Annotated in this window: 48 protein-coding genes (2 of these 48 only partly in view); 21 read left to right on the top strand and 27 right to left on the bottom strand. The window is 49.5% G+C overall.

What is annotated here, in order from left to right:
• Positions 1-534, bottom strand: the 5' portion of a protein-coding gene (gene fadA / locus DS731_RS03295) for an acetyl-CoA C-acyltransferase FadA (RefSeq protein WP_119499987.1). 630 nt of this gene lie to the left of the window's left edge; 534 of the gene's 1,164 nt are visible here — the first part of the coding sequence; it begins with the start codon at positions 532-534; the stop codon falls past the left edge of the window.
• Between the two features lie 19 nt (positions 535-553).
• Positions 554-2,704 (bottom strand): fatty acid oxidation complex subunit alpha FadB, encoded by a 2,151-nt coding sequence (gene fadB, locus DS731_RS03300; RefSeq protein ID WP_119499988.1) that lies wholly within the window; start codon positions 2,702-2,704, stop codon positions 554-556.
• 328 nt (positions 2,705-3,032) lie between these two features.
• Here fadB and DS731_RS03305 point away from each other — a divergent pair, with 328 nt between their 5' ends.
• The 3 genes from DS731_RS03305 to DS731_RS03315 all read left to right on the top strand — a co-directional run bounded on the left by DS731_RS03305 (position 3,033) and on the right by DS731_RS03315 (position 7,177).
• Entirely contained in the window at positions 3,033-5,063 is a 2,031-nt protein-coding gene (locus DS731_RS03305; RefSeq protein WP_119499989.1) for a transglycosylase SLT domain-containing protein, read from the top strand.
• Positions 5,064-5,128: 65 nt separating this feature from the next.
• Complete coding sequence (gene pepQ / locus DS731_RS03310) at positions 5,129-6,448, top strand: Xaa-Pro dipeptidase (protein ID WP_119499990.1); 1,320 nt, start codon at positions 5,129-5,131, stop codon at positions 6,446-6,448.
• Between the two features lie 15 nt (positions 6,449-6,463).
• On the top strand, positions 6,464-7,177 hold the full coding sequence (locus tag DS731_RS03315) for a ZIP family metal transporter (protein WP_119499991.1): 714 nt from the start codon (positions 6,464-6,466) through the stop codon (positions 7,175-7,177).
• A gap of 26 nt (positions 7,178-7,203) precedes the next feature.
• Here the strand turns inward: DS731_RS03315 and ispB are convergent, their stop codons facing one another.
• Positions 7,204-8,178: an octaprenyl diphosphate synthase gene (gene ispB / locus DS731_RS03320; RefSeq protein ID WP_119503276.1), complete on the bottom strand. Its 975-nt coding sequence runs from the start codon at positions 8,176-8,178 to the stop codon at positions 7,204-7,206.
• 311 nt (positions 8,179-8,489) lie between these two features.
• Here ispB and rplU point away from each other — a divergent pair, with 311 nt between their 5' ends.
• From rplU to folA, 4 genes are all read left to right on the top strand, one after another.
• Positions 8,490-8,801 carry a 50S ribosomal protein L21 gene (gene rplU / locus DS731_RS03325; protein ID WP_119499992.1) on the top strand — a complete coding sequence of 104 codons (312 nt, stop codon included), beginning with the start codon at positions 8,490-8,492 and terminating at the stop codon, positions 8,799-8,801.
• Positions 8,802-8,816: 15 nt separating this feature from the next.
• A complete protein-coding gene (rpmA, locus tag DS731_RS03330) occupies positions 8,817-9,074 on the top strand; it encodes a 50S ribosomal protein L27 (RefSeq protein WP_070125553.1) in 258 nt (85 codons plus the stop codon).
• Between the two features lie 182 nt (positions 9,075-9,256).
• The gene (cgtA, locus tag DS731_RS03335) at positions 9,257-10,420 is read left to right on the top strand and encodes an Obg family GTPase CgtA (protein WP_119499993.1); all 1,164 of its coding nucleotides are present in this window, start codon (positions 9,257-9,259) and stop codon (positions 10,418-10,420) included.
• A gap of 22 nt (positions 10,421-10,442) precedes the next feature.
• A complete protein-coding gene (gene folA, locus DS731_RS03340) occupies positions 10,443-10,946 on the top strand; it encodes a type 3 dihydrofolate reductase (RefSeq protein WP_232373469.1) in 504 nt (167 codons plus the stop codon).
• Positions 10,947-11,043: 97 nt separating this feature from the next.
• Here folA and rpoS read toward each other — a convergent pair whose 3' ends face one another.
• From rpoS to DS731_RS03395, 11 genes are all read right to left on the bottom strand, one after another.
• Positions 11,044-11,985, bottom strand: a complete 942-nt coding sequence (rpoS, locus tag DS731_RS03345; protein ID WP_119503278.1) for an RNA polymerase sigma factor RpoS — start codon at positions 11,983-11,985, stop codon at positions 11,044-11,046.
• Between the two features lie 128 nt (positions 11,986-12,113).
• Entirely contained in the window at positions 12,114-12,974 is an 861-nt protein-coding gene (locus DS731_RS03350) for a peptidoglycan DD-metalloendopeptidase family protein (RefSeq protein WP_119503279.1), read from the bottom strand.
• An 18-nt stretch (positions 12,975-12,992) separates the two neighbouring features.
• The gene (locus DS731_RS03355) at positions 12,993-13,571 is read right to left on the bottom strand and encodes a YqaA family protein (protein WP_119499994.1); all 579 of its coding nucleotides are present in this window, start codon (positions 13,569-13,571) and stop codon (positions 12,993-12,995) included.
• Positions 13,568-14,203: a protein-L-isoaspartate(D-aspartate) O-methyltransferase gene (locus DS731_RS03360; RefSeq protein WP_119499995.1), complete on the bottom strand. Its 636-nt coding sequence runs from the start codon at positions 14,201-14,203 to the stop codon at positions 13,568-13,570. The genes DS731_RS03355 and DS731_RS03360 overlap by 4 nt, the downstream gene beginning before the upstream one ends.
• A gap of 84 nt (positions 14,204-14,287) precedes the next feature.
• A complete protein-coding gene (gene surE, locus DS731_RS03365) occupies positions 14,288-15,037 on the bottom strand; it encodes a 5'/3'-nucleotidase SurE (RefSeq protein WP_119499996.1) in 750 nt (249 codons plus the stop codon).
• A 39-nt stretch (positions 15,038-15,076) separates the two neighbouring features.
• Positions 15,077-16,147, bottom strand: coding sequence for a tRNA pseudouridine(13) synthase TruD (gene truD / locus DS731_RS03370; RefSeq protein ID WP_119499997.1), 1,071 nt, complete (start codon positions 16,145-16,147; stop codon positions 15,077-15,079).
• 1 nt (position 16,148) lies between these two features.
• The gene (ispF, locus tag DS731_RS03375) at positions 16,149-16,622 is read right to left on the bottom strand and encodes a 2-C-methyl-D-erythritol 2,4-cyclodiphosphate synthase (protein ID WP_119499998.1); all 474 of its coding nucleotides are present in this window, start codon (positions 16,620-16,622) and stop codon (positions 16,149-16,151) included.
• A 14-nt stretch (positions 16,623-16,636) separates the two neighbouring features.
• Positions 16,637-17,338, bottom strand: a complete 702-nt coding sequence (gene ispD / locus DS731_RS03380) for a 2-C-methyl-D-erythritol 4-phosphate cytidylyltransferase (RefSeq protein WP_119499999.1) — start codon at positions 17,336-17,338, stop codon at positions 16,637-16,639.
• A gap of 3 nt (positions 17,339-17,341) precedes the next feature.
• A complete protein-coding gene (gene ftsB / locus DS731_RS03385; RefSeq protein WP_119503280.1) occupies positions 17,342-17,632 on the bottom strand; it encodes a cell division protein FtsB in 291 nt (96 codons plus the stop codon).
• A 56-nt stretch (positions 17,633-17,688) separates the two neighbouring features.
• Positions 17,689-19,398 (bottom strand): TIGR03545 family protein, encoded by a 1,710-nt coding sequence (locus DS731_RS03390; RefSeq protein WP_119500000.1) that lies wholly within the window; start codon positions 19,396-19,398, stop codon positions 17,689-17,691.
• Positions 19,399-19,421: 23 nt separating this feature from the next.
• Positions 19,422-21,053, bottom strand: a complete 1,632-nt coding sequence (locus DS731_RS03395) for a methyl-accepting chemotaxis protein (protein ID WP_119500001.1) — start codon at positions 21,051-21,053, stop codon at positions 19,422-19,424.
• A gap of 370 nt (positions 21,054-21,423) precedes the next feature.
• Between DS731_RS03395 and putA the strand changes: the two genes are divergently transcribed.
• A complete protein-coding gene (putA, locus tag DS731_RS03400) occupies positions 21,424-25,224 on the top strand; it encodes a bifunctional proline dehydrogenase/L-glutamate gamma-semialdehyde dehydrogenase PutA (protein WP_119500002.1) in 3,801 nt (1,266 codons plus the stop codon).
• 105 nt (positions 25,225-25,329) lie between these two features.
• Here putA and DS731_RS03405 read toward each other — a convergent pair whose 3' ends face one another.
• Positions 25,330-25,944 carry a TIGR04211 family SH3 domain-containing protein gene (locus DS731_RS03405; protein ID WP_119500003.1) on the bottom strand — a complete coding sequence of 205 codons (615 nt, stop codon included), beginning with the start codon at positions 25,942-25,944 and terminating at the stop codon, positions 25,330-25,332.
• A gap of 203 nt (positions 25,945-26,147) precedes the next feature.
• Between DS731_RS03405 and DS731_RS03410 the strand changes: the two genes are divergently transcribed.
• Together DS731_RS03410 and DS731_RS03415 are read left to right on the top strand one after the other, a co-directional pair.
• Positions 26,148-27,653, top strand: a complete 1,506-nt coding sequence (locus tag DS731_RS03410) for a CYTH domain-containing protein (RefSeq protein WP_119500004.1) — start codon at positions 26,148-26,150, stop codon at positions 27,651-27,653.
• 54 nt (positions 27,654-27,707) lie between these two features.
• Positions 27,708-28,772: a DNA mismatch repair protein gene (locus DS731_RS03415; protein ID WP_119500005.1), complete on the top strand. Its 1,065-nt coding sequence runs from the start codon at positions 27,708-27,710 to the stop codon at positions 28,770-28,772.
• Positions 28,773-28,813: 41 nt separating this feature from the next.
• Here DS731_RS03415 and mutH read toward each other — a convergent pair whose 3' ends face one another.
• Positions 28,814-29,488 carry a DNA mismatch repair endonuclease MutH gene (gene mutH / locus DS731_RS03420; RefSeq protein ID WP_119500006.1) on the bottom strand — a complete coding sequence of 225 codons (675 nt, stop codon included), beginning with the start codon at positions 29,486-29,488 and terminating at the stop codon, positions 28,814-28,816.
• A gap of 106 nt (positions 29,489-29,594) precedes the next feature.
• Between mutH and rppH the strand changes: the two genes are divergently transcribed.
• The 8 genes from rppH to DS731_RS03460 all read left to right on the top strand — a co-directional run bounded on the left by rppH (position 29,595) and on the right by DS731_RS03460 (position 38,446).
• On the top strand, positions 29,595-30,140 hold the full coding sequence (gene rppH, locus DS731_RS03425) for an RNA pyrophosphohydrolase (RefSeq protein WP_119500007.1): 546 nt from the start codon (positions 29,595-29,597) through the stop codon (positions 30,138-30,140).
• A gap of 34 nt (positions 30,141-30,174) precedes the next feature.
• On the top strand, positions 30,175-32,466 hold the full coding sequence (ptsP, locus tag DS731_RS03430) for a phosphoenolpyruvate--protein phosphotransferase (RefSeq protein WP_119503281.1): 2,292 nt from the start codon (positions 30,175-30,177) through the stop codon (positions 32,464-32,466).
• A 126-nt stretch (positions 32,467-32,592) separates the two neighbouring features.
• The gene (locus DS731_RS22330) at positions 32,593-33,885 is read left to right on the top strand and encodes a methyl-accepting chemotaxis protein (RefSeq protein WP_119500008.1); all 1,293 of its coding nucleotides are present in this window, start codon (positions 32,593-32,595) and stop codon (positions 33,883-33,885) included.
• 77 nt (positions 33,886-33,962) lie between these two features.
• Positions 33,963-34,769 (top strand): sulfite exporter TauE/SafE family protein, encoded by an 807-nt coding sequence (locus DS731_RS03440; protein ID WP_119500009.1) that lies wholly within the window; start codon positions 33,963-33,965, stop codon positions 34,767-34,769.
• Positions 34,770-34,772: 3 nt separating this feature from the next.
• Entirely contained in the window at positions 34,773-35,585 is an 813-nt protein-coding gene (lgt, locus tag DS731_RS03445; protein ID WP_119500010.1) for a prolipoprotein diacylglyceryl transferase, read from the top strand.
• A gap of 12 nt (positions 35,586-35,597) precedes the next feature.
• Entirely contained in the window at positions 35,598-36,431 is an 834-nt protein-coding gene (locus DS731_RS03450; RefSeq protein WP_119500011.1) for a thymidylate synthase, read from the top strand.
• A 9-nt stretch (positions 36,432-36,440) separates the two neighbouring features.
• A complete protein-coding gene (locus tag DS731_RS03455; protein ID WP_119500012.1) occupies positions 36,441-37,463 on the top strand; it encodes a response regulator in 1,023 nt (340 codons plus the stop codon).
• Positions 37,460-38,446: a sensor domain-containing diguanylate cyclase gene (locus tag DS731_RS03460; protein ID WP_119500013.1), complete on the top strand. Its 987-nt coding sequence runs from the start codon at positions 37,460-37,462 to the stop codon at positions 38,444-38,446. Before DS731_RS03455 ends, DS731_RS03460 begins: the two co-directional genes overlap by 4 nt.
• Here the strand turns inward: DS731_RS03460 and DS731_RS03465 are convergent.
• From DS731_RS03465 to rapA, 6 genes are all read right to left on the bottom strand, one after another.
• A complete protein-coding gene (locus DS731_RS03465) occupies positions 38,443-40,629 on the bottom strand; it encodes a response regulator (RefSeq protein WP_119500014.1) in 2,187 nt (728 codons plus the stop codon). The two genes, DS731_RS03460 and DS731_RS03465, sit on opposite strands and share 4 nt — an antisense overlap.
• A gap of 67 nt (positions 40,630-40,696) precedes the next feature.
• Positions 40,697-42,037 (bottom strand): AmpG family muropeptide MFS transporter, encoded by a 1,341-nt coding sequence (locus DS731_RS03470; RefSeq protein WP_119500015.1) that lies wholly within the window; start codon positions 42,035-42,037, stop codon positions 40,697-40,699.
• An 88-nt stretch (positions 42,038-42,125) separates the two neighbouring features.
• Positions 42,126-42,446, bottom strand: a complete 321-nt coding sequence (locus DS731_RS03475; protein ID WP_119500016.1) for a hypothetical protein — start codon at positions 42,444-42,446, stop codon at positions 42,126-42,128.
• Positions 42,447-42,582: 136 nt separating this feature from the next.
• Positions 42,583-43,464 carry a DUF3530 family protein gene (locus DS731_RS03480; protein WP_161599087.1) on the bottom strand — a complete coding sequence of 294 codons (882 nt, stop codon included), beginning with the start codon at positions 43,462-43,464 and terminating at the stop codon, positions 42,583-42,585.
• Positions 43,465-43,520: 56 nt separating this feature from the next.
• Positions 43,521-44,246, bottom strand: coding sequence for a pseudouridine synthase (locus DS731_RS03485; protein ID WP_119500018.1), 726 nt, complete (start codon positions 44,244-44,246; stop codon positions 43,521-43,523).
• A 2-nt stretch (positions 44,247-44,248) separates the two neighbouring features.
• On the bottom strand, positions 44,249-47,074 hold the full coding sequence (gene rapA / locus DS731_RS03490) for an RNA polymerase-associated protein RapA (protein ID WP_119500019.1): 2,826 nt from the start codon (positions 47,072-47,074) through the stop codon (positions 44,249-44,251).
• A 324-nt stretch (positions 47,075-47,398) separates the two neighbouring features.
• Between rapA and DS731_RS03495 the strand changes: the two genes are divergently transcribed.
• Positions 47,399-48,796, top strand: a complete 1,398-nt coding sequence (locus DS731_RS03495; RefSeq protein WP_119500020.1) for a PhoH family protein — start codon at positions 47,399-47,401, stop codon at positions 48,794-48,796.
• Positions 48,797-48,836: 40 nt separating this feature from the next.
• On the opposite strand, the gene DS731_RS03500 is transcribed toward DS731_RS03495, so the two are convergent.
• The 3 genes from DS731_RS03500 to DS731_RS03510 all read right to left on the bottom strand — a co-directional run bounded on the left by DS731_RS03500 (position 48,837) and on the right by DS731_RS03510 (position 53,160).
• Positions 48,837-49,790 carry a hypothetical protein gene (locus DS731_RS03500; RefSeq protein ID WP_232373470.1) on the bottom strand — a complete coding sequence of 318 codons (954 nt, stop codon included), beginning with the start codon at positions 49,788-49,790 and terminating at the stop codon, positions 48,837-48,839.
• A 107-nt stretch (positions 49,791-49,897) separates the two neighbouring features.
• Complete coding sequence (cysG, locus tag DS731_RS03505) at positions 49,898-51,283, bottom strand: siroheme synthase CysG (protein WP_119500021.1); 1,386 nt, start codon at positions 51,281-51,283, stop codon at positions 49,898-49,900.
• A gap of 149 nt (positions 51,284-51,432) precedes the next feature.
• Positions 51,433-53,160: a DEAD/DEAH box helicase gene (locus tag DS731_RS03510; protein WP_119500022.1), complete on the bottom strand. Its 1,728-nt coding sequence runs from the start codon at positions 53,158-53,160 to the stop codon at positions 51,433-51,435.
• Positions 53,161-53,347: 187 nt separating this feature from the next.
• Between DS731_RS03510 and prsT the strand changes: the two genes are divergently transcribed.
• On the top strand, positions 53,348-56,128 hold the full coding sequence (prsT, locus tag DS731_RS03515; RefSeq protein WP_119500023.1) for an XrtA/PEP-CTERM system TPR-repeat protein PrsT: 2,781 nt from the start codon (positions 53,348-53,350) through the stop codon (positions 56,126-56,128).
• An 86-nt stretch (positions 56,129-56,214) separates the two neighbouring features.
• Here the strand turns inward: prsT and DS731_RS03520 are convergent, their stop codons facing one another.
• On the bottom strand, positions 56,215-57,027 hold the full coding sequence (locus DS731_RS03520; protein WP_119500024.1) for an ion transporter: 813 nt from the start codon (positions 57,025-57,027) through the stop codon (positions 56,215-56,217).
• 113 nt (positions 57,028-57,140) lie between these two features.
• Between DS731_RS03520 and DS731_RS21870 the strand changes: the two genes are divergently transcribed.
• Positions 57,141-57,308: a hypothetical protein gene (locus tag DS731_RS21870; RefSeq protein WP_161599088.1), complete on the top strand. Its 168-nt coding sequence runs from the start codon at positions 57,141-57,143 to the stop codon at positions 57,306-57,308.
• A gap of 71 nt (positions 57,309-57,379) precedes the next feature.
• Here DS731_RS21870 and tolC read toward each other — a convergent pair whose 3' ends face one another.
• Positions 57,380-57,671, bottom strand: partial view of an outer membrane channel protein TolC gene (gene tolC / locus DS731_RS03525; RefSeq protein ID WP_119500025.1) — the 3' end only. It continues 1,088 nt past the right edge of the window; 292 of the gene's 1,380 nt are visible here — the last part of the coding sequence; its start codon lies beyond the right edge, outside the window; it ends in the stop codon at positions 57,380-57,382.

Below are 57,671 nucleotides of genomic sequence, written 5' to 3' on the forward strand. Positions count from 1 at the left end.
CTGATGGGCCAACTGGTGTGAGCGTGCGCCGAAGGCGTCCTGCATCTCACGGCTAATGCCGTTTTGACGACCGAGCAGCTCGGCAGTCATACCCATATTCCCCGATGCTTTAGCGGTATATTTAGCAAGAGCAGGATGGAAATCGACGTTAAAGGTCATGGGAACGTGACCCATATGTTCAACGCCACCTATCATGTATACATCACCGCGACCGCTCATAATGCCGCTGGTGGCATCATGCAGGGCTTGCATAGAAGAGCCGCACAAACGGTTCACTGTCACTGCCGCTGTGGAGCGGGGAACGTCAGTCAGTAACTGCGCATTACGGGCAACGTTAAAACCCTGCTCTTTCGTTTGCTGCACACAACCCCAGATAATATCTTCAATCTCAGCAGGATCGAGGTTCGGGTTTCTTTTCAGTAATGCAGTCATCAGGTGGGCAGATAAAGTCTCTGCACGGACATTTCTGAATACGCCACCTTTGGAACGGCCCATAGGTGTGCGAATCGCATCAACAATTACTACATCTTTCATATTCTTCTCCCTGGTTCCGTTACGCGAAATAAGATTTACCTTCAGCGGCCATCTGGCGCACGCCGTCGGAAATCTGATAGATCGGACCTAAGTGGGCATATTTGTCTGCCAGAGCAACAAACTGCTCAAGGCCCAGTGTTTCGATATAACGGAAAATTCCGCCACGGAAAGGAGGGAATCCCAGTCCGTAAAGCAGCGCCATATCGGCTTCTGCAGCACTGGCAACAATGCCTTCTTCCAGACAACGGATAGCCTCGTTTGCCATAGGAATCATCAGGCGGGCAATGATTTCTTCTTTATCAAAGGCCTTGGTTTCAGCACTATTTGCGTTGATCAGGCTGTAAGCCTCTTCTGCTGCTTCTTTACTGGGACGTCCCCGTTTGTCAGTACCGAAGTTATAAAAACCTTTGCCGTTTTTCTGACCCAGGCGTTTCGCTTCGTACAGCAAAGTGACCGGATCATTCTCAAGTTTCGCCATGCGCTCCGGAATACCTTCAGCCATAACGCCCGCAGCGTGATCAGCCGTATCCATACCTACCACGTCCAGCAGGTATGCAGGCCCCATTGGCCAGCCGAAGTCTTTCTCCATGACCTTATCAACCGCAACGAAATCGGCACCGTCGAGTACCAGTTTGCTGAAGCCGGCAAAGTAAGGGAACAACACACGGTTCACTAAAAAGCCGGGGCAATCATTGACCACGATGGGGGTTTTGCCCATTTTCAGCGTGGTAGCGACTACGGCATTAATGGTGTCGTCAGTGGTCTTCTCACCACGGATAATCTCAACCAGCGGCATGCGATGTACAGGATTAAAGAAATGCATGCCACAGAAGCGCTCTGGTTTGTCGAGGTTTTCAGCCAGCTGGTTAATGGAAATGGTGGATGTGTTTGAACATATAATGGCGTCATCTGCCACCACACCTTCCACTTCTTTCAGTACGATGCCTTTTACTTTCGGATTTTCGACAACCGCTTCGATGACAACGTCTGCGTCTTTCAGCGTGCTGTATTCGAGAGTCGGGGTAATGGCATTTAACGTGGCTGCCATTTTCTTCGCGTCGACTTTGCCGCGCTCCATGCCTTTATTCAGAATTTTGGCTGCTTCACTCAAGCCTAAATCAAGCGCCGGAGTGTTGATATCTTTCATCACTACCGGTAAGCCTTTGGATGCGCTCTGATAAGCGATTCCACCACCCATGATGCCGGCGCCGAGAACCGCATTAAGTTTGACTTCTTTGGTGGCGGCTTTGGCCATTTTCTTGCCCTTGCCTTTTACCAGCTGGTCAGCCAGGAAAATACCGATTTGAGCTTGTGCCGCGTCGGTTTTAGCCAGTTTAACAAAGCCCTGGTTTTCCAGTTTCAACGCGCCGTCGCGATCCAGACCGGCTGCATTTTTAACGGTCTCTACCATCATGTGGGGAGCCGGATAATGTTTACCTGCTTTGGCCGCCACGAATGCCTGCGCCGTGGAAAAACTCATCATTGCTTCATTTTGATTCAGTTTTAACGGTGCTTTTTTATTTGCACGGCGGGTTTTCCAGTCCAGCTTGCCGGCAGCGGCATTGCTTACCATTGTGGTAGCTGCATCAAGAAGCTTCTCCGGTGCCACGACTGCGTCTACCGCACCTTCATCAAGTGCTTGCTGGCCTTTTCTGTCTTTGCCGGTGGTCATCCATTCCAGAGCATTATCAGACCCAATCAGGCGGGGGAGGCGAACGGTACCACCAAAGCCGGGCATCAGGCCCAGTTTGACTTCCGGCAGACCAATAGAAGCGGTAGTGTCAACAACGCGGAAATCACAAGCCAGTGCCATCTCACAGCCACCGCCCAGCGCGAAGCCATTTACCGCTGCGATGGTGGGGAAGGGAAGATCTTCAAAGCGATCGAATACCTGTGATGTTTTAGCTACCCACGCAAGCACTTCTTCTTCCGGTTGCTCAAACATAGCCGTAAATTCGGTGATATCGGCACCCACGATGAAAGCCGGTTTGCCACTTCTTACTACTGCACCTTTAATGCCACCATGAGCAGCCATAGCCGCAGTGGCTTCATCCAGTTCAGCTACCGTCTGGCGGTCAAATTTGTTGACTGAACCTTGTGCATCAAAAACCAGTTCAGCAATACCATCATCTGACAACGTAACGGTCAGACTCTTGCCTTCGTATATCATTCTCGTCTCCTTCGGCAATGGCGAGGATGTCAGAAATGAGGAACCGGAACTGCAAGCCGGTGTCTTACTCTGACGTGTTAGGGTGGCTTGATTGTGACAATGCCACGGAAAATTTCAATAAAAATTCAAACAAGTGTTTACATTTTTTTCCTAAATGGCGATTGAGCGGCAAAAAATCAAGCTCGAATTCACATCACAAGGTTGTATAATGGTAAGGAAATCGGGTGTTCGCCAGCGCTATTTCAAATTTTCGGGTTGTTTTGTTTTTTACCCCTTATTTTCTGGTAACGCCCCTGTCATTCACTCGTTTTTGGATGGATGGTTTTGAATGCAAGTATCTTCGGCTGCTTCCGTGAAGCGCATTCCGGTGTCTTTTCTTGTAGCCAGTTTCTGGCTAGGTGTGATGAGTGTTGCAGGTATTGTGCAAGCTCAGCCAACGCCTTCTTCTCCCGAATTAGAGCTAAAGCGGGCACAGTTTACTGAGCTCGAAAAGCAGCTTGGCCGCGCCAGCCGGAAAAAAGTGGCTGCGCTGGAAGACGATGTTGCCGCATTAAAAGACTATCCTCTTTATCCTTATCTGTTGCGACAGCAAATCGATCAGCGGATGGATATGGCTCACCGTGAAGACATAGAATCTTTCCTGCTGAATTATCACAACCAGCCTTTTACCTATGGCTTACGTGGCCGCTGGCTCCGTTACCTGGCTACTCATGGTGAAAAGAAAGCGTTTCTTGCTAATTATCGCGATGGCATGGGGGCTACCATTACGTGTCAGTATCTGCAATATCAGCTGGAAGACGCGGGCCAGCCTGAATACTGGTTAGAAAAAGTTGAGCCCATCTGGCTAGCAGGCCGTTCTCAACCGGACGAATGTGACCCTGTATTTAAAAAATGGCAGCAGGCCGGCATGATGACCGGTGACATGGTGTTAGGTCGGATTGAGAAAGCAGCGTTAACCGGTAACCCGAAGCTTATTCCTTACCTGAAGCGAAAACTCCCTGCAAAAGAACAATATCTGGCTGATTTATGGCAGCGCATCCGTACTTCATCATCGCTGGTACTGAAGAAGTCTCAGTTTCCGCTGAAGAATAAAGAAACAGAGGGAAAAATTCTTGCTTACGGGATGGAAAAGCTTGCCTGGCGGGATGCCGGTGATGCGATCAAAGCCTGGTACCTCTGGCAGCCGGCAGATGTGTTAACGCATCAGCAGCAACTGGATGTGACCAGGGCAATTGCTCTGAGTCTTGCCATTGACGATAAACCGGAAGCAGATGAATGGTTAAAGCGGGCTGATGTCAGTGGTGCTGCAGATGACGTAAAACGCTGGCACATGTCTTATCTGTTGCGTCATGAGAAATGGCAGGACGTGCTGGACCTAATTGCGGCAGCACCGGAATATGTGCAGCAGGATGAAGCCTATCGCTACTGGCAGGCCCGCAGTCTCGAGGCGATGGGGTTACCGGAGCAGGCCGGTATCCGTTACCGTGAACTGGCTCAGGAACGGAACTATTACGGTTTTATGGCCAGTGCCAGAGTCAATGAGAAGCCTTCGCTGAAACACATCGCTACGCCCCGCAGTGACGAAAATATGCAAATGATTGCTGAGCGTCCGGCCGCAAAGCGGGCACAAGAATTTCTCGCTCTTGGCCGCTTAATTGATGCCAGACGTGAGTGGCGTTATCTGGTGAACTCACTGGATACTTCGCAAGTGAAGGACGCAGCATTATTGGCCAGCGAGTGGGGTTGGTTCGACCAGGCAATCATCAGTTTTACTCAAAGCGGCTTTCTGGATGACGTGGAGAAGCGCTTCCCTATGGCCTATGCCGAACAGTTTGATGATGTCGGACGGGCCTACGATATCCAGCCTGCATTTGCCATGGCAATTGCCCGCCGGGAAAGCTCGTTTATGGTCGATGCTGTGTCTCCTGCCGGTGCCCGTGGCCTGATGCAGTTAATGCCTGATACTGCGGGATACATTGCCGAAAAAAGAGTATCCACAGATGAATTGTTTGATGCAGGTCAGAATGTTCAGTTTGGTGTGCAGTACCTGCGTTATCTGATGGACAAAATGGGCGATAATCCGGTACTGGTTTCGGCGTCGTATAATGCCGGGTGGCGGCGGGTTATGGAATGGTTACCTGCCGGCAAAAACGTAGAAACGGATATCTGGATCGAAACGATTCCGTATAAAGAAACCCGCAGTTACGTAAAAGCGGTGATGGCATACCGTTATATCTACGAACATCAGCTGGGTGAGTCTTCAGGGCTGTTTGAGCAACTGGCAAAATCTGCTATTCCGCCGGCTACCGGCCTTTCCTCTCCCGGAGGAAGGGCAGGCGGCACTTACGCACCCAAATAAGGCCGGTGGCATACCGCCGGTCTTTTACATATTAAAACAATTAACGACAGAATAAATGAGGGTTTATGACCACACTTACCGCGTCCTACCGGGCACATATTGAGACACTTCAGTCCCGTACCAGAGAAGCTCTGCAGCGGGAAGGTCTGGACGGGCTGGTTATTCATGCGGGACAAAGTAAACGGCTTTTCCTCGATGACAATGATTATCCGTTTAAGGTGAATCCTCATTTCAAAGCCTGGGTGCCTGTAGTAGATAACCCGCATTGCTGGCTGGTGGTTAACGGTACCGATAAACCGAAACTTATTTTTTACCGTCCTGTGGATTTCTGGCACAAAGTACCTCCTGAACCGGATGACTTCTGGACGGCTGAGTTCGATATCGTCCTGCTAAAGCAGGCTGACGCTGTTGAAAAACATTTGCCTTACGATAAGCAGAAATATGCCTATGTAGGTGAATATATTGAAGTGGCCAGCGCATTGGGATTCCACATTGTTAATCCTGACCGGGCGTTAAATTACCTGCACTTTCAGCGGGCATATAAAACTGATTACGAGATGCTGTGTATGCGCAAAGCCAATAAACTGGCTGTGCAGGGGCACCGTGCTGCCCGGGAAGCATTTATGGCTGGTGAAAGTGAGTTTGCCATTAAGCAGGCTTACAACAGCGCGGCGGGTCAGGGAGATAACGACTTACCCTATACGAGTATTATTGCGCTGAACGAGCATGCATCTATTCTGCATTACATGCATTGTGACAATGCAGCGCCGGATACGCCACGCTCGTTTCTCATTGATGCCGGTGCCTCTTTTCATGGTTATGCCGCCGATATCACGCGGACGTACAGCCACTCAGATCCTCTGTTCGCTGAGTTAATCGCACATGTGGATAAAGTTACGGTGACATTAGGCAATGCACTTAAACCCGGTGTTGCTTATACCGACATTCATATTCTTGCCCACGATGGCATTGCACAAATTCTTCATGATGTGGGACTGGTCAATCTTAAGCCTCAGGAGATTGTCGAAAAACAAATCACCAGCACTTTCTTTCCTCACGGTATAGGCCACTTCCTGGGGTTACAGGTGCATGATGTAGGCGGGCTGGTGGCTGATGACCGCGGTACGCCAAAACCGGCACCGGAAGAGCATCCGTTTCTGCGTTGTACCCGTGTGGTGGAAGCTCGTCAGGTCTTCACTATTGAGCCCGGGTTATATTTCATTGACACGCTGCTGGCCGATTTGAAAGCCAGCGATAACTCTAAGTACATTAACTGGGATATTGTCGATCGGTACCGGCCTTTCGGCGGGATCCGTATTGAAGACAATATCATTCTACACCGGGACAGAAATGAGAATATGACCCGTGATTTGGGGTTGAACTAAGGAGCCAGATCTGTGATGGATCACAACCTGATCAGCGTGATCTTTATTGCGCTGATTGCCGGATTAGCTATGCCAGCCGGAGCGTTACTGGCCAGGAATGACCGCATTCAACCTGAGTGGCTGGAGCAGGAAATTCGCCACGGCATTATGGCGCTCGGGGCGGGAGCACTACTTTCAGCTGTAGCACTCGTTCTGGTGCCTGAGGGCATCGCTGCGCATACACCTCTGACTGCCACTTTGTGTTTTACCGGGGGCGCTCTGGCTTTCATGAGTCTGGATATCTATCTGGCCAGACAGAACACTCCGGCCAGTCAGTTAGCGGCAATGTTAAGTGATTTTGTACCGGAATCTCTGGCGCTGGGAACGACGGCTGCATCCGGAGGCGGTACACTCTTACTTGGTTTACTGATTGCTATTCAGAACCTGCCGGAGGGCTTTAATGCTTACCGCGAAATGACAGGCGGAAATTTAAAGTATCAGAATAAACTGATTTGGAAGTTTGCTGCAATGGCGTTGCTTGGGCCGGTGATGGCTGTCGCCGGCTTTTACTGGCTGGCTGATTATCCCATGGTTATTGGTGGCATAATGTTGTTCGCCGCCGGAGGGATCCTTTATTCTGTCTTTCAGGATATGGCACCGCAAATTTACGTGGAAAAACAATGGCTGCCACCCATGGGCGCGATTGCCGGTTTCTTGATGGGTATGATCGGATTTATGATTGAGAATTAGGCCCGCAACAGCGGGCCTGAGAACTCTTACTTAGTGCGTTCTACAGCAATATGCGCTAATGCAATCAGCGCCTGTTTGTAGTCAGATTCCGGCACCGGAGCCAGTGCAGCTATGGCTTTCTGCGTTTCTTCATCCGCGCAGCGTTTGGTATATTCCAGCGCACCGGTTTCACTCATAATATTGACTATTCGTGAAAGGTGAGGCAGGCCATTTGCTTTCTCAATGGCTTCTCTGATCAGTTGTTTATCCACTTCATCTTCAGCGTGCCACATGGCGTACAACAGGGGCAGGGTAGGCTTACCTTCTGCAAGATCATCGCCGGTGTTCTTACCCATTTCGTCTTTATCAGCCGCATAATCGAGAATGTCGTCAGCTAACTGAAAAGCGGTGCCCAGGTGTTTACCGTAGTCCTGCATAGCCTTTTCAATGTGCTCAGGCTGCCCCGTCAGCACAGCGGCAAGCTGTGTTGCTGCTTCAAATAAGCGGGCAGTCTTGCCGTAAATTACATCAAAATAGCGGGCTTCTGTGGTGTCCGGGTCATTGCAATTCATTAACTGCAATACTTCACCTTCGGCAATACGGTTAGTTGCGTCAGATAAAATCTCCATGACACGCATACTTTGCAGGTCGACCATCATCTGGAATGAACGGGAGTAAAGAAAATCGCCCACCAGTACGCTTGCCTGATTTCCAAATATTGCATTCGCCGTTTGTTGACCCCGGCGTAATGTGGATTCATCAACCACATCATCATGAAGCAAAGTGGATGTGTGGATAAATTCAATGATCGCGGCCAGCGTGTGATGCTGATCTGTTGTGATCCCCATAGATCTCGCTGCCAGAACAGACAACAAAGGGCGCAGCCTTTTTCCGCCACTGTTGACGATGTAAAAGCCTAACTGATTGATTAGAGCAACTTCTGAGTCGACTTGCTGCTGTATAAGCGCATTCACCGCTTTCATGTCCGCAGCTGCCAGCTCGCGGATCGCATTTATGTCCATGGGCATGTCGTGGGTATGTTTTACTGATTTCATTCTGAGCGCTGATTGTACCTGAATCTGAAAGGGTATCCACCCGCATGATTTAAAAAACTGAAATGAATGAAAAAAATAATCCCTTAGCAGCATTTCCCTGAAGGGGAAAATGCAGGTAAAATGCGGGCTTTTAGTAGTTCTGGCAGCGAATTGAACCGAAGCGCGAAAAATAATCAAATTTTGTGTTTTTCGGGGTTGAGATCTCAGGATGTTTCACGTACAATTCGCGCCCTGTTTTTTGAATTGAAGCGTCAATGAGACGCAGAGCGGAGTAGAATATGTACGCGGTTTTCCAAAGTGGCGGTAAACAGCACCGTGTGGCTGAAGGCCAGACCGTTCGTCTAGAGAAGATCGAAGTCGCGCCGGGCGAGACTGTTGAATTCGATAACGTATTAATGGTTAGCAACGGTGACGACGTTAAGATCGGCACCCCTTTAGTTGCTGGTGGCAAAATTACTGCTGAAGTAGTTCAGCACGGACGTGGCGATAAAATCAAAATCGTTAAGTTCCGTCGTCGTAAACATCACCGTAAACAAGCGGGTCACCGTCAGTGGTTCACAGAAGTGAAAATCACTGGTATCAACGCATAATAGGAGCACGAACACATGGCACACAAAAAAGCTGGTGGTAGTACCAAAAACGGTCGTGATTCAGAAAGTAAACGCCTTGGTGTTAAGCGCTTTGGCGGCGAATCAGTGCTTGCTGGTAACATCATCGTAAGACAACGTGGTACTCGTTTCCACGCTGGCGACAACGTAGGTATCGGTAAAGATCACACGTTGTTTGCTCTGAAAGACGGTAAAGTTCAGTTTGACGTTAAAGGCAAGAACAACCGTAAATTCGTGAGCATCATCGGCGAGTAATCGCGGATTGACGTTACGCCGAACAGGCTTAAAAAACCCCGCGTAAGCGGGGTTTTTTGTTTTTAATAACAAGATTTTTTCCGGGGCCCGCAGCCCTTCACCAGATTGGCGATGTAGTGATTGTCACAATGGTGTAAACTTAGCTTTCAAATACGGTAGTCGACAACGACTCGGAGTGACTAATGAAATTTGTTGATGAAGCTGAAATTCGTGTTGAAGCCGGCGACGGCGGTAACGGCACGGTTGGCTTTAGACGTGAAAAATATATCCCGAAAGGTGGTCCTGACGGCGGTGATGGTGGTGATGGCGGTTCTGTGTATCTGCAGGCCGATGAGAACCTGAACACCCTCATTGATTATCGCTTCGAGCGTTTCCACCGTGCTGAGCGTGGTCAGAATGGCCAGGGCGGAAACTGTACAGGTCGTGCAGGTGAAGATCTCACTGTAATGGTACCGGTTGGTACCCGTGCGACAGATGTGGAAACGGCAGAAGTGCTGGGGGATCTGACTAAGCACGGCCAGCGCCTGAAAGTCGCGCAGGGCGGTTTTCACGGTTTAGGTAATGCCCGTTTCAAAAGTAGCGTAAACCGCGCACCCAGACAGAAAACAAACGGTACGCCTGGTGAAATCCGCAATCTGAAGTTAGAGCTCATGCTGCTGGCCGATGTGGGCTTGCTCGGTATGCCGAATGCCGGTAAATCTACCTTCATCCGCTCTGTGTCTGCTGCTAAACCTAAAGTCGCCGATTACCCCTTTACCACACTGGTACCTAACCTGGGGGTTGTCAGACAGGATTCACAACGTAGTTTCGTTATTGCTGATATTCCCGGACTGATCGAAGGCGCGGCCGACGGTGCCGGTCTTGGTATCCGCTTCCTGAAGCACTTAGAGCGCTGCCGCGTATTGTTACACATGGTTGATCTGTTACCGGCAGATCAGAGCGATCCTGCGGAAAACGCGAAGAAGATCATTGAAGAACTCGAGAAATACAGTCCTAAGCTGGCAGCCAAGCCACGCTGGTTAGTGTTCAACAAAGTTGATTTGCTTCTTGAGGAAGAAGTGGAAGCGTTGTGTGAATCAATTAAAGAAAAGCTGGAATGGGATGGTCCCGTTTATCAAATTTCTGCTTTCCAGAAAATGAACACACAACAGCTTTGCCACGAAATTATGAATTACATTGAAACACTGCCTGCCGGCATCGATGAAGACGATGAGAAAGAGGCGGTAGAGTTTAAGTGGGATAGTTACGATCGCGAGACCATGCAGGGCGACCTGGATGATGATCTTGATGACGATGATGACTGGGATGAAGACGACTACGACGTTGAAGTAGAATACCGTCGCTGATATCGCGTCTTAAGGAGTAGTGATGAAGATTGCGATGATTGCCGCCATGGCACATAACCGGGTTATCGGCGCTGACAATGATATGCCCTGGCACCTGCCGGCCGATTTGAAGCATTTCAAGGCGGTAACATTAGGTAAGCCGGTGATCATGGGACGCAGAACCTGGGAGTCAATTGGCAGACCTTTACCGGGCAGACCCAATATCATCATTACTTCTGCGGCGGCTTCAGATTTTCCTGACACGGTGACTGTGGTTACTAACGTCGAGGAGGCACTCAGCGCTGCCAGTGAGATGGTCACGGAAGATGATGAAGTGATGGTGATTGGTGGCGGTAAGGTCTATGAAGCTTTTCTGCCTCAGGCAACCACTCTTTATCTGACACAAATAGCGTTAACTGTCGACGGTGACACCTGTTTCCCTGATTACGATTCTCAGGGCGACTGGGTACGTTCAGATGTGGTTGAAAACCGTGCCGATGAGCATAATCCTTACGACTACACTTTCTTCACATTAACACGTAAATAGTCTTAAAATACATCAATTGGTATTTTATACAGTGCCGCCCGGTGCAACATACCGGGCAGAACGGCATAAACTGTATGGTCGGGTCAGACGGGTGAAATTACTCACCCATGTGATCGAACAGACTTTCCATAGACAGTCCCTGATGACCCAGCATATCGCGCAGTCTGCGCAATGCTTCTACCTGGATCTGACGGACACGTTCCCGTGTAAGGCCAATTTCTGCACCCACATCTTCAAGGGTAGACGGTTCGTACCCTAATAAACCAAAACGACGTGCTAACACTTCCCGTTGTTTCGGATTTAACTCACCGAGCCATTTCACGATATTCGACTTCATATCGCTGTCCTGCAAGTTATCTTCGGGACCAAATTCATTATGGTCGGCAAGAATATCCAGCAGTGCCTTATCGTTTTCACCACCGATAGGTGTGTCCACCGATGTAATGCGCTCATTCAGGCGAAGCATACGGCTGACTTCGTCAACAGGCTTATCAAGCTCTGTAGCTATCTCTTCTGCAGTAGGCTCGTGGTCGAGCTTCTGTGAAAGCTCCCGTGCACAACGCAGATAAACATTTAATTCTTTGACTACGTGAATCGGTAAACGAATCGTGCGGGTTTGATTCATGATCGCCCGTTCGATCGTCTGACGAATCCACCAGGTCGCATACGTAGAGAAACGGAAACCACGTTCAGGATCAAATTTCTCAACGGCACGGATAAGACCCAGGTTACCTTCTTCAATCAGGTCAAGTAATGCCAGACCGCGATTGTTGTAACGACGGGCAATTTTCACAACCAGACGAAGGTTAGATACAATCATACGCTTACGGGAGGCCTCACAGCCTTTCAGTGCGCGACGTGCAAAATAAACCTCTTCTTCTGCGGTAAGTAGGGGGGAGAAGCCAATTTCCCCCAGGTACAACTGGGTGGCATCCAGGTTTTTCGGTAAGTCCTCCTGAACAAATACTGCATCATCCTCAGTATCATCCAGATCATTGTTAATTGCTTCACCAGCTTTCATATCAACTGGCATGTCCATCTCGTTTAACTCATCCCGAGACTTTGATTCGATTACAGCGGCTTTTGTTTGACCCACGACTGCATCTCCTGCGTTGTTGGTTACCCTGCGATGTTCTCCTCAAATTTTATTATTATTTATTGTTATTATTATCTTTTTGGCAGATACCTTTGGGGGTCTAACGACTTGCCCCGGTATCTCACTTCAAAATGAAGCTTGACCGAATCTGTTCCACTATCTCCCGTTGTCGCAATTTGTTGCCCTGCGGCGACCCATTGCTGCTCCTCTACAAGGAGCTTGTCGTTGTGTGCATAAGCACTCAACAGGGCATCGGTATGTTTAATAATTATCAGGTTACCGTACCCACGTAATGCACTGCCTGCGTAAACCACTTTACCTTCCGCAGCGGCCAGAACTGGTGCGCCTCTTTGTGCGCTGAAATCCAACCCTTTATTGCCTGATTCCGCATTACTAAATGTTAACGTTATGTTACCTTTGCTGGGCCAAACCCATTTTGACACCCTTTTGGGAAAATCCCTTCTGGCTGAATCTTTGACACTTTTCGTCAAAGGTTTGACACTAGTAACTTCTTGGTTGTTAACATTAATTTCACGACTACTGTACGCCTGTGGTTTATCCCGGTCAACACTCCTTTTGTCGTATATGTTTCTGGTCGTACCAGTTTTTTCTTGAACTTTTGGTTTAGAAGTGTTCCCTGTCAACGCTGTCACAGGTTGGGGGTATAAGCGTAAAGTTTGACCTGGGTAAATATCGTAAGGTGCTGATAAAGAATTGTATTTAGCAAGATCTCTATAGTCATTTCCGGTAAACCAGGCGATAGCGAACAACGTATCACCCTTTTTTACTAGGTAGGTTTTGCTATCTGACCCTTTTTCAGAATATTCAGTCTGACTATTGAGTAAAGTCACCGGGGCAGGGGCTGTTCTGCCACTGCAACCCGTCAAAAAAATGGCGAAAATGCAGGCGATTGAAGCATTTATTGCTCGCATTTTGCCCATTAATCTACCTCAGTGGAGTAAAAAATACGCAAGAACGGCCAGTCCGATTGTTAACCAACCGAGTATTTCCACGTATTCGCGGAGTTTAGCTTCCATGGCTGCACCACCCCATTTCATGAGACCGGCTACCAGAAAGAAGCGGGCACCCCGACCGATGGCAGACGCTATAATAAAAGGTACCAGAGCCATATTAAGGACACCGGCACTGATGGTGAATACTTTATACGGTATAGGAGAGAAGCCGGCGAGGAAGACAACCCATACGCCATAGGTTTCAAACCAGTCGATAGTGGTTTGCAGTTTTTCTTCGTAACCCGCAGAGATAATAAGAGGTTCCAGCCACGCCTCAAACGTGAAAAAACCCAGTGCATAGCCGGCAATACCGCCGAGTACGGATGCAATAGTGGTTAAGGCAGCAAACAGCCATGCACGGTTCGGTTGTGACATGGACATTGGCGCCAGCATGACGTCCGGTGGTATGGGAAAGAACATAGATTCTGCGAAACTCAGTCCCGCAAGATAGCGATTAGCATGCTTGTGACGGGCCCATCGCAACGCCAGGTCATAGCATGGTTGAAAAATTTTCACTGAAGCTCTCCTGCAACCAGTGGTACAAAACGCACAGCTTCAATGGTCTCTGTTTTAAGCTCACCATCAATTCTGTCTACACATAACAAATTCTGCTGTTCGCTGCCTACCGGAATAATCAAACGGCCACCTTCTTCAAGCTGGTCGCAGAGATCCTGTGGCAGGCTGCTCGCTGCGGCGGTAACCAGAATGGCATCATATGGGCCTTTACTGGGCCAGCCTTTCCAGCCATCGCCATGTTTCATGGAAATATTGTGCAGGTTGAGTTGATTCATCCGGCGCTTCGCCTGAAACTGCAACGACTTGATACGTTCAACACTGTAAACGTGACCAAAAAGTTGTGCGAGAATTGCAGTCTGGTAGCCTGAGCCGGTACCGATTTCCAGAATCTTCCTTGGACTGTTAGAGGCTTTGAGCAGCAACTCCGTCATCTTGGCGACAATATAAGGCTGGGAAATCGTTTGTCCCTGTCCTATGGGTAACGCCGTATTTTGATAAGCTTTGTGTTTGAGGGCATCGGGTAAAAATAATTCCCTTGGCGTGGATGCAATAGCGGTCAGTACTTTTTGATCCCTTACGCCCTCGCTGAACAAAAGCTCAGCGAGCATTTCACCTTTTTTCAATGTTCTCATTGCTGCAAATGGTTTCCTGTTTTTCCCGTATCTTATTTCCGGCAGCCGGTTTGTGGTTAGCTGCCTTCACAGGTTTTATTGTTATCAGAGTTTTTTATTCAGCCAGTCTTCCATGTTAGCGAGGCTGTGATGAGCTGTCATATCCACGCTTAACGGTGTCACAGAGCAGTAACCGTTAGCGATGGCATGAAAATCTGTGTCAGGGCCGGCATCCTGTTCTGCTCCGGCCGGACCATACCAGTAAATTTCACGACCGAAAGCATCTTTTGCTTTTACCATGGCTTCGGCACGATGTCTGCGCCCCTGACGTGTCACTTTGATACCGGCGAGTGCATCGTATGGCACATCCGGCACATTTACGTTCAAAATTTGATTGGGGGGTAAAGGATGCGCCTGTAATTTACGTATAATATCCAGCACTACACGGGCTGCGGTGTCAAAGTGTTTGCCTTCGTGGCTGGCCAGTGAAACTGCAATGGCCGGCAGACCCATATATCGCCCTTCGGTTGCTGCCGCTACCGTGCCGGAGTAAATAACGTCGTCACCCAGGTTTGCGCCATGGTTGATACCCGACACCACCAGCTCCGGGTCGTCGTCAAGGAAACAATTTACGCCCAGGTGAACACAGTCAGATGGCGTGCCATTCACCGAATAAAAGCCGTTATCCAGTTGCTGAATGCGGAGCGGACTGTGCAGCGACAGTGCGTTGCTGGCACCGCTGCAATTGCGGTCCGGCGCGATCACGGTGACATCGTGCTCTGCGGCAAGTGTTTCGAATAAAACAGCAATGCCTTTGGCGAATACACTGTCGTCGTTACTTAAAAGAATACGCATGAAGGCTCCTGACGTTTGTTGTCCGGTAAGTCGCTTACACTAACTGCCCGCTGTTTCACCATTTGTGTCAACACAATCACGTAATACGGTAGTGGCATAACAACCGGACGGTAAGCTGAAAGAAACAATTACTGTATCACCGTTATGTTGCCATTCAAGTTGCGCCGGCCAGATTTTTACCGGTCTGCGTTCCTGTTTCATGCCGGCTTCACTGAGATAACCGGTAACGTCAGGGTATTTACCTGCTACAGCCAGTTCAAGCTTCGCCGCTTCACCGGTTACCGGTACATCACCTTTTCCCCACAGCGGAGCCGTAGGTGATAAATCTTTGTCTTCGTAACGGGCTTGCAACCCGCTATCTTCACCGTTTTCAATAAAAAAGCTGTGAGACCCGCTGAGCATCAGTGCGTCACCACTTATTACATCATTCAGTTTGCCAAGACGAATGCGCTCACTGATGACCTCATTAAACAGCCAGCTCCGTAAGGCAGACAGTGCCATATTGCGTTTGTTGCGGTTGCGGATAGCTTCCCCGGCAATCATTTTTTCTGCCAGTTGCAGGTTACCGCCTTCCTGACGCTCGCCGGTCTCAGCAACGCGGACACTGCCAAAACGCTGCTCGCCGAAGTAATTGGGCACGCCGTTTCTGGCAGCCTGTTGCAGCGCCTCTGTCAGGGCAGTAACGTCGCTGACGTCACGCAGGGTAATGGTGAAATGGTTCCCTTTCAGCTGCCCGATGCGTAATTTCTTATTATGCCGTTCTTGCCTGAGGATCTTTACGCCTTCGAGTTCCAGTCCTGAAAAGTCGAAATCCGGTTTTCCCGGAGCATGTAATCCGAACCACTGGCGGGTAACCGCGTATTTGTCTTTTCGTCCTGCGTAGGTCACATTCCGTAATGGCAAGCCGGTAAATTTAGCCAGTTGCTCAGCGGCCCAGGCAGTATTAGCCAGCTTTTTTTCGACCCACAGAAATTGATGTTCACCGTCACCGCTGAAGCTGTATCCAAGATCTTCGGTGACAACGAAATCTTCAGGATGCGTCTTGAGTGCGGCAGTGCAGGCCGGAGGAGTATCACTGTACAGCCAGTGCTGAGTGCGTAATGTGCTCATGTTATTTAGCTCTGATCAGCACAACAGCGTGGGCTGCAATGCCTTCTTTGCGGCCGGTGAAGCCCAGTTTTTCTGTTGTCGTGGCTTTTACGTTGATATCGTCAACAGCGCATCCGCAGTCACTGGCGAGAACTTCCCGCATTGTTTGTACATGAGGGGCCATTTTGGGAGCCTGCGCAATAATGGTCATATCGGCATTGCTCAGCACATATCCTCTTTCTTTCAGTAACCCGACTACGTGCCGGAGCAGAAAGCGGCTGTCCACACCAGACCACTCGTCATCAGTGTCCGGGAAGTGTTTACCAATATCTCCCATCGCTGCAGCACCCAAAAGTGCGTCACACAATGCATGAATTAATACATCGCCGTCAGAATGGGCCAGTAAGCCCTGCTCGTAATCTATGCTGACGCCGCCGATAACAATGGGGCCTTCACCACCAAATTTATGAACGTCGTAACCATGACCAATACGCATAGGTGCCTCTTAAATTATAAAGTTTGGGTTTGTTGCAGATAAAATGCTGCCAGCGGCATATCGGCAGGGCGTGTAATTTTGATATTTGCCGGATTACTGTCAATCAGGGCTACCTTATGACCGGCTGCTTCCATGGCTGAGGCTTCATCGGTAACGGGAATATTTTTTTCCTGTGCCTGTATTAATGCCTGCCTGAGTTCGCCGGCACGAAACAGTTGTGGTGTCAGCGCATGCCATAGTTGTTCTCTGCATTCAGTGTGGGAAATAATATTATTTTTACTCGCCATTTCCCGCTTCATGGTGTCTTTTACCGGCGTTGCCAGAATGCCGCCTGCCACGTCATCCCGCTCTCTGACCTGCAACAGTGTGTCGATATCAGTCAGTGACACGCAGGGCCGCGCCGCATCGTGAACCAGGGCCCAGTCATTGTCGTTCAGTTGTGAGAGGGCAGCGAATACCGAATCTGCCCGTTCTGCACCACCATCAACCACAGTCAGCCAGGGGGCACTAGCCACCGGTAACTCCGGAAAGAAAGGATCGCCGGCACTGACCGCTACTACAATATGAGAAATTTTCGGATGGGCGTGCAACGCGGAAAGCGTATGCTCAAGAATGGTTTTTTCGCCGATCCTGAGATATTGCTTTGGTCTGTCAGCTTGCATGCGGCTGCCGACACCTGCTGCCGGTACCACAGCAACTACAGAAGGATGAGACATGGACTATTCGTTATCCGCGGGAAGGATCCGGTAGAAGGTTTCGCCCTGCTTAATCAGGCCCAGTTCGTTTCTGGCCCGCTCTTCAATAGACTCAAGGCCGATTTTTAAATCGCTGATATCAGCCTTAAGCAGATTGTTTCGCTGGGCAAGATTGTCGTTCTGTAACGACTGTTGCTGAACTTCCTGTTTAAGCGCAAGGTAGTCTGGCAGTGAATTTTTACCGAACCACAAGCGGTACTGGAGTAATCCCAGCAACACTATCAGTACAACGGTAACCCACTTATCCTGCCACACGGCAAACACCTTAACGTTAAATAAATGACTATTATGCCTGTACTGGTCCGGCGGGTCTACTGACCAAACTTGCTTTTAAGTTTGTCCAGCAGTTTATCCTTTTGCTTATCTATCACGCTGTTAAGCTGTGTTTTTAATAGCCCTTCCAGTTCGCTGCTGTCTCCCTGCGCCGCTTTCAGCATGCTCTCCACACTCACCAGTTCGGTTTGTGTGTCTGACTGCAGGGCGCTGATCTTACTGTTGAGTTTATTCATGGCTTCGTCCAGCTTATCCTGTTGAGATGCCGTTAACTCTGTAAGTGCAGCCTGTGCCAGCTTATTATCGAGATCTGACTTGATACTGAAACCCGGATCGCTGAGCGTACCGGATAATGCCATTTGCAAATCCAGCGACGATAGCTGTTTCAGTGCATTGGCAATGGCGGTAGTGAGTTTGTTGGTGCCGGCGGCTTCCATCGCCAGGCCGGCAAGATCGATATCGCTGCCGCCACTGAGCTGGTTATCTTTAACAGACATACTTCCGGTGGCACTCATCAGGGCTTGTTGTAAAGCGGCAGAGAGTTTCTCACTTTTGACCATGGGAATGTCTGCCAGATTAATGCCCGATAGCGACCATTGCTGGAATGCCTCAACCACGCCGTCGTCAATGCGGAACTGCCCTGACGATTCAAACTGTTTAAGTAAGGCACCGGCAGCAGAAATGGTGAAGGTAGTCGCATCGCCGGCCACATCGTGCATGTTGGTGATGTTCTTCCACACGCTGCCAATGCTTTCATCCTGCCATTTCACTGACACTTCGGCGTCTTTAACCAGAATATAAGGTAAATCAGCAGGGGCTTCTTCTGCAGGTTGCGTATCGCCCTGTATCAGAGGCAACACAATTTCTACGGCAGACATGAGGTACTGTGTATATTCCGCGGCTTTGTCGCCGAACACCATTTGCGTAACCTGCTGCATGGCGGCATCGTCGCCGGCGATAACATTTTTAATGAACTGATAATCCTGCTGCGGGGCGTTCTTCAAGGCTTTGAGGCTGTTTGACAGGGCGGTTCTGGCATCACCCGCTTTGTCAGTGAATTCCCGGATCCTGGTCCGGTCTGAGGTAATTTCTGCTTTCAGAGACTCAAGCTTTTCCTTTGCAGAAAGCAGGGTTTGAGGATCTTTATAATCTGTATTTTTCAGAGCCTCAATCTCTGATTTATAGAATGCGATTCTGGATTTGTCCGGCAGAGCCTTGTAATTCGCTTTTAAATCTTCAGAGTAAGTGGAGTAAGCCTGTTGCGCCTGTTCCACCGCCGCAGTAGTTTTCAGCGGCGAGCGGGCCAGCAATTCATCCACCGTAGGAACCGCGTCTTTGGCTTTTTGTTTCATTTCATCAAAGGTCAGACTCTGAGTTGGCTGGCGGTATACCGCACCTGGCGTACTTCTGGGCTGATTGAACTGCACGTCCAGCACGGACAGTTTATTCACAATGACCTGATCTGACAGCAAGGGCATCAATGCCACATCGCCGTAGGCTTTGCCTACCACAACCTGATTCCTTGCCGGCGTAGTGGCATCCGTCAGTTGCACATTTTCAAGGGTAAAGGTAGTGGGGTACAGCGAGTGATCAAAGCTGCCGATGTTTACCTCTGCACCGTAAGATTCAGACAACTGAGATTCCAGTACGGACTTAATGAGGGTATTGGCAAACAGCCAGTACGCCACCACGAGCAGAACGATAATTAAAACGGGATAGTAGCGCTTCTTTACCCTCAAACCTGACATGAATAACTCCTGGTTGGATGCGGTCAGTACTGGAATTTTCGCATAGCCTGACGCGCCTGCTCAACATGACCTGCCAGTGCGATACTGGTTTGTGTCATTTCTTCTACGTTAGACACAGTATGCCTTGCGGACTCAGAAAGTTCATTTATTCGCAGGTTTACTTCCTGTGCCGCGTCACTTTGCTGGCCGGTAGCCTCCGCAATATGCCGGTTCTTAGCGGCGATGTCAGACATAATACTTAATAAAGTACGTAAGGTTTCATCTGCCTGTTTGACATTGGCAACGGTGCTGTCTACAGCAGACTGACTGGTTTTAACCGCGTTCACTGCGGCAGATGAGCCACTTTGTAACTCCTGAATCATTTGCTGAATTTCATCAGTACTCTGACCGGTTCTGCTGGCGAGCGTACGTACTTCATCGGCCACCACAGCAAACCCGCGACCCTGTTCACCGGCACGGGCTGCTTCAATAGCCGCGTTAAGTGCCAGTAAATTTGTTTGTTCTGAAATACCACGGATAACATCAAGCACGCTGCCAATCTTGTCACTCTGCTGGGCAAGCTGGCTCACTGTATTCACCACGGATTCAATACTCTGGTTCAGCGACTGAATGTCTGTTACTGATTGCGCAACAGCCTGAATCCCTGCTTTTGCACTTTGACCCGCCGACTCCGTAGAGTGGTCAGCTTCTGCGGCATGACGACTGACATCGCCAATATTCACAGTCATTTGTTCCATTGCAGAGGCAACCTGTATGGCATTGTGACTCTGCGTTTGTGCCTGACTCTCGCTGGACTGACGGATATCAGCTAACCGCGAACCTTCCTGTGCGACCTGTTCTATTGCACCATGGAGAGACTGCAATGACTCCCTCACTTTCGCCACAAACGCATTGTAATGGCGGCTGAGTCTGGCTATTTCATCGTTTCCGTTTTCGGGCAATTCACGGGTTAAGTCCCCCTGACCCTGGGAAATGTCTTTCATCCGCTCAGTCGTCGCACGTAGCGGGGTAATAATGCTCTGACCAATTAACCAGGCAAACAGAATAACCAGGATCAAACACACCACGCCCAGGCCGATAAACACATTGCGGATATGAGAAAACGCTGCGTCGAGACGGGTAAGGTAAATGCCGGTGCCAACGGTCCATTGCCAGGGGGCGAAACGTTTTACGTAGGATATTTTATCCACGGCTTTTTCGGAATTGGGCAATGGCCAGACGTAGGGAACAAAGCCTTCATTCTCAGACTTCACCAGCCGTGCCATGGTGACGAAGAACTTATCGCCGTTAGCATCTTTGAAATCCGTTAAATCCTGACCGTCAAGCGCGGGCTTCAGAGGATGCATGACCATGGCCGGCGTATCATCCTGGATCCACAAATAGTTACCGTCGTCATAGCGTATTGCTGCTATAACACCTTTGGCCTGCATTTGTGCTTCAGCTATGGTCATATCCCCGTTTTCTGACAACGTGGAAAAGTGTTCCAGCACCGAGTAAGCCGATTCAACGATGTGCTTCGTCTCCTCATAAGCCTTGTCTTTTTGCGCTTCATAGTGTTGCTGCAACACGACCACTGTCATTACAAGCAGCAGGCCTGCTACCAGCAGTACAAGAAAGGCTAACCGTTGAACAACGCTGAAATTTCGTAGCTTCATGATATCTCATCCATTTGTTTATGAAGGGAGTGTAGGAAAGCTTTCGTCATTCTGCCATATGAAAAACGGTGAATATCAGTAAGAAAGTTGTATTTTGCGGTGGCCTTTTTCCAGGCCCGCTCGGGGATGTACATCTTTTTATACAATTCGCGCCGGACGACAGAAAAGTCAGGACAGAGCGCCCCTTTTCCTTACCGGGGTTTGTGATAGCATGCCGCCGCTGAAAGCCGGTCGTGATCTTTACAGGTCAGGGAACATACTAATGATCAACAATCGACTTTACTTGCTATTTCAGCCCCTGAAGGGCATCGTGAGTGCAAGAATCAATCAGCAGGTAATGACAACACCATACAGATAAAGAAGGGTTTCAATGCTCACTAATGACAATCTTAATACGCTGCCTTCTATTCGTCAGCGCATCCGCGACCACTACCGTATCGATGAATCCACCGCGATAGATCAAATTCTGCCTGTTGCCGAAGTCAATCCGAGAGCACGAAGCCGTGCCTGGGAGCGTGCACGTAAAATGGTGTTGCAAATCCGCCGGGAGCAGGAAAGTCATGGCGGCGTTGATGCCTTACTTAATGAGTATTCGCTGTCTACCGCTGAAGGTGTGGTGTTGATGTGTCTGGCCGAAGCGTTACTTCGTGTGCCGGATAAAGCCACTCAGGACGAGCTTATCCGTGACAAACTGTCAAAAGGTCAGTGGACTCCGCACCTGGGGAACTCAGATTCCATGTTCGTTAACGCATCGGCATGGGGTCTTCTGTTAACCGGTAACATGGTTAACTATGCGGACAAGCGTCGCAAAGAGCAGTTCGGCTTATTGAAACAGACCCTTGGCAGATTGGGTGAACCGGTTATCCGCCGGGCAATGAACATCGCTATGCGGGTAATGGGCCGTCAGTTTGTTATGGGTGAAACCATTGCTGATGCGGTAGAGCGGGCGAAAGAGAAAGAGAAGAAAGGTTACGTCTATTCTTACGACATGCTGGGCGAAGGTGCCCGCACCATGAAGGATGCAGATCGTTACTACGACGCTTATGTTAAGGCCATTAAAGAAATCGGCAAAGCGGCAGCAGGTCGCGGGCCCAAGCGTTCTCCCGGGATTTCTGTCAAACTGTCGGCGATCCATCCCCGCTATGAATTTTTACATGCAGGACGGGTGATGGCGGAAATTCCGCCCAAGCTGAAAGCCCTGTGTATGATGGCGAAAGAGTACGACATTGGCCTGACTGTTGACGCTGAAGAAGCGGATCGTCTGGACATTTCTCTGGACGTCATCGAAACCGTGTTCCGCGACCCGGACCTTGAGGGCTGGACAGGATTTGGTCTGGCAGTTCAGGCTTATCAGAAGCGGGCTATTCATGTTATTGAATGGTTACGCACGCTGACACTGGAAGTGGGCCGCAGCATGATGGTGCGGCTGGTTAAAGGCGCTTACTGGGATACAGAAATTAAAATGACCCAGCAGGCCGGTGTGGACGGTTTCCCTGTATTTACACGGAAGTCCTCGACTGACGTGTCTTACCATGCCTGTGCTAACCGCTTGCTGGACTACCGTGATTCGATTTACCCTCAGTTTGCTACCCACAATGCGTACAGCGCATCGGTGATCATTGAACTGGCCGGTGATGACAAAGACGGGTTTGAGTTCCAGTGTCTTCACGGTATGGGCGACACCCTGTACGACCAGGTCGTGACGCAGGAAAAAATTCAGTGCCGGGTATATGCGCCGGTGGGTGAGCATGAAGATCTGCTGGCTTACCTGGTTCGCCGCCTGTTGGAAAACGGGGCGAACTCATCTTTCGTTAACGCAATTGTTGATGATGAAAAGCCGGTTGAATCACTGTTGGAAGACCCGGTTGAAAAAACCCAGCGTCTTAAAACCCGTTACAACAAGCAAATCAGTGCCCCACGGGATCTGTACGCGCCGGAGCGTGACAACTCCCGCGGTCTCGACCTCACTGATGTTAACGCCGTGCACGCGCTTCAGCATGAACTGGCCCGCTGGAAAAATTATTATGTGGTAACTGACGGTAAATTACCGGAAGGGGCTACGGCAGTTCTGAACCCTGCCAATAAATCTGATGTGGTGGGTTTCCATCATTATGCAGAACAAAAACAAATGACAGAAGCGCTGGACAAAGCCCACAACGGTTTTGCGGCCTGGTCAAAACGTTCTGTGGAAGAACGGGCGGACATTCTTGAACGCACAGCTTTTGCTCTTGAGCGGCATATGGGCGAACTGATTGCCATTTGTATCCGTGAAGCAGGTAAAGTTACGCAGGACAGTATCGACGAAGTCCGTGAAGCTGTGGATTTCTGTCGTTACTATGCCGTCCGCGCCCGTGAGCTGGACGAGGATCAGCGTTTTGTTCCCCGTGGTGTTGTGTTGTGTATCAGTCCCTGGAACTTCCCGCTGGCGATTTTCTTAGGTCAGGTGGTGGCAGCGTTAGCGACCGGTAATACGGTGGTGGCGAAGCCTGCTGAACAAACCAGTATGATCGCTAAACGTGCGCTGGAAATTATGCACACAGTGGGTCTGCCGGAAGATGCTCTGCAACTGATTATTGCGCCCGGCAAGCATGTCGGCAGTACATTACTGCCTGATGAGCGCATTAAAGCGGTGATGTTCACCGGTTCAACCCAAACCGGTACGTTGATTTCCCAGTTACTGGCAGAGCGGGGCGGTGAGCAGGTTCCTCTGATTGCTGAAACCGGTGGTCAGAACTGTATGATTGTTGATTCAACGGCCTTGCCTGAGCAGGTGGTGGATGATGTGGTTCATTCTGGCTTCCAGAGCGCCGGTCAGCGCTGTTCTGCATTGCGGGTGCTTTACGTTCAGGAAGACATTGCTGATGATTTAACTGACATGCTCATCGGCGCGATGAAGGAACTGAGTATCGGCGATCCGGCCCTTCTCAGTACTGACGTAGGTCCTGTGATTGACGAAAAAGCTTTCAACAGCCTGAAACAGCATGAAGAAGCGATGCAGGATAAAGGTAAATTGCTTTACCAGTGCAAGATCCCGGAAGGATGCAATGACGGGTATTTCTTCCCGCCAACTCTGTACGAGATTAAGAGTATTGATGTGCTGGAGCGTGAAGTTTTCGGTCCGGTCATTCATATCGTCCGCTTTAAAGGTAAAGAGATCGGCGAAGTGGTGGACAAGATCAACAGCACCGGTTTTGGCCTGACAATGGGCATTCACTCCCGTATTGAAGAAAGGGCAAACGAACTGGCCGCCCGCAGCCGTGCCGGTAACGTTTATGTCAACCGCAATATGATTGGCGCCATCGTCGGCGTACAGCCATTCGGCGGACGGGGATTATCCGGTACCGGGCCTAAAGCCGGCGGTCCAAACTATCTGCGCCGTCTGATGCAGGAACGTGCTACACCGAAGCCTTCTCAGGTCGACGATATCGATAATCTGGATGCTGCATTATCCGGTGAGAAGCAGGATGCCGAAGCTGCAACCCGCCTGATGAATCAGGGTGTTAATGTTGAGGCGCAATGGCGACATACTCCGCTGAACGACCGTATCTCTATGGTGCGTCAGTTACTGGCAAAACTTGCCAGAGTCGACATTGTTGATGAACTGGCGGATGACTTAAACCGCACCCTGGCAACCGCCCGTCAGCAACTGACAACGGTTGAACGCACATTGTCCAAACCCACACAGCTTCCGGGGCCGACTGGTGAGTCTAACAAGCTTTACCTTGAACCCCGTGGTGTACTGGTTTGTTTCGCCGATAAAGGCGTGACATTCGAATACTGGACGTTGTCTATCGTGACTGCACTGGCAACCGGTAACGTAGTGGTATCAGTAGTATCTGATCTGTTTTATGAAGAAGCGCTGGAATTCCAGAAGCACTTTAATAAAACCGGTGCCGCTGAGGGAGTATTCCAGGTAGCAAGATTAAGTCATTTAAATGACCTGCTTATGCACGAACATCTGGCCGGTGTGGTGGTGGATTCTCACACTGAACGTACTGCTCAGATTGCGGCCATGTTATCTTCCCGCAAGGGCGCTATTCTGCCGGTAATTACCGCAGAATATAACGATAACCTGATCCAACGTCTGCTTACCGAGAAAACCATCAGTATTGATACCACCGCATCCGGCGGTAATACTTCGCTGATGACGCTGGTGGAAGACGACGAGTAAGTCCTTAAGGTCTGTCGTAAACACCACAAAAAACCGGTCCCGTTAAAAAAACGGAACCGGTTTTTTTTAATCTTAAATAAAATGGCGTTGCTGGTTTTGTCCGGCTTACATCCATTCGTCGTTACGACGACGCTTCTTCGGCAGGAAGGTAAGGATCACGCCAAGCAGTACGCCACCACCGGCAACAATACCGCCCCAGGTAAACCACTTGATCATCTCATCTTTACTCTGCTGTTCCAGCTTATTGGTAAGACGGGTAATCTGAGTTGTCTGATCGCCGGTTTCGTCCTGAAGTTGTTTCAGTTCCTGACGGGTCGCGTTCAGTTGCTGTTTCAGCCTTTCATTCTCTGACTGTAAACCCTGTACGCTGGCTTCGCTGTCAGCCAGGCGCTGAGTCAGCAACGGAATTTTCTCGGCATAAGACATTTCATTACTGATAAAACGGGTTTCTACCCAGCCAGTGCGGCCTTCATTATCTTTTATCTGCGTAAACTCTGTCTCGTTATTTCTGTCCAGTACAGTAATGGGCGTTCCGGCGGCCACAGAGCCTAAAATCCGGTAGTTCCGGCCCGCACCCGTATGAAGAAATACGAAAAGATCGTCGCGGATATAATTTGAAGAAGAAGCTTCCAGCTGCAGAGATTCTTCAATGGAATCCTCCTGTGCGAAAACCTGGATTGAAAGACCAATTAATGCGATGGTCAGCCATTTTCGTAACATAGTGCGTCCGTAGTTGTTTTAAGAAACTGTGTGATGTTATTGGCTGCAAACCTGAAAGGCAAGCGTACCCGCCACATTGGACCGGCAACCCGGCTGACAGTTCACTACGTTTGCACATTTGTAAGGTGATCATCCGTTGCGAAAAATATTATACGAAGGTATTGTGTCGGAATACTGACACTTACCGACCTGCCTTTTTCTCTATGTCGGAAATAGAAATAAAATTTGTTACCCGCGACAATGCTTTACCTGCATTTGTCGAAAAAGTGCTGCCTGCCTTTGAGCAGGCTGGTTTCAGCATTTCCCGTGAGCCGGAAATGCGCTTGCAGAACGATTATTACGATACCGCAGACCACCTTTTCCAGCAGGAAAAGATGGGCTTCCGCGTCCGTGGTAACAATGGCCGTTTTGAACAGACCATGAAAACCCATGGCAAAGTCAGCGGCGGTTTGCATGAGCGTGCCGAGTACAATGTGGCCCTTGACGGTGCTGAGCCGGACTTGCGCCTGTTTCCCGGGGATGTCTGGCCGGAAGGCTGGCAGATTGAGCAGGTAAACGACAACTTGCAGCGCCAGTTCAGTACCCATTTCGTAAGAACCGCGTTCGATGTTGAATGGGACGGCGCATGTGTAGAAGTAGTGATTGACGAAGGTGAAGCCAGTACGGGTAAGAACAGCTCTCCCATCCATGAGATTGAGCTGGAACTGAAACAGGGCGAAGTCTCTCATCTGTTTACACTGGCAAAGTTGATCACAGAAAACACGCCTGTGCGCCTGAGCGACGTGTCTAAAGCTGCGCAGGGCTACCAGTTGCTTAACGGGCTGTCGCCGGTTATTTCTCAAATGCAGCCTTATTTAAAGCTGGAGCAGGGTACATCAACCGAAGAGGCTTTCTGCCGGGCAGTGCAGCAAGCATTGTCTCACTGGCAGAAACATGAGCATCTGTATTTCGAAACCGGGTCTGTGAAGATGCTCGGCGAAATCGTTAAAAGTGCACGCCTGTTGTTGCAGACAGTATCTTTGTATCTGCCTGTTCTGCAATGCCCGCAATTATTGTCAGTGCATCAGTTGCTGATGAAATATATGCAAGTCTGGTTATGGCAGGATGATCTGCAGAGCCTTCGCTATCTGTTGTCGAAAAAGAGTCTGTTTAATAAATGCCTGAGTCGTTATCCGGCACTGACCAGTTATTTGCAGGGCAGAAAAGCCGGGTTAATTCATGCACACACACCTGATGAAATACTGTACAGTAAACAAACTAATACGTTAAAAGTATTAGTTGCTCAGTTATTGCAGGAAAAACCCTGGCGCCAGCATTCAACTGCATACAGTCTGCCGGTAATGGAACATGCGCAGGGGTGGTTATCTCAGGGCTGGCAAACGGTACAACAAACCATGCCGGGCAGCAGAACAATGACACCCGAAAATTATCTGGCCATTGGTGTATTGCTGAGACAAACCTTGTGGAACGGTTTTCTGCTGGCTGATTTATTTGATGAAGAACGGCATCATTTCCGCGCGCCATGGTTAGACATTCTTACCGGAATTGACGAATTAAAAGCGTTAATGATGCTGCGGGGCCTTGCTACTGAATCTGAGCTGGACGAACTGTCAGATGTATTCAGTTGGGTGGATGATAAGATTGCTAATTTGATGCATGTCATGGAGAGAACCAGACAAGCCGGTATGCAGGGCGACGTATACTGGTAAGCAGGCTGTCTGGTCGCACAACGTTACTTGAAGGAAGTGAGGTAGAAATACATTATGTTGCATCGCTACACCCTTTTCGTGCTGGTTTTGCTCTACCTGGTGCTACTGGTTCAGTTCTTCAGGGAAAAACACCGTGTTTCCGGTGCGCCATGGGTGCTGGCAGCCATGATAGTGTGGCCATTCATTCTCACTGATGAATGGTTGCGTGCCTTCGGACAGGATGCCGCCGGACTGTCGGTGCTTACTGTATTTACCCCGTTGCTTTCACTCACATTACTGTACCGTAGTGTCAAACTGCTGGTTATTGATAATGCCAGACCTTCCAAATTGTTACTGTGGCTGCCGGTAGCCCTGGCGCTGCTGGCAGAAATCCCCTTATTCTTTGTCAGCGCTGAAGAAAAAGCGCAATGGCTGATCTCCTCTCCCACAGGTCATCCGCTGGACAACTGGCATATTTACCTGGTTTATATGGTCACCGGATTCGGTATTCTGGTACTCGGGATCCTGATTACAGAACTGATACAGAATTACCACCGTTACCTGTCATCTCAGGTGGCTGATGTGCGGGAATTTCGTGTGCAGTGGCTCGGCGGTGCTATGGGAGTTACTGTTGGTCTGGCATTCTGCTGTATTTTGCTGGTCACAGCCGGTGCATTCGGTTTTTTCGATATTCATTTCTGGCAGTCATTGTTTAACCTGCTGTTTGCTATCGCCTTACTGCAAACGTTTATTGCTGTTATTCGTCCGCAACACACGTCTCCGTCGCCGCTGGACTATCACCGCCTTGACGATTTAAAAGCCGAACAGTGCATCATGCGGGAGGCGCTGGTGAAGGCTGAGCAGACAATGACGGATGCAGAAGCGTATAAATCCCCCGGCTTGCAGCTGAAAGCCTTTGCCGGTCAGTGCCATGTGGATCCCACTACCCTGGTGATTGCGCTGAGGTTACTGGAAAAAAGAGATTTCAGAAGCTTTGTTTACCAGTACCGTCTGGCCTATGCCAAAAATGAGCTTCTCGGTAGTGATGACTCACTGGCGGCGCAGGCGAAACGTTTTGGTGTGCATTCAGAACAGTTTCTGAGTGGTGTAATGATGAACCACATGCGTAAGCAAAGATAGTCTGTTGCGCGTTGTCACCTGCCGGCCTGAAAAGGCAGATATCAGGTAAAGTGACGGTGCAATACTGCGCCGGTAAACGAGGTACGTAAGTAAAATCCTCTGGGACGGGTTTTTATTTTCTGTCCGTCAGCATCAAAGGCATCTGTCAGCACGTTACCACTGGCTGCTTTAGGACGGATGTGCAGTGCCTGACCCAGACGCGCAGTGATTTTTTCTACTTCCCCCAGCACAATCATTTCTGTGAGTTCTTCCCAGTCTTTTTGCAAGATTGCGTCTTCCCTGGCGTCCGGTTGCCAGAAAAATGCCGTGGCAACACGTCGCTGTGCGAGGGGGATGGCGCGGTCACCTTCCAGCGGCACCCATAAAACCTGTTGAAGCTTATTGCGCACATTAGATGTTTGCCAGGTGGTACCGGGTTTACTTATCAGCGGCGCGTAACATACATACGTGGTTTCCAGCGGATTAAAATTTCCGTCAATAGGAATCGTTTTCAGCTCTACACCGAGTTCAGGAAAGTCCTGTTGAGGCTTAGACCCGGCTGTAGCTCCCAGCCATTTTTCTATCAGCATACCCGGCCAGCCCTTATGCCGTTGCAGATTTTCCGGAATGGCTACGTGCGCCAGCTCTGCCAGTTCGCCCAGTGACAAGCCGGCAATCCGGTAGCTGCGTGCCAGTAACTCTTCCGGTGTAGCGGGGGCGGTATCGGGTGGCTGCAAGAGACTCTCCGGGTAATATTTGCTGAATTAGGATTAATGCTTTGAAAGGGCTATAGTTTATGGAAGAATGCAGAAATAGAAAAGTTTATCGTGCCCGGGAGTCTATGTGATAGATGCCGACGGATTCCGTGCGAATGTGGGCATAGTGATTTGCAACAAAATGGGTCAGGTGTTTTGGGCAAGGCGTTATGGTCAGCATTCATGGCAGTTTCCACAAGGCGGAATTGATGAAGGGGAAACTGCAGAACAAGCTATGTACAGGGAGTTGCACGAAGAAGTAGGGTTAACGCAAAAAGACGTTACTGTTTTAGGTGTTACCCGCAACTGGTTGCGATACAAATTGCCAAAGCGATTAATTCGCCAGGGCAGTTCTCCGGTATGTATCGGGCAAAAACAGAAGTGGTTTCTGCTTCAGTTAGATTGCCAGGAAAAAGATGTCAATGTGCTCAAAAGTGGTCATCCTGAATTTGATGACTGGCGCTGGGTGAGTTATTGGTATCCCATCCGAAATGTCGTGTCTTTCAAACGGGATGTATACCGTAAGGTGATGAAAGAATTTGCCGGTGTTGCAATGCCCGCGGGTCAACGCGTGCAAAACAATCCGCCGGGGAAACCCAACAAACGTAACCGCAAGCGCCGGCGTAGCGGTTAAACAGGAGAGCATCTTCGTGGCTGGAACCGGGAACATACTCACCACGTTAAAACGCATCGTACAGGAAATGAACCAGATCCCGGATTTGGATCAGGCTTTGTTTCGTCTTGCGTCCCGGGTTAAGCATACGATGCAGGTGGACTCCTGCTCTATCTATCTTGCTGATTATGAAAAGCAGGATTTCGTGCTTAAAGCCACAGATGGTCTGCACCCTGATGCGGTGGAACTGGTCCGCATCGGATTCTCCGAAGGCTTAATAGGTCTGGTGGGGCAGCGTGAAGAACCGCTGAATATCGAAAATGCGCATCAACATCCCCGCTTTAAGCATTATCCAGAAGTAAAAGAAGAAAACTACAACGCTTTCCTTGGTACACCGATCATCCATCAGCGCAAAGTGCTGGGCGTGATCACCATGCAGCAAAAAGCCATGCGCCGTTTCGGCGAAGACGAAGAAGCATTCCTCGTCACACTGGCTACCCAACTTGCGCTTGAAATCACCAATGCGGATATCCGCGGTGCACTTACGCCGAATGCGGCAGTGGAATCTGTTCCGAGACAAAAAAATGTGCGCGGTATTGCCGGCTCTCCCGGCCTGGCTGTGGGTACTGGTTATTCCACAGACAGTTCAATTTCCCTCCGTAACTGGGTAGTAAAACGCTGTACTGATAAAGATCTGGAAATCCGTCTGTACCGGCGAGGTGTAGAACTTACCCGTAAGCACGTTGATGATTTATCCGGTCGTCTGGATGAAGCAATTCCCGATGACGTGAAGTCCATTTTTCAGCTTTATCATCATTTGCTTGACGCCAACAGTCTGGGACGCGAAGTCGAAGCGAAAATCCGTGAAGGGTGGGATGCAGCCTCATCGCTGAAAATGGTGGTGGAAGATTACGCCGCTAAATTCCAGAATATGGAAGATCCTTACATGCAGGAGCGGGCAATTGATATTGTTGACCTGTCGAACCGGATCCTGCTGAATATTCTGTACGACAATAAAGGCAAGACGCCGGTTAATAACGAGGTAAAAGGCGACAGTATTCTGGTTGCTGAAGAAGTCAGCGCCTCTATGCTGGCAGAGTTTCCGCGGGCTTACCTTAAAGGCATCATTTCTATCCGCGGGTCGAACAACTCCCACGCCGCTATACTCGCCAGAGCCATGGGGGTGCCGGCGGTTATGGGATGCCAGAACGTCTCCCCGGCGCTGCTGAACGGTAAAGAAATCCTGCTTGACGGCTACGCCGGTGAAGTGATTATTTCGCCGGAAAAAACCATCCGTAATGAATTTACCCAGCTGATTGCTGAAGAAGCGACCTTGTCTGAGCGTATTGATGCTGAAGCAGGGCAGGTATGTAAAACGCAGGATGGCTGTCGCATTGCGCTTTATGTGAATGCGGGGTTATCGGCGGAGATCGAAGCGACACAATTTGCTAATGCTGACGGCATTGGCCTTTACCGTACCGAAATTCCGTTCATGCTCAGAGAGCGGTTCCCGTCTGAGCAGGAGCAGGTAGAACTGTACCGGCAAATCCTGATGGCCTCACCGGAACAGCCAATCACCATGCGTACGCTGGATGTCGGCGGTGATAAACCTTTGCCTTACTTTCCGATTAACGAAGAAAATCCGTTTCTTGGCTGGCGGGGGATCAGACTGACGCTGGACCATCCGGAGATTTTTCTGGTACAGGTGCGGGCAATGTTGCGGGCCAGTATTGGTTTAACGAATCTGCAAATCATGCTGCCAATGATCTCCTCCGTCGCGGAAGTTCAGGAGGCAAGGCGTCTTATCGACCAGGCTTTCTTTGAAATCAGTGATGAAGTTAAAGACATGGATGTACTGCTTGAACGTCCGAAGCTGGGTATTATGCTGGAGGTGCCTTCGGTACTTTATCAGTTGCCACAGCTGGCCAGACAGGTAGATTTCTTCTCTGTCGGTAGTAATGACTTAACGCAATATTTGCTGGCGGTGGACAGAAACAATACCCGTGTGGCCAGTTTATATAACAGTTACCACCCGGCGGTGCTCAGTGCTCTGTATGATATCGTTAAGCAGGCGGATGCCAATCAGGTACCGGTTACTGTTTGCGGAGAGATTGCCGGTGAACCGGGCGGTGCCATTCTGCTTATGGGAATGGGTTACCGCAAATTAAGTATGAACGCCCACAACCTGCGCAAAATAAACTGGGTGGTACGCAACGTTTCTCTGGAAGAGTCTAAACAACTGCTTATTAAAACCCTGACAGCAAGTACTCATGAAGAAGTGTTTGTTTATATCAATCAATATCTGGAACAGCGCGGGCTGGGTGGTCTGGTACGGGCAGGCTCATAAAGTAACCATTTATCTCCTTGTTATTACTAAACAAATATTACTTATGCCCGATTCGACTTAAACGATTCTCATTCTTGTTTTATGATTCTCAATCAGGTGAGAAAATCCTAATACGTAAGGAATCGTATGATGTTTGGAAGAAAGCGCGTCGACCCCCTCCCGCAGGTAAATACCGCAGCAGAAGAAAAGGCTCTGGCTCTGCAGGCCATTGAAGACAACATCGGCATGATTACCTTCACGCCGGACGGTACTATCTTATCCGCCAATGCCATCTATGAGAGACTGCTTGGCGTGCGGGAAAGTGACGTGGTGAATAAACATCACCGGATTTTCTGTCCCGGAACGGTGAGTGAGTCACCCGAATACCAGTCATTCTGGCGGGAACTGGCCAGTGGCCGTGCAAACCGTGGCCGTTTTGAACGCCGGAACAGTGCCGGTGAAGCTGTATGGCTGGAAGCTACCTATTTTACTGTTAAAGACAAAACCGGCCGGATCATAAAAATCGTCAAACTGGCGAAAGATGTCACCGAAAGCCACAACGAATGGCAAAATAAAGAAGCCCTTTTCGAAGCATTAAACCGTTCGATGGCAGTGATCGAATTTTTGCCGGACGGCACAGTCGTCACAGCCAATCAGAACTTCCTGGATGCTATGCATTACCGCCTCGATCAAATTGCCGGCCAGCATCATAAAATGTTCTGCGATGATGTATTCTACCGTAACCATCCTGATTTCTGGAAGCGTCTGGCCAGCGGTACTTTTCAGTCCGGCAAATACAAGCGAATTGATGGCAAGGGCAACGAAATCTGGCTGGAAGCGACATATAACCCAGTATTTGACCAACAGGGACGCGTCGAAAAGGTGATCAAGTTTGCTACTGACATTACCGCACGTGTTACTTCTGCCCACGACACTATTGCACTTGCTTCACTTACGAGCGAACGCACCTCAAAAGCGTCCGCAGAGGCTACCGCCGCGCTGGAACATTCCGAGGCTTTATCTGTACAAATTTGTGAGCGTGTTGTTGAAGCATTGAACAGTAGTGCTCAGTTAAGCGGTCAGGCAACAGATATCCGCAACATTGTGAGTACTATCCGCTCCATATCAGAACAGACTAATTTGCTGGCTCTGAATGCCGCTATTGAAGCAGCCCGCGCCGGAGAGGCTGGCCGGGGCTTTGCTGTCGTTGCAGATGAGGTGCGCTCGCTGGCTGGCCGTGCAAGTCAGGCCACCGGTGAAATTGAGAATGTGGTGAATAATAATAACGCGTTGATTGAGCAAATTACCTCACAGATGTCGTTAATCGACTCCAGCGCCAGTGACGAAAAAGATGCACTGAATAAGATAGCCACCAACCTTCATGAAGTCACGCAAAGTCTTCAGGAGCTGGTTGCTGCAGTGACAGATCTGGGAGAATAGTTGCAGCCGGTGTCAAGAAACACAAATCGTCATGGTTCTGTGATACGCTACGCGCCTCGTCAATCCGGATGCGGCGCATGGACCCTTTTTTAATACTTTTCTTTTGCTGTATGGCCTTAGGCCTGGTTGTTGGCCTGCTCGCCGGGATGCTCGGCATCGGCGGCGGTCTTATTATCGTTCCCTGTCTTTCCTACCTGTTGGTACACTTCCTTGGCGTAAATACCGATACCGTTATGCCTATGGCTGTTGCCACCTCGTTATCGACCATTATTTTTACCGGGTTATCCTCCGCGCTGGCCCATCACAAACTGGGTAATCTCGACCGTCATATTGTTATCTGGAGCAGTATTGGTATTGCCTTCGGGGCCATAGCCGGCGCTCACGTCGCCAGCGCTATATCGGGACATACATTGAAAAATATCTTTGCGGTGCTGGTAATAGCAGTGGCTGCACAGATGGTATTTGGCCGCAGACAGGCCTCTTCTCATAAAGCCGGTAAACCCGCACTGGTTTCTGTGGGCGCGGGAACCGGTTGTGTCAGTGCATTAATGGGCATTGGCGGTGGCGCTCTGCTGGTACCGGCACTGGTGTGGTTTCAGGTGAATGTACGGCAGGCAATCGGCTGCGCAGCATTCAGCGGACTGGTCGTCGCACTGTTTGGGACCGCCAGCTTTATACTTACCGGTTCAGCCGTCGACGGACTTCCGCAAAACTCGATAGGTTACGTGTATTGGCCGGCAACTTTAGGTATTGTGTGTACCTCGGTATTTACCGCCAATATCGGCGCCCGTCTGGGTCAGCGGATGAATACTGTTTTATTGAAGAAAATGCTCGCCTGCCTGCTGGTGCTGGTAAGTATAAGAATGATTGTAGGAATAGAATAAACCATGGCAGAAAGTAGTTATCTGGTCTTTCCCAACATAGACCCGGTTATATTTAGCATCGGCCCGTTGAGTGTGCGCTGGTACGGTATGATGTACCTTGTGGGTTTTGTGGCTGCATATATGCTGGCGCAAAAACGCCTGTCACAAACTAACTGGACCCGTGACCAGTTGAGCGACCTGCTGTTCTGGGGATTCGTGGGGGTGATTTTAGGTGGTCGTATCGGCTATGTACTGTTTTATCAGTTCGGTATGTTCCTGGAAGATCCTACTTATCTTTTCAGAATATGGACAGGTGGTATGTCTTTCCATGGCGGGCTTCTGGGGGTACTGGTTGCACTGGCATGGCAGGCAAAGAGAATGAACGCCACGTTCCTGCAAATCGGTGATTTTGTTGCGCCTCTTGTCCCCATTGGCCTTGGAGCTGGCAGAATAGGTAACTTCCTGAATGCTGAATTATGGGGGCGTCCTGCCGACGTGCCCTGGGCGATTATTTTCCCCGGCGCGGGAGAGCAGCCCCGTCACCCGTCTCAATTATATGAGTTCGCGCTTGAAGGTGTGTTACTGTTTACCATTCTCTGGCTGTTTTCTGCGAAGCCGCGTCCTACGGGGGCGGTAGGCGGTTTATTCCTGCTCGGTTACGGCTGTTTCCGCTTCATCGTTGAGTACTTCCGTGAACCGGATCAGCACATTGGTTTGTATTCCGTGGGTTTGAGCCAGGGGCAACTGCTCTGTGTTCCCATGATCCTGCTCGGCGCCGGCCTGATGGTATGGGCTTACATGCGTAAATCGCCGGTACAAAAATCAGAACAATCATAAGAAAAAGCAAGTATGAAAGAATACCTCAAACTGATGCGTCATGTGAAAGAGCATGGCGTAAAAAAAGAAGACCGCACGGGTACCGGCACGTTAAGCGTATTTGGCTATCAGATGCGTTTCGACCTTGCGAAAGGGTTTCCGCTGGTCACAACCAAAAAGTGTCATTTGAAGTCTATCATTCATGAGTTGTTATGGTTTCTTAAAGGTGAAACCAACATTCGTTATCTCAAAGAAAACGGTGTTTCAATCTGGGATGAATGGGCAACAGATGAGGGCGAGCTGGGACCGGTTTATGGTCATCAGTGGCGCAGCTGGGATGCCGGAGATGGCACCACAATCGATCAGATTAAAGACGTGGTTGAGCAAATCAAAAGTAATCCCGATTCCCGCAGGTTGATTGTCAGTGCATGGAATCCTGCCGTATTACCTGATACGTCTGTTTCGCCCAAAGAAAATGCAGCCAACGGCAGACAAGCTTTGCCGCCGTGTCATACCATGTTTCAGTTTTATGTGCTGAACGGTAAATTGTCCTGTCAGTTATATCAGCGCAGCGGTGATGTGTTCCTGGGTGTGCCCTTCAATATTGCAAGCTATGCGTTACTGACTCTCATGGTGGCGCAGGTATGCGATCTGGAACCCGGTGAATTTATTCATACCCTGGGTGATGCTCATCTGTACTCCAACCATCTGGAACAAACAGAGATCCAGTTAGCCAGAGAGCCGTTTCCGTCGCCGCAAATGAACATAAACCCGGCAGTGAAAGACTTGTTCGGTTTCACGTTTGATGATTTTGAACTGGTAAATTACCAGGCTCATCCGCACATTAAAGCGCCTGTTGCTATTTAAGGGGCAGAAATGACCACACCGGTACTGATTTGCGATGACTCAGGCTTCGCACGCAAGCAAATGGCCCGTTCCATTCCTGATGGCTGGGATGTGAGTATTTCGTTTGCCGGTAACGGTCAGGAAGCCCTTGACGCAATCCGTGCAGGCAAAGCCGATGTGATGTTTCTTGATTTAAACATGCCGGTGATGGATGGCTATGAAACCATGAAAGCCATCCGTGAACAGGATTTGCCTTGTCTGGTGATCGTGGTGTCCGGTGATGTACAGCCTGAAGCGCGGGAACGCATGGTAGCTTTAGGGGCGCTGGATTTTATCCGCAAGCCGATGGACAACCAGAAACTCACCGCCTTATTGCGTCAGTACGGTATTTACAGCGGTGACAGTAGTGCGCAGAACCGAACGTTGCAACTGGCCGGCACGCAAAAAAATACCGCAGATGAGCAACTGGATGCCTACCGCGAACTGGTAAATATTGCCATGGGGCAGGCCGGTGAGAGCCTTGCCCGGTTGCTCGGTGAATTTATCGATTTGCCTATTCCCAATGTTAATGTCATTGAAGCCACAGAACTGCATATGGCGCTGGCTGAAGCACATCAGAATCAGCGGGTTTCAGCCGTTTCCAAAGGTTTTACCAGCGCGGGCATTAAGGGTGAAGCACTGGTGATTTTCAGTGACACCAAAATGGAAAATATTATCCGGCTGCTGAATTACAACGACCAGGTCGCCACAGAAGATCAGCAACTCGAAGCGTTAATGGACGTATCCAATATTCTTACCGGTGCCTGCCTTAACGCATTATCTGCCCAACTGAATGTAACCTTCAGCCATAGTCATCCCATATTGCTGGGACAGCACAGCGGGTTTGAAAGTATGTTGAATAATAATGCGAGTCGCTGGGGGAAAGTCATGGCGATTGAAATTGCCTATGCCATCAAAAGCCGGGATATCCGTTTTGATCTGTTGTTACTGTTTCCGGAGCAATCGATGGCCAAGATTTATTCCCGCCTGGTCGATGAGGAATATGTAGCATGATTTCTGATGAACTGATTAGTATGCACTGGCAACAGGATCTTTTGAGTTCTGTTGAGGTGGGCATAGTGGTAATGGACAAAGATTTCACCATCGAAGTGTGGAATCAGTTTATGGAGAATCACGCCGATCTGCGGCCGGGTCAGGTTAGCGGTAAAAAGCTTTTTTCTTTGTTTGATGAGATAGATGAACAGTGGCTCAGAAGTAAAGCTGACCCGGTTTTCAATCTGAAGACCCCTGTCTTTATTATCTGGGAGCAGCGTCCGTATTTGTTCCGCTTCAGCACGAGCCGGCCTATTACATCTGATGCCCTTTACATGTTCCAGAACGTGACCATGTTTCCGCTTTCTTCACCGGATGGCACGGTAAACAAGCTGTGTATGCTGGTGTATGACGTAACAGATCAGGCATTGAGTAAGCTTCGGGTAGAGCGTCTGAATGACGAATTACAGCATATGAGCCGGGTGGACGGGTTGACCGGTTTATTCAACCGTCGCTACTGGCAGGAGCGGTTTGATAGTCTGTTTAAGTTGTCTCAGCGCCGTGAAACTGTATCGACAGCCTGTATGCTGGATATTGACCACTTCAAAAAAATCAATGATACCTACGGGCACCAGGCCGGTGATCTGGTGATAAAAACGCTGGCCAGAGTTATCCAGAAAAGTATCCGTGAAACCGATCTGGCCGGTCGTTACGGCGGGGAGGAGTTTGCGGTGATCCTGGTGGATTCAACTGCATCAAACGCGCTTAAGGTTGCTGAGCGCATCCGCCGGCTGGCGGAAGCCATGGTGATTGATCATGAAGGGCATCAAATCTGCTTCACAGTCAGTATCGGCCTCAGTGAATTCCGCAAACCGGTCAATTCTTCTATGGCATGGCTGGAAGAAGCCGACCAGGCGTTATATATGTCTAAGAATAGTGGCCGTAACCGGGTATCTGTATGGCATCACGAAAACGAAGAGCAAATAGGGCAGTTGCAGGGTTAAGACACCGCCAGCAGCAGCTTCATGGTATTTTTCAGTTCCTGATAGGCAACCGGCTTCACCAGATGGTAACGCATACCTACTTCCATTGAGCGTTGTTTATCGCTTTCATAAGCACTGGCCGTAACGGCCACCAGATGGGATTTGCAGCCACGTTCTTTGAGTATTGTTGCTACTTCAAAGCCGCTCATATCCGGCAAATTGAGATCCAGTAAAATAATACTGAACTCTTCCTCGCCGGCTCTCGACAGTGCGCTCTCACCGTCCTCTGCAAGGGTAACGTCATAGCCCAGGTTTTCCACCATATCCCGCAGGATCTCAGCATTAATAGGCTCGTCCTCGACGATAAGCACACTGACTTTGTCTGACTGACTGAAAGATTTGCCTTTATTGAGACTCAGATGGTGAATGGAGTCGATAAAACGGTTCCTGTCGATGGGTTTAACAAACACCTGCCAGGCCGGAATGTTGGAGTTGGCAATGATATTGGCAATTTGCGGCGCAGCCGAAACCATAATGACCGGAGGCATCCGCTCACCCAGCATAGCTTGCAGATAATTGGCTAATTCAGCGCCATTGATCCCCGGCATGTAATAGTCGGTGATGATGCCATCATAGGTTTTCAGTTTATCCTGATTGGCCAGTAGATCTGCGCCCGAGAGATAGGTGTCAACGTGATAGCCTTCACTCTCAATCATGTGAGATAAGTGAATGCGGGTGATTTCCTGATCATCAACAACAGCAAATTTTGAGGACGATACAGGCTTTTTCGCCTCGCGGGTATCTCCTTTGGCTGCGTTGAGCGGTACATTCAACGTAAACTCCGACCCGTTATGAAGTGCGCTGGTAACCGTGATAGTGCCGCCCGCCTGTTCCACCAAAGTGCGGGATGCATATAATCCCACGCCAGCTCCGCTGTATAACCTTGAATTGCCGTGAGCCTTGTAGAAGCGCTGAAATATATTATGCAGGTCGCTTTCGGGGATGCCGATGCCGGTATCAACCACACGAATCGTCAACAGCAGCTTTCCGTCACTGACAGACAGACGGTTGTATACTGATACTGAGCCTTCAGGAGTGAATTTAACCGCATTATCCAGAATATTTTTGAGTGCTTTAATCAGACTGGATGAGTTTCCGTTCACATAGTGGGGCAGAGTACTCTCGTTCTTTACCTGATAATGCAGGTTTTTTTGCTGGCAATTGTAAGCAAACTGGCTGAGCGCATCGTCCAGTAACCGGATGAGGTCAAAATCTTCATTTACAAACACCTCATCAATTTGTTTCGACTGCATGCTATCCACCAGGTTGCTTGTCAGCATAAGCAGGCGATAGCAGCTTTGTTCTGCTTTCTGAATCAACTGACCCTGTCTGGATTGCATGTTTGGCATAAGCTCTAACGCACCGATAATGGCTGAAATCGGCGAACGGAATTCATGACTCATACTGGCCAAAAACTCTTCCTTGGTGGATACCACCTTATTCGTTTGTTCACGTTCGAATTCCACATCCCGCTTCGCTTCCTGAACCAGATTAAATTGCTCCAGCACCAGATTTTTCAACGGTCTGAAGAGCAACAACACAGTGAGCAAAGACAAGCCCAGAGTGATGAACCAGATTCCCAGTAACATCCACTGGTTAAATCTCAACTCAGCAGAGAGTTGCTGTTCAAAAAGCAGTACCGCATGGTCGAGATCTTCCAGCAGCTCAGTGGCTTCAGAAAGGCTGACCGGAGACGCAGAGGTCAGAGCAGAATCCGGCATACTGGCAAGTTCCAGAGCCCGGTCAGCATACTCAAGGGCATGGGAATCAAGGTCACTTTCTTTCGAGAAATAAAGTGTTTCCAGGGCACCGGATAAGGGGGTGAACAAGCCGTTCAGAGATTGTCTGGCAACCAGTACCTCATGGCTTCTGGCAAACTCCCGTGTCCGGTCAACAAGCTCCGACTTGAGTGATACTCTGCGGGCGCGGTCATCTTCAGACACAAGCAGGTTCTGCAGAAATGCAATGCGCTGAGACAACATGCGCTGCTTTCCTGCAATATTGATTATCTGAGGTTGTATTTGGGTCGAAACGAGATACTGCTGAGTCCATGCAAAGTACACTGTGAGTAACAGTGCAATAGCACTTAGTGCAACAAGGTAAGTTCGCCTGATTTTCCCTTTTAAATCTTCAATGGTCAGCATGAATGAAGGTACGTGTTGATGTTTATAAAGCGTAGTTGTTAAATTTCAAATTACCAGTAATCCGGCATTATTGTGCCTGCTGTTCTGCTTTCACAATGTGGGGTTTAATCGCCCGCAAAAACAATAAACTGGGTATCACCATCAAGGCGGTAATGATGAAAAAGGTCGACCAGTCGCCGTCCAGCTTATCCACTATGTAACCACTGCCTGATGCCAGCAGGTTTTTCCCTGCCACACTTAACGACGCCATTAACGCGTACTGGGAGGCTGAAAAGGTGCGGTTACACATCAGCGAAATGAATGCGACCATGGCAACGGTACTCCAGGCTGCTGTGAAACCGTCGACGATAATCGTCAGAGCAAATAAGGTTTTATCCGGCCCCACCCAGGCCATCAGTGAAAACATCAGGTTGCTGGCTGCCATGGCAATACCGGCAATAAACAACCCGCGATAGATGCCGTAGCGGATGGTTACCATACCGCCAATGACAGAAAACAAAATGGTCACCCACCAGTTCAGCAGTTTGGAATATCCGCCAATTTCACTTTTACTGAATCCCAGCTCAATGTAGAACTGAAGACTCATGCGACCCAGAAAGGCTTCACCGATTTTAAACAGGAAGATAAAGAGCAATAGTGATAATGCCAGCCGCGTTCCGTTACGGGTAAAAAATTCGCGGAATGGCTCTGCCAGAGTAACAAAAAACCACGCGCCGGCTTTCTGCACAAAGCCTGCACTTTGCGGATCAGCGCCCAGGGCCTTCTGATAATATTCTGTTGCAGCTTTGAGCTGTGCTGCACGGTCTGTAACCGGCTCCTGTGCAAACAGGGTGAATATCATAATGGTGCCCATTACGCCGGCCAGCAATAAATAGATGTCATTCCAGGCCCAGCCTGTCCAGTCGGCAATGAAGAAAGGCAGTGCGCCCAGACCGCCGTAACCAGTCCACCAACCGGCGGTAGCCATAGATGAGCCTGCAGCCAGTTTCTCTCTTTCATCATCGTTAATAATATCGATCCGGTAAGCATCAATCGCGATATCCTGAGTAGCGGAACACAAAGCGATACTGAGACCGAAAAGGGCAACGTAGAATAATGAGTGACTGGCGTCCAGCATGCTCATCATCACACAGCAGGCTACGATGATACCCTGCATCAGAAAAATCCAGCCTTTGCGCTGACCTAGCAAGGGCAGACGGATACGATCCAGAAGGGGGGACCAGAGAAAATTTATCGCATAAACCGCAAATATACTGCCGAATAAGCTGATATCTGTACGGGATAAACCTTCATCTTTTAGCCAGGCAGTCATGACAGAACTGATCATGACCCAGGGAAAACCACTGGCAATACCGAATACGAAAATACTGAAGAGCCGCCGGTCAGCAAAGGACTGGATAAAACGCATAAGAAAACTTACCGGTCAGTAACCAAAAGAGTATTTGATCATGTAACGGGAGGAAACACAACCGCCGTAAACAATTGTGAAAGGTCGTTCAGGGACGGATGCCTACGCAGTCGAGAGGACAGGTACCTTTGCCTTCCAGAAAAGCGGTGCAGGTGGTCAGTTCTTCTACCAGAAAAGGGTCGTATTTGAGTTTTTCTTCAGACCAGAAGTGAAGTTGATGCAGTACATGCCAGAATACACGTTCTCTTTGAGTGTATGGCTGATCGAGGTCGTAATGAACCAGGCTCCATTCTTCCATAGTGTCCCAGAAGAATATTTCTACCTCAGAATGTGGTATTTCGTCTTGCCAAAAACCGCGAAGATAAAAGCATAGCTGCGCGGCCTTGGTATCAACAAATGACAAAAGCATAGTCGGCGCTGCCTGATACCCAAATGATTAGTTAGTATAGTCGTTAACCGGGTATTTTGTGTGATTTGTAAACAAAAGTAAACAGGCTTTTGATTTCCTTGTAAAAAATCACCATTGACTTCCGCTTGCCGGTTCTTTACCAGCCCAGGTAATTTACCCAGCCATAAATTTCTTTGCTGAGGCTGTTACTGAACGCCGAGTTTCCGAACGTGCTGGCGAGATTTACTGATGCACCTAACTGCTTCTGCCGGTAGTGAAGTTTTAGCGCTTTCGTGGCGTCTGTCCGGCGGATAGCAGGGGCTCCGGCAGTCCAGGGAGTCGATCCCGGCAGCTGTAAATCAAGTACCGGAAACAATGTACTGGCAAGTTGCTCTGATATATTTTGCTGCAGGCCGCTCTGGGGCCAGTAGGGACTTATCACCACGAGACCATCAGGCGGGGGCACATTATCGGTAACGGCCAGGGAAAGAAATTGCGCTGCGCCCATTCCCTGACTGATCACCAGTCTGAAACCCGGTACATCATCCACACTGCGAAAGACTGCACCGGCTATCAAAGCCATCATCGTCTGGCTCGTACCGGCATCGGCTACCGGTGAACCCGCCCAGGCCCTGGGATGCATCAGTGCACTCAGCGTATCACTATTGCTTTGCACTTCATCATTTCCGGTGCTGTCCGCAGGGGAAGCTGTTTCCGTAACAGGGGTTGTAGCCGGCGGATTTAAACTTACCGGAGACGGTACAATACGGGTGTGCCAGCCCCACTGATTAAGTCTGGCAGCCAGTTGCTGTGCATTTTGTAAAGTCAGGCCCTGGTAGCCTGTATCCATAAAAATAATCGCTACACCGCGACTGAGGGTGGTGGTGGGCTGCGCGGAGAAAACCGGAATGTCTTCTTCACCGGCGAGTACGGTTTCGTACTCAGACGGCAAATACTGCTGACGAATATCGTCTGCAAGTATGCCGGCCCGTGTACTGCCGGTCAGCAATAAAAGAACACACACTATAGAGCGGAACACTGGGACTCCGGTTAACAAATCTGGCTAAACAGGTTATCGGCAGTGCAAAGCAAAACTTAATCCGGGTTGATGTCGTCCGACCCCGGAAGTGGCAGCGTGTCAGGTTGATAGTCCATGAATGGCACATCGCTGGTAAACCGTTTCCATTCTCCCGAAGAAGGATGTTGCAGGATCAGCGTTTCGGCATGGAGCTGAAGGCGGGGAGCCTTCGCTCTGGCCTCATCATGAGCATATAACCTGTCACCCAGGATGGGATGACCCAGTGACAGCATGTGCACCCGCAATTGATGAGAGCGGCCGGTGACCGGCAGCAGCTCAACCCAGGTTTCTCCGTCAAGACGTCTGATAACACGGTAATGTGTTAGTGAGGGCTTACCATTCTCAAAGTCTACTTTCTGTTTGGGGCGGTTAGGCCAGTCCACAATCAGTGGCAGGGTAATAATTCCTTCATCATCCGCCACTGTGCCATCGACCCTGGCGTAGTAACGCTTTTTCGTCAGCCTGTCCTGAAACTGCTTTGAGAGCCGGCGGTGAGCCTCTTTATTAAGTGCCATTACCATAATGCCGGAGGTTGCCATATCCAGCCGGTGAACCACGGTGGCAGAAGGCAGCACTTTTTGCACGCGGCTGATAAGCGCATCTTTGTGGGCGGGCTGGATACCCGTCACACTTAACAGGCCACTTTGTTTATTTGCCACCACAATGTCATTGTCGTAATACACCAGTGACAAATAAGGTGACATGGGTGGATTGTAAATAAACGGCTTTTTACCGGCAGGCATACTCACGGATTATTCACCACGATACGCAGCCCTTCCAGTTGAACTGATGCAGACTGCAGCGCGGCGGTTAAGCCCGTCAGCTGGGTCTCAATAAATTCGATTTCACTGTCCCGTATTGACGGATTCTGTGCCTGTAAATCCCGTAAGCGGCGGGCTTCTGCGCTAAGGGTTGCCTGCATGGTTTCAATGGCATCATGCTGAATTTGGTTCGCTTGTTGCTGAGCCGCTGCGGTGGCTTTTTCAATGTGCAGTGTCAGCGCTTGTTGCAATGCCTGAATCAGTTGCTGAACAATTTTTCTGCCGGCTTTACGGGGGGCATCAAAGACCAGGTTTACCGGTTTACCGTGGCCGTCGGTACAAATGCGCAGCGGTGTTGCCGGCAGGAAGCGGCCCGGTTGCAACTGGCGATCTGCATTTGCCTGAAGTACAAACAGTGACTCCAGCCAGAATGCCCCTTTCGGCAAACCTTTATCAGCGATAAACCCGACACTGGCTTTACCCAGTACATCAGTTAATACCATATCGATGGCATTGTGGACCAGCGGATGGTCCCAGCTTAAAAAGTGCACATGCTCAAGCGTGGTGGCAACGCGGCGGCGATAGGTGACTGTCATACCTTCAGGATCCAGACCCGGAAGGTGGTTAACCATCGATTCTGACGGGGTCAGAATGAAACAGTCATTACCTTTCTCTTCCTGATTAACGCCAAGGGCATCAAACAGGCGGCCCATGAAGCGGGACAGCTCAACAGATGCATCCTGCTCAACAATTTCTTCGAGCAGCCCGTCTACCTTACCTTCCCCTGACGCATTCAATTCCAGCAGACGATCGCGGCCGGCATCCAGTTTGGCTTTCAGTGTGTCATTCAGGGCTTTACTGGTGGTAACCAGTTCAGAAACCAGCGCTTCGTTTTCAGGGTCAAGACAGGCTTCCACCAATTGCGCCTGCACTTCTTCGAATACACCTGAGCCGGTGGGGCAGGTATGTGAGAAAGCACCTAACCCATCACGATACCATTTCAACAGCACTTCCTGGGCAGACTGACTGATGTAAGGCACGTGGATTTGAATATCTTTTGTCTGGCCAATGCGGTCCAGACGACCGATACGCTGTTCCAGTAAGTCCGGTGTAAGCGGTAAATCAAACAGCACCAGATGATGGGCAAACTGGAAGTTACGGCCTTCGCTGCCAATTTCACTACACAGTAAGATCTGCGCCCCTTCTTCCGGGTCGGAGAAATAGTGGGCCGCTTTATCCCGCTCTACAATACTCATGCCTTCATGAAATACACTCTGGCGAATACCGCTGCGGGTTCTGATCACTTCACCCAGTTGCTGTGCGGTGCGTTTGTCGGCACAAATCAGCAGAACTTTGGCAGGGCGGACTGAGGGTAAAAACTCCAGTAGCCAGTCAACACGGGGGTCGTTATCGGTCCAGCTGTTAACCAGCGCGCTCTGGCGCTCCGGATATAACGCGTCGAAGAGTTCCCCGCCGCAGACGGCACTGTCGTACATTTCCGGCAGAGGTAACGGATAGCTGTTCAGCATTCTTACCGGGAAACCTTCAATACCGGCGCGACGGTTACGGAATAACAACCGGCCTGTGCCGTGTGTATCAATCAGCTGGCTGAGAATGGCTTTACGTGTGGCCGGTTCATCCATATCGCTGTAGCGGCCGGTTATCTCAGGCGCGAGAGACGTGAGTTTTTCTCTTGCGTCAGCAGATAACGGCTCGTCTGTGAGTAACGGTGACACTGCCTCTGCCAGTGCACTGTACTGACTTTCTTCTTCAAGGAAGTGATTGTAATCATGGAACCTGGCAGGATCTAACAGTCGCAGTCGGGCAAAGTGACTCTCATGTCCCAGCTGATCAGGGGTAGCTGTTAACAGCAGAACGCCGGCGGTGATTTCTGCCAGCGCCTCAATGCGTTGATATTCTTCAGAAGGCGCATCTTTGGACCAGGCCAGATGATGGGCCTCGTCGACAACCAGTAAATCCCAGCCGGCATCAAGGGCTTGCTGGTGGCGTTTAGGATTGTCTTTTAAGAAACTGATACTGCACAGTACCAGCTGTTCGTTCTCAAACGGGTTCGTGCCCGACTCGTCCAGCGCATCGCAACGGCTTTCATCAAAAATAGCGAAGGCAAGATTTACCCGGCGCAGCATTTCAACCAGCCACTGATGGACCAGGGAATCCGGTACCACAATGAGTACCCGCTGGGCCCGGCCGGTTTTTAACTGGCGGTGAATAACCAGTGCGGCTTCAATGGTTTTACCCAATCCCACCTCATCGGCAAGCAATACCCGTGGTGCATGGCGGTTACCCACTTCAGAGGCAATATGTAACTGGTGAGGGATCAATTCAATCCGCGCACCAGACAAGCCAATCGTGCCTGATTTCAGGTACGCATGCTGGTGTTCCAGTGCTTTCTGGCGCAGTTCGAACCACTTTGGGGTATCGGTTTGAAAGTTAAATAAACGCTGCTCCGGCTGGTTCAGCCGGATGTGATGGTCGAGAAAGGTTTCCGGCAGTCGCGCCGTTTCTTTGGTGTCCTCACGCAATCCGTGATAAATCAGTACACCGTTGCTTTCTTCTACTTTTTGTATTTGTAAAGTCCAGCCTTCTTCGCTGGTAATGACGTCGCCTTCAGTAAAGATAAGACGGGTGAGAGGGGCGTTGTCCTTCGTGTAAATACGGCTGTCACCGGTTGCAGGAAAAAGTATCTCAACAGAACGAAAATCGACGCTGAGCACAGCCCCTAAACCTAATTCAGACTCAGTGTTACTCAACCAGCGCTGACCGGCTGAAAACGTATTTACAGAACTCATATTACCACCCTTTATTTTAGCGGCCGGTATTGTACTGAACACCGCTGTACGAATAAAGCCGTGAAGTACCATACCGGGTAAGTTTCACAGAAGTGTAGCCGAAGGCTGACGGACTGTTGATGAATTCCGGATCGGCTTTGCCACCCGCGCAATCAGAAAAGAAATTAATAGCCAAGCCGGGAAAACTGGATTATGGTTAATTTGAAGGTCGACGCGACATGGAGTTGAGCGTCCGGTTCGACACAGGCATCTTCTCCTTCGCGGGACTCTTGATTGCACGTCAGTAATCAGGCGGGCGAGGTTTTACTCTTGACGGAGCGAAGGATGCCAAGAAAAAAATCCACAGAAACAAAGATCTACGTTTTAGATACGAATATTCTGCTACACGAACCCCTTGCATTTCTCTCATTCAAAGAAAATGACGTTGTCGTTCCGATGACTGTTCTTGAAGAACTCGATTACATCAAAGACAGTAAAAAAGACGTTGCCCGTGATGCCAGAGTGTCAATCCGCTCAATGGAAGACTTACTCCATGACGCCACCCCGGAAGACATGCTGGCAGGCGTATCCCTTGAAGGGCTGGGTGCAGGAGAAAATAAACCCACTGGTGCACTGTCTATTTTCGCTGATTTGAATATGGCTGAATCCCAGCAAATATTTACCAGCAACGAAAATGACAACCGTATTATCAATGTGGCGCTGCATCTGCAGAAAACCTATGCACCCCAGCAAGTTGTGCTGGTGACGAAAGATCTGAACATGCGCCTGAAAGCAAAAGGTGCAGGGCTTGCTCACGTAGAAGACTACCGTACCGACCAGCTCATCACAGACATTAAATACTTGTCGAAGGGCTTCCATAAATTTGAAGGCAATTTCTGGGAAAAGGTGAAATCGGTGGAAAGCCGCTCGGAAGGCAGAGACACCATCCACACGATCCCCCGTAATGTCATGGAAGATCCCTATATCAACGAATACTTGCTGGACGATACGCAGCAGTTCGCCGGTATTGTTGAGGATATGACTTCTGACACGCTGGAAGTGCTCGATTTAGGTTATGAGCGCTTGATGAGCCGCCATGCATGGGGCATATCTCCTAAAAATATTGGCCAGGCAATGGCACTGCACTCGCTGCTGGACCCGCATATAGACCTGGTTATTCTTACCGGGCCTGCCGGTAGCGGTAAAACGTTGCTGGCGCTGGCTGCCGCCCTTGAAATGGTGGTAGAGAAGAACATGTACGATAAAATTATCGTTACCCGTTCTACGCCGGAAATTGCCGAGTCCATCGGTTTCCTGCCGGGCACCGAGGAAGAGAAGATGGCCCCCTGGCTGGCAGCCATCACCGATTCGCTGGAAGTTTTGCATAAGCACGATGAAAACGCGAAAAGTTCGATGAACTACATCATGGAGAAAGCGAACATCCAGTTTAAGTCCGTAAACTTTATGCGCGGGCGAAGCATCCAGAACTCCATAGTTATTCTGGATGAATCGCAAAACCTGACGGCTGCCCAACTGAAAACCATTATTACCCGGTGCGGGGAGGGCACTAAGCTGATTTGTTCGGGTAACCTGGCACAGATAGACAGCAATTATCTGTCAGCGGTAACATCAGGGCTGACTTATCTGGTAGAAAGGTTCAAGAATTTCTCCGGCAGCGCCACGATTAATCTGGACGGGGTGGTACGCTCACGTCTGGCAGAGTTTGCCGAGCAGGAACTCTGAGCTGAATTAACCCTTTCAGGCCGCCTCTGCGCGGCCTTTTTTACTGAATTTCTTCCAGCGTATATTTTTTCTGTGCTACGGCAAATTCAGAGGTTGGCGCAATTTTACCCACTTCGTATAACGCCGGGCCGGTGGGTTCAATCAACACGTATGTTTTGCCGTCGGCTTTTATGGTTCTCTCGCCTTTGCGTGGTGTAAGTGCTATGCCCAGCAGGGCGTGGTCGGGCAATAACACCAGTACCATGGCAGTGTCTGGCAGAAAGGCTCTGGCTATGGAAGCGGTTAATACGGATTTGCTGTCACAGTCACCACGGTTTTCAGCGAGCAACTGGGCGGGTGGCGCAAAGCCTGAACCGTTACTTTGTGCCCGGTTATCCAATGCGTCGTAGGGAATGCTTTGCACCCAACTGAGCAGTATATTGAAATATTCTCTGGCATCCGCCTGCGCATCCACTTTCTCGTAAAATGCCTGGGAGAGCGGGATCAGTGTGCCGGTCATCTCGTTAATGTACCTTATATGATCCGGCTTGATGGCTTCCTGATTAAATGATGTGCGGTAGCGTGTGTAGTAGTGCTGATGCAGGTAATCGTTGAATGCTTTTTCCTTCGCTTGCGCCAGCTGGCCCTGAATAACTGCCAGTTTTTCCTTATTACGGGATTTTACTTTTATTGAAACTTTGTCGCCCTGTTGCCTGATTTGAATATTGGCATCTTTAGGGTTGAACTGACGGGCCACATTCAGCAGCTCTACCGTTACATATCGCATGGCAAGCTCAGGACGGTAATTTTTCTGTTCCCGTGGTCCCGCTGCCAGCTTTTTGTTATCCAGCGCAAAACTGACAGACTGGATTCTGTCCTGAGCATCAAGCCACTTGTACTGGTACGTTGTCTGGCCGCCGGCAGTATTTTTTTTAAAAGCCGTTTGTTCTGCTATGGCGCCGGTAGCGGCAAACATAAAACAAAACAACCACCACCGGAGCAGAGAGATATTCATATCAGATCGTATCCATTTGCGCCGGGGCGCAATGCGTCAAAATCCGCCGGAACAAACTGCCCGGCAATTACACAGAGTATGGAACAAAACCCGAATTTAACAAAGGGTTAAGCAGTAAACCAGTCCAGCTTCTTATGCAGTGTGACTACGCTGCCCACTATAATGAGTGTCGGCGGCTTCATTTCATCCAGTTGCGGATGAGTGGTGATAGTATCGAGAGTACCGGTAATGACTTTCTGAGACTCTCTGGTTGCTTCCTGAACCAGCGCAATGGGCGTGGAAGCAGATAAACCGTGTTCAATCAGCTTGCTGCAAATAACCGGCAGGCCGGTGAGGCCCATGTAGAATACGATAGTCTGATTTTGATGGGCCAGGGCCGGCCAGTTCAAATCGATGGTGCCGTTTTTCAGATGGCCGGTAGCAAAGGTAACAGACTGGGCATGATCGCGGTGAGTTAACGGAATACCGGCATAAGTACTGGCACCGCTGGCTGCGGTGATGCCGGGCACGACCTGAAAATCGATACCGGCGGCTATCAGTTCTTCGATTTCTTCGCCGCCACGGCCAAAGATAAACGGGTCGCCACCCTTCAGACGGACAACACGGTTACCTTTTTTCGCTTCTTCGACCATCAGTGAATTGATTTGCTCCTGAGGCAGAGTATGGTTACTTTTCGCCTTGCCCACATAGATCTTTTCGGCGTCCCGGCGCACCAGCTCCAGAATAGCAGGAGACACCAGCCGGTCGTAAACCACGACATCCGCTTTTTGCATCAGACGCAGGGCGCGGAATGTCAGCAGATCAGGATCACCCGGGCCGGCACCCACCAGGTATACCTGACCTTCAATTTTTTGTTCGCTTTGCGCTGCCGATAAGGCTTCGAGAAAACGTGCATCAGCTTTTTCTGGCTGGCCTTTTTCAACCAGTTCAGCGATATCACCGTCTAATACATCTTCCCAGAAATACCGTCTGGCCGTTACGCCTTTCAGTGACGACTTCACTTTCTCACGGAATTTCTCAGAAAATGCGCCCAGACGGGAGATATTTGCCGGTATCACTGACTCCAGCTTCTGACGTAAATAACGCAATAATACCGGAGCGACACCACCACTGCTCATTGCAATAACAATGGGGGAACGGTCAATAATCGAGGGCGTGATGAACTGGCAAAGTGGTGTGTTATCTACCACATTAACCAGAATGCCTTTTTCACGGGCAATATCATGTATATGCTGATTAATATCGGTTTCGCTGGTGGCCACAAATACCATTTGCTGCTCGGTCAGATCAGTATCCGCAAATTCACGTTCAATGAGTGTGACCCGGGGATTATCCGCGTAGGATTTTACGGTGTCGCACATCCATGGCGCGACAACAGTCACGCTGGCTTCGGATTTCAGGATCAATTCCAGTTTTCGGGCTGCCACTTCTCCGGCACCTACGATCAGGCAATGAGATTGTTGAGTGTCGATAAATAACGGGAAGTAACGCATGTGCCTGTGGATCCTGTAACGCAGATAATAACGCAGTGGTGATAGGACTATTTTGACGGGATTCCACGGAAAGAAAAGAGTTGTTTTGTGCCTTCTTATTTCCAAATGGCATATAAAAAAGGCAAGCTATAACGCTTGCCTTTAATCATTTAGTTTTTGCGGGGAGCCCGACGCTTTGGCGGCGTATCTGACCACTCGCGGATAGACAACTTCTGTCCGGCTACGCGGGTGTTCTGCAGCAGCTCTTTGGTTTCACGGGGCATGCCCTGAGGCAAATCAACGGTGCTGAATTTATCATAAATTTCGATAGCACCAATGTTCTTGCTGTTGATATTCCCTTCGTTAGCAATTGCACCAACAATGTTACCGGGCTTGGCACCGTGAGTATGACCAACATCAATACGGTAACGCTGCATGCCGGCTTCAGGTTTGCTTGAAGCGCGCTTACCACGACGGTCGCCTCTGTCACCTCGGGGGCCACGGTCGCCACGATCACGGGGCCCGCGGTCACCACGATCTTCCCGTTGTGGTTTGCTGTGCAAATCAGGACGGTCAGATTCTTTCAGTAACAGCGGTTCGTCACCTTGTGCCAGTTTGATCAGTGCGGCAATCAAACGCTCAGGCGAAGCTTCTGTTTCCTGTTGCAAAGATTCCACGATAGGCATCAGAGATTCCAGGCTGTCATCACTGGTTGCTTCGCTCACCGCTTGCTTGAACTTGCTCAGGCGCGTTTCGTTCAATTCATTAATTGAAGGAATCGGCATACGCTCAATGGGCTGACGCGTGGTTTTCTCAATGGCGAAAAGTAAACGCTTTTCACGGTGAGAAATGAACAGAATTGCTTCACCACTACGACCTGCACGGCCTGTACGACCGATACGGTGTACGTATGACTCTGTATCGTAAGGAATATCAAAGTTAACAACGTGGCTTACACGTTCAACGTCAAGACCACGGGCAACAACGTCTGTTGCAACCAGAATGTCGATAGTTCCCTGCTTGAGTTTTTCTACTGTGCGTTCACGGGCATTCTGCGGGATATCACCGTTCAGTGGCTCAACATCGTAGCCACGGGCAGACAATTTGTCAGATAACTCAACAGTCGCCGTTTTCGTACGTACGAAAATGATCATGCCGTCAAACGGCTCCACTTCCATAATCCGGGTTAACGCTTCCAGCTTATGGTGTGGTGCAACCTGGCAGTAACGCTGACGGATGGTGCTGGCCGTTGAAACTTTCGATTCAATTTTAACGTGCTTCGGATTTTTCAGATAACGCTGGGTAATCTTTTTGATTGGTCCGGGCATGGTTGCCGAGAACAGCGCTGTCTGCTTTTCTTCCGGAGCATGACTTAAGATGGTTTCAACATCATCGATGAAGCCCATGCGCAGCATTTCGTCAGCTTCGTCGAGAACCAGAAACTTCAGTTCACTTAAGTTTAATGTTTTGCGGTTAATATGGTCGATGATTCGGCCCGGGGTACCAACGACAACCTGTACGCCACGCTTAAGCTGACGAATTTGGTTATCGTAAGACTGACCACCGTATACAGGCAGTACCTTAATTTTTTGCGAAAAGCTGGCATAAACCTGAAAAGCTTCCGCCACCTGAATAGCGAGTTCGCGGGTTGGAGCAAGTACCAGCAATTGCGGTAACTTTGCTTCCGGGTCGATATTTGCGAGCATTGGAAGGGCAAAGGCCGCAGTCTTACCTGTACCTGTTTGCGCCTGACCTAACAGGTCATGGCCTTCAAGCAGTAGCGGGATACTTTCAGCCTGGATAGGGGATGGCTTTTCATAGCCAACTTTCTCCAGAGCCTGTAGTATGCTTTCTGGTAAGTTAAGGTCTTTAAATGTCAGCTCGACAGTATTGGTCATTAATGATCCTGAATGATTATATGAAAGAGGTGGGCACGGCACACGCCGGCACGATTACCCGGAGTACCCCTGAATCATGTATCTTCTGTGAATCATGTATCTTGAGGTGGCGCGGGCTGTTTTACTAAAGAGGTATTATATTCCAGATAGGAGTGGAATACCAAACAAGAAAGTAAAGGTACAAAGGATGAATTATAACAAAACAGGAAAACGGATAATAGTGCCTCTGGCGATTGCTGCATGTTTATCTGCGGGTCTCACCGGCTGCGGCAAAAAATCCACAGAAGAACACCTTGAAGCTGCGAAGCAGTTCGCCAATGCGAATAACAGTGATGCTGCCATTATCGAGTTTAAAAACGCGATAAAAAGTAATCCTAAAGCACCTGAACCCCGTTTCGAACTGGGTAAATATTATCTGCAAACCGGTGACTTTGACGGCGCTGAAAAAGAGCTTAACCGTGCACTGGATCTGGGGCAGTCTGCCTCGGAAGTGATTCCTTATCTCTCTGTGGCCTACCAGAAAACCGGTGCTGAAAATGCGCTGGCCGGTGTTGATTTTCAAATGGAAGGCATGACGGCTGTCGAATCTGCAGAAGTTGGCTTCTACAAAATGCAGGCCATGGCGCAACTGGGCAAAAATGAAGATGCGCTGGCGCTGATTGATCAGTTAGAAACCCTCGATACCAGTTCAGTGTATAAGGGGCTGGCGTTAACTTACCGCGATATTATCAATGAGAATGCAGAAGGTGCGCTCTCATCATTAAAAGCCCTGCGTGAGCAGGCACCGCAAAACAAAGATGTGTTGCAACAGTTGGGCAAACTGGCGCTGGCGACAGGTGATAAAGCGCTTGCCATGGATGCCTTCGGAGACTACGTAGAAGGTAACCCCACTGATGTAACCAGTAAATTTGCTTACATCACGCTGCTAATCGAAGCAGGAAAAACTGAAGATGCCGACCCGATGGTCACGGAACTGCTGAACAATAACCCTCAGCATCCGTTACTTAACCAGTATAAAGGTATCATCGAAGCTAATGCCGGCAACTATGAAAAAGCAATGAGTTTCCTTGAAACTGCCATGCGTAATGGCAATAACAATCCGGCGATTAGGTTACTGGGCGGCTATGTGGCCTATCAGATGCAGGATTTTGCCGCAGCCAATGAGTACCTGTCTGAGGTGGCGCCTGCTTTACCTGCCGATCATCCTGCGTTACGCATGCTGGCCGACAGCTTACTACAGATGGGGCAGGGAGAAGACGCATCACAGATCCTGAACCGGGTAGAAGTTGACGGTGAAGCCGGTGCATCACTGTTTTCAAAAGCCGGTTATCAGTTGTTACGCCAGGGCAACGTGGTAGACGCCAAAGCCATGATTGAAAAATCCGGCACCATGAGTGAAACCGCGGAAGACCTTGCCAGACTTGGTGTGCTGCAGTTATCGGTTAATGATATCGACGGGTTAGTGAATCTGGAAGCTGCCGCTAAAATGGCGCCGGAGTCTGTCGTGACGCAACGTACGTTGATCACGGCTTATATGACCACGAACAAACTCGATAAAGCGAAAGCAGCATCGCTGGAATGGGCTGAAAAAGAACCGGACAACCACACGCCACACTTATTCCTGGCGGAAATTGCGTTTAAGCAGGGTGACAAAGAAGGGGCTCTGGCTGAAATTGAAAAAGCAAAGGCGCTTAATCCCGGTACCACTGAAATCGATCTGGTACAGGCCAGATTACTTCTGTCTGAAAGCGACGTGCCGGCAGCAGTAGCGGTGTTAAATGATATTCTTAAAAAAGAGCCGGGTAATGTACAGGCGAGAGATGTGTTATACACAGTTGCTGTACAGACTAATGAAGCTGATGCCGCCGCCGTTGCACAGGGTGTTTATGATCAGCTCCAGAAAACGCCGGATGATCTGAATTTACGTTTATTAGCGGGCCGTATCGCCTTTGCCAATAACGAAGATGACAGAGTGATGAGTTTGCTGGCGCCGGTACAGGCTACGGTCAAGACGCCTAAGTTATACTGGAACCTTAAAGGTCAGACGCTTATCCGTCAGAACGACGTGAAAGGCGCTGCGGCACATTACGATGCGTGGCTGAAACTCTATCCTCAGGACAAAACTGCTGTGCTGGGAATGTTGTTACTGTTAGATGCACAGCAACAATATCAGCAGGGGCTGAATCTCACTAATTCATTTCTGGCGAAACAGCCTGACAGTCAGGTCAAATTACTGAAAGCCCATTTTCTGGCTATGACCCGCCAACCTAAGCCTGCAAAGGCGATTCTGGATGATATGCCGGAAAACGTTAAGGCGTTGCCCTTTGTTCGCAGTATTTACGCCCGTGTTGCTATTTTGGAAGGTAAGAGCGCGGATGCTGTGAAAGATGCCATGACAGCATATGACGCCAATCCGAACAGCCAGAATGCGTTGCTGGTAGTTGCAGCATACGAAACGTCTGGTCAGGCACCAAAGGTTAACCCGTTCATAGACAGTCACCTTGAGGCACATCCGGCTGATATCCGCATTGCCATGTTAAAGGCCGAGCGGTTGATCGGCTCCGATAAAGAAGGGGCGAAATCTGTGTACGCCGGTATTTTAGAGCAAATGCCGGAGAACTTTGTGGTACTGAATAACCTGGCTTACCTGTATTACGAAGATGGTGAACTGAATAAGGCCATGGAACTGGCCCGTAAAGCCGTTGGCCTGCAGCCTAAAAATGCGGATTCAGTTGATACACTGGCGCAGATCCTTATTCAGCAGGACAAGTATGAGGAATCACTGTCTTTGTATGAGTCGGTGGTCAATGATCAGCCTGTTGCCGATATTGTGTATCTGAACTACGTTCAACTGCTGCTTGATATGGGCAAAAAGGAAGTCGCACGCCGTAAAATGCGCAATCAGGAATTCACGACAACCGACGGGCAGAAGCGGGCGGAACGTATCCGCGTTCGCTACAGTCTGTGAACACCTGGTATTGAAGGGTAAACAAAAATCCCCGCTGAGTCGTCAGCGGGGATTTTTTTATGCTTCACAGTGATGGATTAAACAGCTCAGTCCGGAGATTTTTGCAACTTGTTTACTGTCTCACGGAGTGATTTCAGTTCAGCCATCACATCATTCAGCGTGGGCTCATTATTTTCAGCTGCGGCTTCACGGCGGGCGGCAGCGTTTTCCTGTTCCATCACACCTACTACAATACCAATTACCATATTGAGGAAGGCAAACGCCGTAAAGAAGATAAAAGTGAGATAGTACAGCCAGCTGAGCGGGTACACTGCCATGGTCTCGTACATGACATCCGTCCAGTCTTCAAAGGTCATTACCCTGAACAGCGTCAGCATGGAAATAGTGATATCGCCCCATAGCTCACTGTTTATTTGCTCAAATAAAGTGCTGCCAACGGCGGCATAGATGTAAAAGATGATAAACATCAGCAGCATGACATAGCCAAGTTGAGGCAAGGCTTTTACCAGCGACACCAGTAAGATCCGCAGTTCGGGTATGATGGAAATCATCCTTAAAACCCTGAACACCCTGACCAGCCGGCCTACGAGAGCAAGATCGGTGCTTTCAGCCGGGATAAGGCTGACAATCACAATCAAGGTATCAAACCAGTTCCAGAAACTTTTGAAGAACTGCTTTTTGTTTTTCTCGGCCAGAAAGCGGATGGTGATTTCCGTCAGGAAAAAGGCACTGATAAACCAGTCGAGTATCAAGGTGACCGAGGCAAAACCTCTTGGCATATCATAGGTTTTGGCGCCGACCAGTAAGGCGGAGATAATGATGACTGAGATAACAAAAATCTCAAATGTCTTATTAGAACGGATCCGTTCAAAGCGATTCTGGAGTTCAGTGGCTTTCATGATGTTGGCAAAATTACTACTTAAGTATAAATATTAAGAATCAAGAGTGTTTCAAAAATGCAGTTGGTTTTTCTACAATGTCATTAACGTTAACATCATCGAAGGCATGTATAATGGATGACTCATTATCAGGCTTGCAAGGAAAATTGCTGGATACCAGTGAAAAACTGGAGAATTTTATTCCCACTTCAGAGCATGCTTCCTCGCTGAAAGAGGACTTGCATGATTTGCTATCCATGCTTTCTGCATTGCAATCCCGTTCAGCAAACGCCGGCCAGTAATCTTATTTCATGCACATACGAAAAAGCCGTTTGCCCGCTAAGGCAAACGGCTTTTGCATTTCTCTTCACAATTAACTGTTTTCGGTATCCGCCGGACGTAAACCTTTGTTAATCATTTCAATATCCTGTGCTGTCAGCGTACCGGCAGCCTGTTTCAGATTAACAACCGCCTGAATGAAATCGTAGCGGGCACCAGCCAGGTTACGGCGGGCATCAAACAGGTTTTGCGTGCTGTCCAGTACGTCAACAATGGTACGGGTACCCACATCGAAACCGGCTTCAGTGGCTTCAAGTGCACTGCGGGCAGAAACCACAGCCTGTTCCAGTGCGCGGATAGTCGACATCGATGCTTTCACATCGTTA

This window comes from Alteromonas sp. RKMC-009 (assembly GCF_003584565.2).
In the GTDB taxonomy this organism is placed as follows: Bacteria; Pseudomonadota; Gammaproteobacteria; order Enterobacterales; family Alteromonadaceae; genus Alteromonas.

Bases quoted from the DNA above. Each gene is read 5' to 3' on its own strand.
- rplU (WP_119499992.1), top strand. From the start codon at position 8,490: ATGTACGCGGTTTTCCAAAGTGGCGGTAAACAGCACCGTGTGGCTGAA.
- rpoS (WP_119503278.1), bottom strand. From the start codon at position 11,985: ATGGACATGCCAGTTGATATGAAAGCTGGTGAAGCAATTAACAATGAT.
- DS731_RS03390 (WP_119500000.1), bottom strand. From the start codon at position 19,398: ATGTCAGGTTTGAGGGTAAAGAAGCGCTACTATCCCGTTTTAATTATC.
- DS731_RS03500 (WP_232373470.1), bottom strand. From the start codon at position 49,790: ATGAATATCTCTCTGCTCCGGTGGTGGTTGTTTTGTTTTATGTTTGCC.
- DS731_RS03315 (WP_119499991.1), top strand. From the start codon at position 6,464: ATGGATCACAACCTGATCAGCGTGATCTTTATTGCGCTGATTGCCGGA.
- lgt (WP_119500010.1), top strand. From the start codon at position 34,773: ATGGCAGAAAGTAGTTATCTGGTCTTTCCCAACATAGACCCGGTTATA.
- prsT (WP_119500023.1), top strand. From the start codon at position 53,348: ATGAATTATAACAAAACAGGAAAACGGATAATAGTGCCTCTGGCGATT.
- DS731_RS03450 (WP_119500011.1), top strand. From the start codon at position 35,598: ATGAAAGAATACCTCAAACTGATGCGTCATGTGAAAGAGCATGGCGTA.
- DS731_RS03460 (WP_119500013.1), top strand. From the start codon at position 37,460: ATGATTTCTGATGAACTGATTAGTATGCACTGGCAACAGGATCTTTTG.
- DS731_RS03440 (WP_119500009.1), top strand. From the start codon at position 33,963: ATGGACCCTTTTTTAATACTTTTCTTTTGCTGTATGGCCTTAGGCCTG.
- DS731_RS03350 (WP_119503279.1), bottom strand. From the start codon at position 12,974: ATGCGAGCAATAAATGCTTCAATCGCCTGCATTTTCGCCATTTTTTTG.
- cysG (WP_119500021.1), bottom strand. From the start codon at position 51,283: ATGCGTTACTTCCCGTTATTTATCGACACTCAACAATCTCATTGCCTG.
- DS731_RS03465 (WP_119500014.1), bottom strand. From the start codon at position 40,629: ATGCTGACCATTGAAGATTTAAAAGGGAAAATCAGGCGAACTTACCTT.
- folA (WP_232373469.1), top strand. From the start codon at position 10,443: ATGAAGATTGCGATGATTGCCGCCATGGCACATAACCGGGTTATCGGC.
- DS731_RS03415 (WP_119500005.1), top strand. From the start codon at position 27,708: ATGTTGCATCGCTACACCCTTTTCGTGCTGGTTTTGCTCTACCTGGTG.
- DS731_RS03410 (WP_119500004.1), top strand. From the start codon at position 26,148: ATGTCGGAAATAGAAATAAAATTTGTTACCCGCGACAATGCTTTACCT.
- DS731_RS03395 (WP_119500001.1), bottom strand. From the start codon at position 21,053: ATGAAGCTACGAAATTTCAGCGTTGTTCAACGGTTAGCCTTTCTTGTA.
- fadB (WP_119499988.1), bottom strand. From the start codon at position 2,704: ATGATATACGAAGGCAAGAGTCTGACCGTTACGTTGTCAGATGATGGT.
- rpmA (WP_070125553.1), top strand. From the start codon at position 8,817: ATGGCACACAAAAAAGCTGGTGGTAGTACCAAAAACGGTCGTGATTCA.
- putA (WP_119500002.1), top strand. From the start codon at position 21,424: ATGCTCACTAATGACAATCTTAATACGCTGCCTTCTATTCGTCAGCGC.
- DS731_RS03510 (WP_119500022.1), bottom strand. From the start codon at position 53,160: ATGACCAATACTGTCGAGCTGACATTTAAAGACCTTAACTTACCAGAA.
- rapA (WP_119500019.1), bottom strand. From the start codon at position 47,074: ATGAGTTCTGTAAATACGTTTTCAGCCGGTCAGCGCTGGTTGAGTAAC.
- DS731_RS03485 (WP_119500018.1), bottom strand. From the start codon at position 44,246: ATGCCTGCCGGTAAAAAGCCGTTTATTTACAATCCACCCATGTCACCT.
- ispF (WP_119499998.1), bottom strand. From the start codon at position 16,622: ATGCGTATTGGTCATGGTTACGACGTTCATAAATTTGGTGGTGAAGGC.
- DS731_RS03305 (WP_119499989.1), top strand. From the start codon at position 3,033: ATGCAAGTATCTTCGGCTGCTTCCGTGAAGCGCATTCCGGTGTCTTTT.
- DS731_RS03520 (WP_119500024.1), bottom strand. From the start codon at position 57,027: ATGAAAGCCACTGAACTCCAGAATCGCTTTGAACGGATCCGTTCTAAT.
- DS731_RS03495 (WP_119500020.1), top strand. From the start codon at position 47,399: ATGCCAAGAAAAAAATCCACAGAAACAAAGATCTACGTTTTAGATACG.
- DS731_RS03475 (WP_119500016.1), bottom strand. From the start codon at position 42,446: ATGCTTTTGTCATTTGTTGATACCAAGGCCGCGCAGCTATGCTTTTAT.
- cgtA (WP_119499993.1), top strand. From the start codon at position 9,257: ATGAAATTTGTTGATGAAGCTGAAATTCGTGTTGAAGCCGGCGACGGC.
- ispD (WP_119499999.1), bottom strand. From the start codon at position 17,338: ATGTCTCATCCTTCTGTAGTTGCTGTGGTACCGGCAGCAGGTGTCGGC.
- DS731_RS03405 (WP_119500003.1), bottom strand. From the start codon at position 25,944: ATGTTACGAAAATGGCTGACCATCGCATTAATTGGTCTTTCAATCCAG.
- ispB (WP_119503276.1), bottom strand. From the start codon at position 8,178: ATGGACATAAATGCGATCCGCGAGCTGGCAGCTGCGGACATGAAAGCG.
- pepQ (WP_119499990.1), top strand. From the start codon at position 5,129: ATGACCACACTTACCGCGTCCTACCGGGCACATATTGAGACACTTCAG.
- DS731_RS03455 (WP_119500012.1), top strand. From the start codon at position 36,441: ATGACCACACCGGTACTGATTTGCGATGACTCAGGCTTCGCACGCAAG.
- DS731_RS22330 (WP_119500008.1), top strand. From the start codon at position 32,593: ATGATGTTTGGAAGAAAGCGCGTCGACCCCCTCCCGCAGGTAAATACC.
- truD (WP_119499997.1), bottom strand. From the start codon at position 16,147: ATGAGCACATTACGCACTCAGCACTGGCTGTACAGTGATACTCCTCCG.
- DS731_RS03470 (WP_119500015.1), bottom strand. From the start codon at position 42,037: ATGCGTTTTATCCAGTCCTTTGCTGACCGGCGGCTCTTCAGTATTTTC.
- DS731_RS03360 (WP_119499995.1), bottom strand. From the start codon at position 14,203: ATGAGAACATTGAAAAAAGGTGAAATGCTCGCTGAGCTTTTGTTCAGC.
- DS731_RS21870 (WP_161599088.1), top strand. From the start codon at position 57,141: ATGGATGACTCATTATCAGGCTTGCAAGGAAAATTGCTGGATACCAGT.
- surE (WP_119499996.1), bottom strand. From the start codon at position 15,037: ATGCGTATTCTTTTAAGTAACGACGACAGTGTATTCGCCAAAGGCATT.